Origin of the sequence: Pseudomonas sp. Pse79 (genome assembly GCF_024519615.1) — a bacterium.
GTDB lineage: Bacteria > Pseudomonadota > Gammaproteobacteria > Pseudomonadales > Pseudomonadaceae > Aquipseudomonas > Aquipseudomonas veronii.
This window is the reverse complement of sequence record NZ_JALJRR010000009.1, coordinates 136253-192577: the sequence shown is the minus strand read 5'-3', so window position 1 is coordinate 192577 and position 56325 is coordinate 136253. Positions and strand designations below refer to the sequence as shown.

The 56325-nt window shown below is 59.0% G+C and carries 60 protein-coding genes, 1 tRNA gene and 3 pseudogenes (1 of these 64 running past the window's edge); 25 read left to right on the top strand and 39 right to left on the bottom strand.

Annotated features, from left to right (window positions below; genetic code table 11):
* Together NR164_RS14305 and leuA are read left to right on the top strand one after the other, a co-directional pair.
* Positions 1–730: the 3' portion of a M23 family metallopeptidase gene (locus tag NR164_RS14305; protein ID WP_046382182.1), read on the top strand. 92 nt of this gene lie to the left of the window's left edge; only the last 730 of its 822 coding nucleotides appear in the window; its start codon lies off the left edge, out of view; the stop codon is at positions 728–730.
* 323 nt (positions 731–1053) lie between these two features.
* Complete coding sequence (leuA, locus tag NR164_RS14300; protein ID WP_017846168.1) at positions 1054–2733, top strand: 2-isopropylmalate synthase; 1680 nt, start codon at positions 1054–1056, stop codon at positions 2731–2733.
* Between the two features lie 170 nt (positions 2734–2903).
* On the opposite strand, the gene NR164_RS14295 is transcribed toward leuA, so the two are convergent.
* The 21 genes from NR164_RS14295 to trmJ all read right to left on the bottom strand — a co-directional run bounded on the left by NR164_RS14295 (position 2904) and on the right by trmJ (position 21875).
* Positions 2904–3695: an amidohydrolase gene (locus NR164_RS14295; RefSeq protein ID WP_017846169.1), complete on the bottom strand. Its 792-nt coding sequence runs from the start codon at positions 3693–3695 to the stop codon at positions 2904–2906.
* Complete coding sequence (locus NR164_RS14290; RefSeq protein WP_046382181.1) at positions 3683–4831, bottom strand: pyridoxal phosphate-dependent aminotransferase; 1149 nt, start codon at positions 4829–4831, stop codon at positions 3683–3685. The genes NR164_RS14295 and NR164_RS14290 overlap by 13 nt, the downstream gene beginning before the upstream one ends.
* A gap of 114 nt (positions 4832–4945) precedes the next feature.
* Positions 4946–6415, bottom strand: coding sequence for a ribosome biogenesis GTPase Der (gene der, locus NR164_RS14285; RefSeq protein ID WP_017846171.1), 1470 nt, complete (start codon positions 6413–6415; stop codon positions 4946–4948).
* Between the two features lie 259 nt (positions 6416–6674).
* The gene (gene bamB / locus NR164_RS14280) at positions 6675–7826 is read right to left on the bottom strand and encodes an outer membrane protein assembly factor BamB (protein ID WP_017846172.1); all 1152 of its coding nucleotides are present in this window, start codon (positions 7824–7826) and stop codon (positions 6675–6677) included.
* Positions 7819–8460 carry a YfgM family protein gene (locus NR164_RS14275; RefSeq protein WP_046382180.1) on the bottom strand — a complete coding sequence of 214 codons (642 nt, stop codon included), beginning with the start codon at positions 8458–8460 and terminating at the stop codon, positions 7819–7821. The genes bamB and NR164_RS14275 overlap by 8 nt, the downstream gene beginning before the upstream one ends.
* 41 nt (positions 8461–8501) lie before the next feature.
* Positions 8502–9791, bottom strand: coding sequence for a histidine--tRNA ligase (gene hisS, locus NR164_RS14270; protein WP_017846174.1), 1290 nt, complete (start codon positions 9789–9791; stop codon positions 8502–8504).
* Between the two features lie 23 nt (positions 9792–9814).
* The gene (gene ispG, locus NR164_RS14265) at positions 9815–10924 is read right to left on the bottom strand and encodes a flavodoxin-dependent (E)-4-hydroxy-3-methylbut-2-enyl-diphosphate synthase (RefSeq protein ID WP_017846175.1); all 1110 of its coding nucleotides are present in this window, start codon (positions 10922–10924) and stop codon (positions 9815–9817) included.
* 2 nt (positions 10925–10926) lie between these two features.
* Positions 10927–11952: a RodZ family helix-turn-helix domain-containing protein gene (locus NR164_RS14260; RefSeq protein ID WP_046382179.1), complete on the bottom strand. Its 1026-nt coding sequence runs from the start codon at positions 11950–11952 to the stop codon at positions 10927–10929.
* Complete coding sequence (gene pilW, locus NR164_RS14255; RefSeq protein ID WP_046382178.1) at positions 11952–12710, bottom strand: type IV pilus biogenesis/stability protein PilW; 759 nt, start codon at positions 12708–12710, stop codon at positions 11952–11954. Before pilW ends, NR164_RS14260 begins: the two co-directional genes overlap by 1 nt.
* Positions 12711–12722: 12 nt before the next feature.
* A complete protein-coding gene (gene rlmN, locus NR164_RS14250) occupies positions 12723–13871 on the bottom strand; it encodes a 23S rRNA (adenine(2503)-C(2))-methyltransferase RlmN (protein ID WP_046382177.1) in 1149 nt (382 codons plus the stop codon).
* A 28-nt stretch (positions 13872–13899) separates the two neighbouring features.
* Positions 13900–14325, bottom strand: coding sequence for a nucleoside-diphosphate kinase (gene ndk, locus NR164_RS14245; protein WP_017846179.1), 426 nt, complete (start codon positions 14323–14325; stop codon positions 13900–13902).
* A gap of 91 nt (positions 14326–14416) precedes the next feature.
* The gene (gene iscX, locus NR164_RS14240; RefSeq protein WP_017846180.1) at positions 14417–14617 is read right to left on the bottom strand and encodes a Fe-S cluster assembly protein IscX; all 201 of its coding nucleotides are present in this window, start codon (positions 14615–14617) and stop codon (positions 14417–14419) included.
* A gap of 14 nt (positions 14618–14631) precedes the next feature.
* Positions 14632–14973 (bottom strand): ISC system 2Fe-2S type ferredoxin, encoded by a 342-nt coding sequence (fdx, locus tag NR164_RS14235; RefSeq protein WP_079444638.1) that lies wholly within the window; start codon positions 14971–14973, stop codon positions 14632–14634.
* Between the two features lie 3 nt (positions 14974–14976).
* Positions 14977–16839, bottom strand: coding sequence for a Fe-S protein assembly chaperone HscA (gene hscA / locus NR164_RS14230; RefSeq protein ID WP_046382175.1), 1863 nt, complete (start codon positions 16837–16839; stop codon positions 14977–14979).
* 51 nt (positions 16840–16890) lie between these two features.
* The gene (hscB, locus tag NR164_RS14225) at positions 16891–17412 is read right to left on the bottom strand and encodes a co-chaperone HscB (RefSeq protein WP_046382174.1); all 522 of its coding nucleotides are present in this window, start codon (positions 17410–17412) and stop codon (positions 16891–16893) included.
* 8 nt (positions 17413–17420) lie between these two features.
* On the bottom strand, positions 17421–17744 hold the full coding sequence (gene iscA, locus NR164_RS14220) for an iron-sulfur cluster assembly protein IscA (protein WP_010565230.1): 324 nt from the start codon (positions 17742–17744) through the stop codon (positions 17421–17423).
* Between the two features lie 29 nt (positions 17745–17773).
* Positions 17774–18160, bottom strand: coding sequence for a Fe-S cluster assembly scaffold IscU (iscU, locus tag NR164_RS14215; protein WP_003443374.1), 387 nt, complete (start codon positions 18158–18160; stop codon positions 17774–17776).
* Positions 18161–18259: 99 nt separating this feature from the next.
* On the bottom strand, positions 18260–19474 hold the full coding sequence (locus tag NR164_RS14210) for an IscS subfamily cysteine desulfurase (protein WP_017846184.1): 1215 nt from the start codon (positions 19472–19474) through the stop codon (positions 18260–18262).
* Between the two features lie 50 nt (positions 19475–19524).
* Positions 19525–20016 carry a Fe-S cluster assembly transcriptional regulator IscR gene (gene iscR, locus NR164_RS14205; protein WP_003194020.1) on the bottom strand — a complete coding sequence of 164 codons (492 nt, stop codon included), beginning with the start codon at positions 20014–20016 and terminating at the stop codon, positions 19525–19527.
* Between the two features lie 303 nt (positions 20017–20319).
* Positions 20320–21102 carry a serine O-acetyltransferase gene (gene cysE / locus NR164_RS14200; RefSeq protein WP_046382172.1) on the bottom strand — a complete coding sequence of 261 codons (783 nt, stop codon included), beginning with the start codon at positions 21100–21102 and terminating at the stop codon, positions 20320–20322.
* Positions 21103–21104: 2 nt separating this feature from the next.
* Entirely contained in the window at positions 21105–21875 is a 771-nt protein-coding gene (gene trmJ / locus NR164_RS14195) for a tRNA (cytosine(32)/uridine(32)-2'-O)-methyltransferase TrmJ (RefSeq protein ID WP_003210307.1), read from the bottom strand.
* Between the two features lie 145 nt (positions 21876–22020).
* Here trmJ and suhB point away from each other — a divergent pair, with 145 nt between their 5' ends.
* Entirely contained in the window at positions 22021–22836 is an 816-nt protein-coding gene (suhB, locus tag NR164_RS14190) for an inositol-phosphate phosphatase (RefSeq protein ID WP_017846186.1), read from the top strand.
* Positions 22837–23040: 204 nt separating this feature from the next.
* Here the strand turns inward: suhB and NR164_RS14185 are convergent, their stop codons facing one another.
* From NR164_RS14185 to queA, 6 genes are all read right to left on the bottom strand, one after another.
* Positions 23041–23583, bottom strand: coding sequence for a glycine zipper 2TM domain-containing protein (locus tag NR164_RS14185; RefSeq protein WP_017846187.1), 543 nt, complete (start codon positions 23581–23583; stop codon positions 23041–23043).
* Positions 23584–23707: 124 nt separating this feature from the next.
* The gene (gene secF / locus NR164_RS14180; RefSeq protein WP_017846188.1) at positions 23708–24622 is read right to left on the bottom strand and encodes a protein translocase subunit SecF; all 915 of its coding nucleotides are present in this window, start codon (positions 24620–24622) and stop codon (positions 23708–23710) included.
* Between the two features lie 9 nt (positions 24623–24631).
* A complete protein-coding gene (gene secD, locus NR164_RS14175; RefSeq protein ID WP_256822876.1) occupies positions 24632–26500 on the bottom strand; it encodes a protein translocase subunit SecD in 1869 nt (622 codons plus the stop codon).
* 62 nt (positions 26501–26562) lie between these two features.
* Positions 26563–26901 (bottom strand): preprotein translocase subunit YajC, encoded by a 339-nt coding sequence (gene yajC / locus NR164_RS14170; RefSeq protein ID WP_003175975.1) that lies wholly within the window; start codon positions 26899–26901, stop codon positions 26563–26565.
* A gap of 43 nt (positions 26902–26944) precedes the next feature.
* A complete protein-coding gene (gene tgt / locus NR164_RS14165) occupies positions 26945–28060 on the bottom strand; it encodes a tRNA guanosine(34) transglycosylase Tgt (protein WP_010565220.1) in 1116 nt (371 codons plus the stop codon).
* Between the two features lie 5 nt (positions 28061–28065).
* A complete protein-coding gene (gene queA, locus NR164_RS14160) occupies positions 28066–29115 on the bottom strand; it encodes a tRNA preQ1(34) S-adenosylmethionine ribosyltransferase-isomerase QueA (RefSeq protein WP_017846191.1) in 1050 nt (349 codons plus the stop codon).
* A gap of 108 nt (positions 29116–29223) precedes the next feature.
* Between queA and NR164_RS14155 the strand changes: the two genes are divergently transcribed.
* Positions 29224–29308: transfer RNA gene (locus NR164_RS14155), tRNA-Leu, on the top strand.
* 163 nt (positions 29309–29471) lie between these two features.
* On the opposite strand, the gene NR164_RS14150 is transcribed toward NR164_RS14155, so the two are convergent.
* Entirely contained in the window at positions 29472–29780 is a 309-nt protein-coding gene (locus NR164_RS14150; protein WP_017846211.1) for a DUF3077 domain-containing protein, read from the bottom strand.
* 412 nt (positions 29781–30192) lie between these two features.
* On the opposite strand from NR164_RS14150, the gene NR164_RS14145 reads away from it, so the two are divergent.
* From NR164_RS14145 to NR164_RS14130, 4 genes and pseudogenes are all read left to right on the top strand, one after another.
* Positions 30193–30570 carry a cytochrome c gene (locus NR164_RS14145; RefSeq protein ID WP_256822875.1) on the top strand — a complete coding sequence of 126 codons (378 nt, stop codon included), beginning with the start codon at positions 30193–30195 and terminating at the stop codon, positions 30568–30570.
* A 209-nt stretch (positions 30571–30779) separates the two neighbouring features.
* On the top strand, positions 30780–31760 hold the full coding sequence (locus NR164_RS14140; protein ID WP_046382169.1) for a GyrI-like domain-containing protein: 981 nt from the start codon (positions 30780–30782) through the stop codon (positions 31758–31760).
* A 686-nt stretch (positions 31761–32446) separates the two neighbouring features.
* Positions 32447–32664: pseudogene (locus NR164_RS14135) on the top strand (hypothetical protein).
* A 5-nt stretch (positions 32665–32669) separates the two neighbouring features.
* Entirely contained in the window at positions 32670–32969 is a 300-nt protein-coding gene (locus tag NR164_RS14130; RefSeq protein WP_052735758.1) for a hypothetical protein, read from the top strand.
* Here NR164_RS14130 and NR164_RS14125 read toward each other — a convergent pair.
* The 5 genes and pseudogenes from NR164_RS14125 to NR164_RS14105 all read right to left on the bottom strand — a co-directional run.
* A pseudogene (locus NR164_RS14125) lies at positions 32962–33147 on the bottom strand (DUF6124 family protein); the annotation flags it as partial. The gene NR164_RS14130 and the pseudogene NR164_RS14125 sit on opposite strands and share 8 nt — an antisense overlap.
* Positions 33139–33592, bottom strand: a pseudogene (locus tag NR164_RS14120) (integrase); the annotation flags it as partial. The pseudogenes NR164_RS14125 and NR164_RS14120, both read right to left, overlap by 9 nt.
* 93 nt (positions 33593–33685) lie before the next feature.
* Positions 33686–34036, bottom strand: coding sequence for a hypothetical protein (locus NR164_RS14115; RefSeq protein WP_046484735.1), 351 nt, complete (start codon positions 34034–34036; stop codon positions 33686–33688).
* A gap of 217 nt (positions 34037–34253) precedes the next feature.
* A complete protein-coding gene (locus tag NR164_RS14110; protein ID WP_169866149.1) occupies positions 34254–34493 on the bottom strand; it encodes a hypothetical protein in 240 nt (79 codons plus the stop codon).
* A gap of 215 nt (positions 34494–34708) precedes the next feature.
* Positions 34709–35245 carry a dihydrofolate reductase family protein gene (locus NR164_RS14105; RefSeq protein ID WP_079444646.1) on the bottom strand — a complete coding sequence of 179 codons (537 nt, stop codon included), beginning with the start codon at positions 35243–35245 and terminating at the stop codon, positions 34709–34711.
* 606 nt (positions 35246–35851) lie between these two features.
* On the opposite strand from NR164_RS14105, the gene NR164_RS14100 reads away from it, so the two are divergent.
* The 4 genes from NR164_RS14100 (at position 35852) to NR164_RS14085 (ending at position 39547) form a co-directional block, all read left to right on the top strand.
* A complete protein-coding gene (locus NR164_RS14100; protein ID WP_256822874.1) occupies positions 35852–36901 on the top strand; it encodes a GIY-YIG nuclease family protein in 1050 nt (349 codons plus the stop codon).
* 189 nt (positions 36902–37090) lie between these two features.
* Complete coding sequence (locus NR164_RS14095; protein ID WP_017846747.1) at positions 37091–37453, top strand: DUF167 family protein; 363 nt, start codon at positions 37091–37093, stop codon at positions 37451–37453.
* A gap of 328 nt (positions 37454–37781) precedes the next feature.
* Complete coding sequence (locus NR164_RS14090; protein ID WP_256822873.1) at positions 37782–38534, top strand: hypothetical protein; 753 nt, start codon at positions 37782–37784, stop codon at positions 38532–38534.
* Positions 38535–39010: 476 nt separating this feature from the next.
* Positions 39011–39547: a hypothetical protein gene (locus tag NR164_RS14085; RefSeq protein ID WP_226927612.1), complete on the top strand. Its 537-nt coding sequence runs from the start codon at positions 39011–39013 to the stop codon at positions 39545–39547.
* A gap of 382 nt (positions 39548–39929) precedes the next feature.
* On the opposite strand, the gene NR164_RS14080 is transcribed toward NR164_RS14085, so the two are convergent.
* Together NR164_RS14080 and NR164_RS14075 are read right to left on the bottom strand one after the other, a co-directional pair.
* Positions 39930–40256, bottom strand: coding sequence for a barstar family protein (locus tag NR164_RS14080; RefSeq protein ID WP_065942548.1), 327 nt, complete (start codon positions 40254–40256; stop codon positions 39930–39932).
* A gap of 241 nt (positions 40257–40497) precedes the next feature.
* Positions 40498–41148 (bottom strand): LysE/ArgO family amino acid transporter, encoded by a 651-nt coding sequence (locus tag NR164_RS14075; RefSeq protein WP_108524526.1) that lies wholly within the window; start codon positions 41146–41148, stop codon positions 40498–40500.
* A gap of 545 nt (positions 41149–41693) precedes the next feature.
* On the opposite strand from NR164_RS14075, the gene NR164_RS14070 reads away from it, so the two are divergent.
* Positions 41694–42347, top strand: coding sequence for an NBR1-Ig-like domain-containing protein (locus tag NR164_RS14070; protein ID WP_232565975.1), 654 nt, complete (start codon positions 41694–41696; stop codon positions 42345–42347).
* Positions 42348–42795: 448 nt separating this feature from the next.
* Here NR164_RS14070 and NR164_RS14065 read toward each other — a convergent pair whose 3' ends face one another.
* A complete protein-coding gene (locus tag NR164_RS14065) occupies positions 42796–43683 on the bottom strand; it encodes a LysR substrate-binding domain-containing protein (protein WP_017846743.1) in 888 nt (295 codons plus the stop codon).
* 126 nt (positions 43684–43809) lie between these two features.
* Between NR164_RS14065 and NR164_RS14060 the strand changes: the two genes are divergently transcribed.
* Positions 43810–44319, top strand: a complete 510-nt coding sequence (locus NR164_RS14060) for a sugar ABC transporter (RefSeq protein ID WP_306218186.1) — start codon at positions 43810–43812, stop codon at positions 44317–44319.
* Positions 44320–44505: 186 nt separating this feature from the next.
* Here NR164_RS14060 and NR164_RS14055 read toward each other — a convergent pair whose 3' ends face one another.
* The 3 genes from NR164_RS14055 to flgA form a co-directional block, all read right to left on the bottom strand.
* Positions 44506–44937 (bottom strand): flagella synthesis protein FlgN, encoded by a 432-nt coding sequence (locus NR164_RS14055; RefSeq protein ID WP_046382158.1) that lies wholly within the window; start codon positions 44935–44937, stop codon positions 44506–44508.
* Between the two features lie 27 nt (positions 44938–44964).
* Entirely contained in the window at positions 44965–45243 is a 279-nt protein-coding gene (gene flgM / locus NR164_RS14050) for a flagellar biosynthesis anti-sigma factor FlgM (protein WP_046382157.1), read from the bottom strand.
* An 88-nt stretch (positions 45244–45331) separates the two neighbouring features.
* The gene (gene flgA, locus NR164_RS14045) at positions 45332–45991 is read right to left on the bottom strand and encodes a flagellar basal body P-ring formation chaperone FlgA (protein WP_226925927.1); all 660 of its coding nucleotides are present in this window, start codon (positions 45989–45991) and stop codon (positions 45332–45334) included.
* A gap of 162 nt (positions 45992–46153) precedes the next feature.
* Here flgA and flgB point away from each other — a divergent pair, with 162 nt between their 5' ends.
* The 11 genes from flgB to flgL all read left to right on the top strand — a co-directional run bounded on the left by flgB (position 46154) and on the right by flgL (position 56042).
* Positions 46154–46567, top strand: a complete 414-nt coding sequence (gene flgB, locus NR164_RS14040) for a flagellar basal body rod protein FlgB (RefSeq protein ID WP_046382155.1) — start codon at positions 46154–46156, stop codon at positions 46565–46567.
* A 15-nt stretch (positions 46568–46582) separates the two neighbouring features.
* Positions 46583–46990 (top strand): flagellar basal body rod protein FlgC, encoded by a 408-nt coding sequence (flgC, locus tag NR164_RS14035; RefSeq protein WP_108524530.1) that lies wholly within the window; start codon positions 46583–46585, stop codon positions 46988–46990.
* 3 nt (positions 46991–46993) lie between these two features.
* Positions 46994–47671 carry a flagellar hook assembly protein FlgD gene (locus tag NR164_RS14030; protein ID WP_046382153.1) on the top strand — a complete coding sequence of 226 codons (678 nt, stop codon included), beginning with the start codon at positions 46994–46996 and terminating at the stop codon, positions 47669–47671.
* Between the two features lie 27 nt (positions 47672–47698).
* A complete protein-coding gene (flgE, locus tag NR164_RS14025) occupies positions 47699–48847 on the top strand; it encodes a flagellar hook protein FlgE (RefSeq protein ID WP_046382152.1) in 1149 nt (382 codons plus the stop codon).
* A 4-nt stretch (positions 48848–48851) separates the two neighbouring features.
* Positions 48852–49592: a flagellar basal body rod protein FlgF gene (locus NR164_RS14020; RefSeq protein WP_046382151.1), complete on the top strand. Its 741-nt coding sequence runs from the start codon at positions 48852–48854 to the stop codon at positions 49590–49592.
* A 31-nt stretch (positions 49593–49623) separates the two neighbouring features.
* Entirely contained in the window at positions 49624–50406 is a 783-nt protein-coding gene (gene flgG, locus NR164_RS14015; protein WP_046382150.1) for a flagellar basal-body rod protein FlgG, read from the top strand.
* Positions 50407–50429: 23 nt separating this feature from the next.
* Entirely contained in the window at positions 50430–51083 is a 654-nt protein-coding gene (locus tag NR164_RS14010) for a flagellar basal body L-ring protein FlgH (protein ID WP_046382149.1), read from the top strand.
* Between the two features lie 11 nt (positions 51084–51094).
* On the top strand, positions 51095–52213 hold the full coding sequence (locus NR164_RS14005) for a flagellar basal body P-ring protein FlgI (RefSeq protein WP_079444652.1): 1119 nt from the start codon (positions 51095–51097) through the stop codon (positions 52211–52213).
* The gene (gene flgJ, locus NR164_RS14000; RefSeq protein WP_079444653.1) at positions 52213–53145 is read left to right on the top strand and encodes a flagellar assembly peptidoglycan hydrolase FlgJ; all 933 of its coding nucleotides are present in this window, start codon (positions 52213–52215) and stop codon (positions 53143–53145) included. Before NR164_RS14005 ends, flgJ begins: the two co-directional genes overlap by 1 nt.
* A gap of 65 nt (positions 53146–53210) precedes the next feature.
* Complete coding sequence (gene flgK, locus NR164_RS13995; RefSeq protein ID WP_256822871.1) at positions 53211–54821, top strand: flagellar hook-associated protein FlgK; 1611 nt, start codon at positions 53211–53213, stop codon at positions 54819–54821.
* A 24-nt stretch (positions 54822–54845) separates the two neighbouring features.
* Positions 54846–56042: a flagellar hook-associated protein FlgL gene (gene flgL / locus NR164_RS13990; protein WP_256822870.1), complete on the top strand. Its 1197-nt coding sequence runs from the start codon at positions 54846–54848 to the stop codon at positions 56040–56042.
* The last annotated feature ends 283 nt before the right edge of the window (positions 56043–56325 follow it).

Below are 56325 nucleotides of genomic sequence, written 5' to 3'. Positions count from 1 at the left end.
GCCCGGCGGTGTGGCCGTCGTCGACCTGGGCCCCGCGGCGGCCGCGCCGAAAGCCACCTACCAGGGCAAGCCGGTCCTGGTGGTCAAGGAGCAGGCCAACTGGCTGGCGATTGTCGGCATTCCGTTGACGGTCAAACCGGGCAACGAACGCATCAGCAGCGGCGGGCGCAACCTGCCGTTTATCGTCGGCTACAAGCAGTACCCGGAACAGCGCATCACCCTGAAGAACAAAAGCCAGGTCAACCCCGCCCCGGCGCAACTCAAGCGCATCGAAGCCGAGCTGGCGGTGCAGATCAAGGCTTACCGCAGTTTCAGCCCTAACCTGCCAAGCAACCTGCTGCTGGACAAACCGGTCAACGGGCCGCTGTCGAGCAAGTTCGGCGTGCGTCGCTTCTTCAACGGCGAAGAACGCAATCCGCATTCAGGCCTGGATTTCGCCGTCCCCGCCGGCACACCGATCAAGACCCCGGCGGCGGGCAAGGTGATCCTGACCGGCAACTACTTCTTCAACGGCAACACCGTGTTCGTCGACCACGGCCAGGGCTTTATCAGCATGTTCTGCCATATGTCGAAGATCGATGTCAGCCCGGGCCAGCAACTGGCACGCGGCGCGGTGGTGGGCAAGGTCGGCGCGACGGGTCGCGCGACCGGGCCGCATATGCACTGGAATGTCAGCCTGAACGATGCACGGGTGGATCCCGCGATCTTTATCGGCGCATTTCAACCTTGACCGACTCGATTGCGCAGCCGATAAAGGCTGCGCAATTAAAACCAGCCTCAGACTATTTACCAAGCATAAAATCTCGTTTCCTACGCCCACAGAAGAACTTATCTCAATTTTTCTGGACTACTTGCCATCTTTCACCCCGGCGGTTAGGGTTGAACTTATGAAAACCTCTCACACACTCATTTTGCTCCGCCAGCACCGCAGCCTGTGCCTTGTCAGCGCACGACTGCCAGGCTGAATCGATCTGCCTCGTCCCTTGTTTTATACCCCATAACAATTTTCCGGCAGGCCGCCCTTTTTCGGCCCCTCCACCAAAGGATTTCCCGATGAGCATGCTCAAAGACCCGTCTTCGAAGTACCGCGCGTTTCCGACCATCGATATTCCGGACCGCACCTGGCCGTCGAAAACCATCACCACCGCGCCGATCTGGTGCAGCTCCGACCTGCGTGATGGCAACCAGTCGCTGATCGAACCGATGGATGCAGTGAAAAAACTGCGCTTCTGGAAGACCCTGGTCGCCGTCGGCGTGAAGGAAATCGAAGCCTCGTTCCCGGCCGCTTCGCAAACCGACTTCGACTTCGTCCGCACCCTGATCGAAGGCAACCACATCCCCGAGGACACCACCATCCAGGTGCTGACCCAGGGCCGTGAAGACTTGATCGAGCGCACCTTCGAATCCCTGCGCGGCGCGAAAAAAGCCATCGTCCACCTGTACAACGCTACCTCGCCGTCCTTCCGTCGCATCGTGTTCAACCAGGACAAGGACGGGATCAAGGCCATCGCGGTCAACGCGGCCAAACTGTTCGTCAAATACGCCGCCCAGCAGCCGGAAACCCAGTGGACGTTCGAATACTCGCCAGAGACCTTCAGCGCCACCGAGCTGGAATTCGCCAAGGAAGTGTGTGACGCAGTGATCGAGGTGTGGAACCCGACGCCCGAGCACAAGATGATCCTCAACCTGCCGGCCACCGTTGAATGCGCCACGCCGAACATCTATGCCGACCAGATCGAGTGGTTCGGTCGTCATGTCAACCGTCGTGACAGCGTGATCATCAGCCTGCACACCCACAACGACCGTGGCACCGGTGTAGCCGCCACCGAATTGGGCCTGATGGCCGGCGCCGACCGTGTCGAAGGCTGCCTGTTCGGCAACGGCGAGCGTACCGGTAACGTCGACCTGGTCAACGTGGCGTTGAACCTCTACACCCAGGGCGTGAACCCTGAGCTGGACTTCTCCGACATCGACGGCGTGCGCAAAGTGGTCGAGGAATGCAACCAGATCCAGGTGCATCCACGTCACCCGTATGTCGGCGACCTGGTACACACCGCATTCTCCGGCTCCCACCAGGACGCAATCCGCAAGGGCTTCGCCCAGCAAAAACCCGACGCCCTGTGGGAAGTGCCGTACTTGCCGATCGACCCGGCCGACATCGGCCGCAGCTACGAGGCGGTGATCCGGGTGAACAGCCAGTCGGGCAAAGGCGGCATCGCCTACCTGCTGGAGCAGGAATACGGCATCAGCTTGCCGCGTCGCATGCAGATCGAGTTCAGCCAAGTGGTTCAGGCCGAAACCGACCGCGTGGGCCTGGAGATGAGCGCTTCGCAGATTCACGCGCTGTTGCAGCGTGAATACTTGCAAGCCAACACGCCCTACGCGCTGGTCAGCCATCGCCTGCAGGAAGAAAACGGTAACAGCACCGTGGAAGTGGAAGTCTCGGGCAAAGGCCAGGGCGAAACCAACCTGCACTGGCACGGCAAGGGCAACGGTGCGCTCGAAGCCCTGGTCGCCAGCCTGCCGATTGGCGTGGAAATCATGGACTACAACGAACACGCGATCGGTGCCGGCACCAACGCCAAGGCTGCGGCCTACATCGAGCTGCGAGTGAACGGTGAGCGTCCGGTGCATGGCGTGGGCATTGATGAAAACTTCACCACGGCCAGCTTCAAGGCGGTATTCAGCGCCCTGAACCGCTCGCTGAGCCATTTGGAAGCGAAAGCGGCGTAAACACTGAGCGCTGACATGCAAAAGGCCCCTGGGTGAGAACTCAGGGGCCTTTTTTGTTGGACTTTGGATGTGTGTGGTCTGTCGGGGCCTCATCGCGGGCAAGCCCACTCCAACATTTTGACCGTGTTTGGCTCGAATGTGGGAGTGGGCTTGCCCGCGATAGCGGTCTGTCAGACAAACTGAAAAGTATCGGCATCCAGGTTCGCCGGAAATTTGCTGCGGTAAGCCGCCAATTCATCCGCTTTGAGGCACACCGTAAACACCCCGTCCGCCTCCCCCGCACTCAACAGGCTCTCACCCTGGAAGTCCAGCACCTGGCTATCCCCGGTATAAGCGAAGCCTTTGCCGTCGGTACCCACCCGATTCACCGCCGCCACATAACACAGGTTCTCGATCGCCCGCGCCGGCAGCAACCGGTTCCAATGCTGGCGTCGCGCCCCCGGCCAGTTGGCGGTGTACAGCAGCAGGTCGGTATCCTGGGCGTCACGACTCCACACCGGAAAGCGCAGGTCGTAGCAAATCAATGGGCGAATACGCCAGCCCTTTATCTCGAACAGCACCTGGCGCTCGCCGGGCGTGTAGTGATTGTGCTCGCCGGCCATGCGGAACAGGTGGCGCTTGTCGTAATGCAGCACCTCGCCATCCGGCCGCGCCCATAACAGGCGGTTGCGGTGGCTGCCGTCGGCGGCCTGGATGATCACACTGCCGGTGATCACCGCGTTGTACTTCGCCGCCTGGCTCTGGAGCCAGCGATGGGTCGGGCCATTTTCCGGTTCGGCCTGGGTGGCCGAGTCCATGGAGAAACCGGTGGTGAACATCTCCGGCAGGATGATCAGGTCAGCGCCACGAGCCTGTTCCAGCAACAGTTCGAAGTGATCGAGGTTGGCCTGGCGGTTGTGCCAGGCCAGGCTGGTCTGGACCAGGGCGATGTTCAGGTCGGGTAGTGCATTCAGATCACGCATAGTTTCTCAGCTGCTTGTTGCAGCGTCTCCTCGCGTTTGGCAAAGCACAGGCGCACCAGGCGCTGGCCTTGGGGTGGATGCTGGTAGAACACCGAAACCGGGATCGTCGCTACGCCATGCTCGCGGGTCATCCACAACGACATGGCGACGTCATCCAGGTCTGGGCGAATCGCTGAATAATCCACCAGTTGGAAGTAAGTACCGGTGACCCGGGTAAAGCTGAAACGCGACGGCGTCAACAGGTCGCAGAACAGGTCGCGCTTGGCCTGGTAAAAGGCCGGCAGTTCTTCGACGTGTTCCGGGTGTTCGGCCATGAAGTCTGCCAACGCGTACTGCAGCGGGGTCACGCCGCAAAAGTTGACATATTGATGCACCTTGCGCAATTCGATGGTCAGTGCCGGTGGCGCGACCACGTAGCCGGTTTTCCAGCCGGTGACGTGATAGGTCTTGCCGAAGGAACTGACCACGAACGCACGTTGATACAGTTCTTCGTGGGCCAGCACGCTGACATGAGGCACACCGTCAAACACCAGATGTTCGTAGACCTCATCGCTGACCAGGTAGATATCGCGGTCGCGGATCAAGGCCGCCAACAGGTCCAGCTCGGCACGGCTGATCAGTGCGCCGGTGGGGTTATGCGGCGTGTTCAGGATGATCATGCGCGTGCGCGCAGACAACGCCGCCTGGATCTTTTCAAAGTCGAGGCTGAAGTTTTCCAGGTTCAGTTGCACATGCACGCAGCGACCGCCGGCCAACTCGACCGAAGGCTCATAGCTGTCGTAGCACGGGTCGAACACGATGACCTCATCGCCGCTGCGGATCACCGCCTGGATCGCGCAGAAGATCGCCGCCGTGGCTCCGGGCGTGATCGTCACTTCGCTGTCGGGGCTGACCGTGGCGCCATAGCTGCGCGCGATCTTGGCCGCTACTTGCTGGCGCAGGGCTGGCAGGCCGGTCATCGGTGCGTATTGGTTATGGCCGCTGGCGACATGCTTGCCCACGGCATCGAGCAAACCCTGCGGGCCATTGAAGTCAGGGAAGCCCTGGGACAGGTTGAGCGCGCCGGTTTCGGCAGCGAGTTGCGACATGGTGGTGAAAATGGTCGTGCCGACATTTGGCAGCTTGCTGTTGATCATCGGAGGCCCCTGCAGGTGAACCCCAAGTTTTAAGCTGCCAACTGCATCGGGTCAAGGCGCAAACCACCGCGCACAAAAAAGGGCCCGTAAAGAGCCCTTTTTGCGAGGTCGGAATCAGCGCTTGTCGCGGCGCTTCTTGTCGGCCTTCTTGTGGTGAGTCATCAAACGACGCTTCTTGTTCACCTGACGGTCAGTCAATGTGTTCTTGTTGCCTTCGTATGGGTTCTCGCCACCCTTGAACTCGATACGGATCGGCGTACCGACCAGCTTCAAGACACGGCGGTAGGTGTTTTCCAGGTAACGCACGTAGGATTTAGGCACCTTCTCGATCTGGTTACCGTGGATCACGATAATCGGCGGGTTGGCACCACCCAAGTGGGCGTAACGCAGTTTGATCCGGCGGTTGTTGACCATCGGCGGTGCGTGCTCGCCGACCGCGTCTTCGAGGATCTGGGTCAGACGGTTGGTCGGCCAGCGGGTGACCGCGGACTTGAACGAGTTCTGTACGGACGCGTAGAGGTTGCCCACGCCGGTACCGTGCAGTGCCGAGATAAAGTGGATATCGGCGAACTCGACGAAGAACAGACGACGCTGCAGTTCGATCTTGACGAAATCGCGCTCGCTCGGCGTCATGCCGTCCCACTTGTTGATCGCGATCACCAGCGCCCGACCAGCCTCGAGGGCGAAGCCCAGCAGGTTGAGGTCGTGGTCCACCACGCCTTCGCGGGCGTCCATCACGAAGATCACCACGTTGGCGTCTTTGATCGCCTGCAGGGTTTTCACCACGGAGAACTTTTCAACTTCCTCGTGGATCTTGCCGCGCTTGCGCACACCGGCGGTGTCGATCAGCGTGTACTTCTCGTCGTTACGCTCGAACGGGATGTAGATACTGTCGCGAGTAGTGCCGGGCTGGTCATACACGATGACCCGGTCTTCACCGAGCATACGGTTGACCAGGGTCGACTTGCCGACGTTGGGACGGCCGATGATGGCGATCTTGATACCGTCTTTTTCGCTCGGGCCCGGAATGCGCTTGGCTTCCTCACCTTCGGCGACGACCTCTTCTTCGCCCTCTTCTTCCTCGGCGTCATCCTTAGGGAAGTCGCGCAGGGCGATTTCCAACATCTGGGTGATGCCGCGACCGTGGGCACCGGCGATCGGGATCGCGTCGCCCAGGCCCATCGGGCTGAATTCGGCACGGGCCATTTCAGGATCGATGTTGTCGATCTTGTTGGCGACCACGTAGGAACGCTTGTTGCGCTTGCGCAGGTGCTCGCCGATCATCTGGTCGGCAGCGGTGTAGCCCGCGCGGGCGTCCACCAGGAACAACACGACATCGGCTTCTTCAATGGCCAGCAGCGACTGCTCGGCCATCTTTTCATCCATGCCATGCTCATCACCGGAGATACCACCGGTGTCGACAATAATGTAGGAGCGCCCTTGCCACTTTGCCTCACCGTATTGGCGATCACGGGTCAGACCGGACAAGTCGCCGACAATGGCGTCGCGAGTCCTGGTCAGGCGGTTGAACAAGGTGGACTTGCCGACGTTAGGTCGGCCCACCAGGGCGATTACGGGAACCATGCGGCTCTCCACTTCGTTATTTCAGAAAATACAAAAGCCGCTGCAAGGCAGCGGCTGGTGCTCGGGGCGGCATTTGAAATGCCACATACCCTGCCCGACACTGGTTCCTGTAGGAGCGAGCTTGCTCGCGAAAAACCTGAGGACGCCGCGTTTATCCAGAAACCCGCGTGAGCGTTGACGTCCTTCGCGAGCAAGCTCGCTCCTACATTAAGCAATGAAGCAGGGCCGCCTGGGGGTAACCCCAAGCATAGTCAAACCTTTACTTGATGGTCAGGGCTTCCAGCTTGCCGCTGTTGCCAAACACATAAAGCATGTTACCCACGACCAGCGGACGAGCACGCAGGCCGTCGCTGTCGATGCGCTCGCGACCCACAAAGCGACCGTCTACCTGGCTCAGCAGGTGCAGGTAGCCTTCGAAGTCGCCTACCGCTACGTAGCTGGAGAACACTTCCGGTGCCGACAGTTGACGGCGGGCCAGAGAGTCGTTGCTCCACAGCGCAGTGGTGGAACGTTCGTCGACACTTTCAACGGTGCCGGACGACAGGCTTACGTAGACGCTGCCAAACCCTTGGGCGACACCGGCGTAGCTGGAAGCATCACGCTGCCAGTTGACGCGGCCGCTTTGCAGGTCCAGTGCCGCGACACGGCCCTGGTAGGTAGCGACGTAGAGGGTTTCGCCGGACAGCAGCAAGCCACCGTCGATGTCGACGACGCGATCCAGTTCCGAACGACCTTGCGGGATCGCCACACGCGTTTCCCAGATCGGCACGCCGTTCTGGGTATTCAGGGCGACCACTTTACCGGTCGACAGGCCCGCAACGGCCAGATTATTGGTCACAACCGGACCACTGGTACCGCGCAGGGTCAGCACCGCAGGGGTGCTGTCGTACAACCAGCGCTGGGCGCCGGTGCTGGCGTCGAGGCCGATCACACGGTCGTCCTGGGTTTGCACCACGACGATGTCGCCGTTGGTGGCAGGCGGTGCGAGAACTTCACTGGTCACGCGAGCGCGCCATTTCTCTTCACCGGTGCTGGAGTCCAGCGCCACGACTTCGCCCTTGAGCGTGCCGAGCATGACCATGCCGTAACCCACGCCAACGGCGCCGGATACAGGCAGTTCGAGGTCTTTCTTCCACTTCACGTCGCCGTTCATGCGATCCATGGAGATCACCACGCCGGTCACGTCAGCGGCCACAATGTTGTCACCGTCGATTGCCGGTACCAACATGTTGTAGGTTTCGCCCTGACCGTCACCGATGGAGCGGCTCCACTGCTTTTGCAGGACCACTTCTTCCTTGAAGCTGGTCAGCTCGGCCGGAGGCAGTTCTTTTTTACTGTTGCTGCTGCAACCCGCGGCCAGAACGGCCAGAGCCAGCAATGCTGCATGTTTCCAACGGATCACGTCACGCATCCCCTTTGGCCAAGTCGTCGAGCTTGATTTGTAAGCCACCGACCGCCGCTTCATCAGACAGCGCCGCCTTGGCTTTTTTGTACGCAGCATTGGCTTCGTCGGTACGACCCAATTGGACCAACAGGTCACCCTTGAGCTCTTCGCGAGTGGCTACAAATGCCTTGTCAGCGTCGCCGTCGAGCAGTTTGAGTGCTTCGTCGGCCTTGTTCTGTGCCGCCAATACCTGAGCCAGGCGCTGACGTGCGATTTCACCCAGGGTCGGGTTGGTCGGCTTGTCGGCGATGGCCTTCAGTTCGGCGACGGCGTCATCCAGCTTGCCGGTGTCGACCGCGACTTTCGCGACGAACAGGCTGCCGTATTGGGCGTAGGTGCTACCGCCAAATTCGCTCTTGAGCTTACCGGCCAGGTCTGCCACTTGCGCAGGATCGGGCTTGCCGCTCGGCGTCAGCGTGCTTTCCAGCAATTGCTGATAGAGGATCGAGGCGCCCTGGGACTGGTTGGCCTGATACTTGTGCCAGGCTTGCCAGCCGAACACCACCACTAAAGCCAGCAGGCCGCCGGTAACCAGGGGCTTGCCGTTACGCTGCCACCAGTCCTTGAACTCGGCCAGCTGCTCATCATCAGTACTCGACACCCCAACACTCCTTAATCGCTAAATTCGGCTGTTCGACAGCTTCAACCCTGCACGACGCAGGTGGCCAAGTGCGCGGCGAGCGCATCAAAGGCAATGTTCTGTTGCTCGCCCTGGCCACGCAGGGGTTTGAAACCTATCACTTGCTGGGCCAATTCGTCATCGCCGAGGATCAGTGCGTACAGCGCACCGCTCTTGTCGGCCTTCTTGAACTGGCTCTTGAAGCTGCCGGCGCCGGCATTGATCTGCAGGCGCAGGTTCGGCAACTGGTCGCGCACTTTTTCGCTCAGGGCCAGGGCAGCCAGTTCGGCGGCCTCGCCAAATGCGCACAGGTACACATCCACCTGACGGGAGATTTCTTCCGGAACCTGTTCCAGGGTTTCCAGCAGCAGGATCAGGCGCTCGATACCCATGGCAAAACCCACGCCGGGAGTCGGCTTGCCGCCCATCTGCTCGACCAGGCCATCATAACGGCCACCGGCACACACGGTGCCCTGGGCGCCGAGCTTGTCGGTGACCCACTCGAACACGGTCTTGCTGTAGTAATCGAGGCCGCGCACCAGTTTCGGGTTGATCACGTAAGGAATCCCGGCGGCTTCCAGGCGCGCCTTGAGCCCCTCGAAGTGGGTGCGGGATTCGTCGTCCAGGTAATCGGCCATCTTCGGCGCATTGACCAGCACGGCCTGCGTGTCGGCGTTCTTGGTATCGAGGACGCGCAACGGGTTGGTTTTCAGACGGCGCTGGCTGTCTTCGTCCAACTTGTCCAGGTGGGCAGACAGGTACTCGACCAGGGCGACGCGATAGCGGCCCCGGGACTCACTGGTGCCCAGGCTGTTGAGTTCAAGCTTGACCGCATCGCGGATGCCCAGCAGGCCCCACAGGCGCCAGGTCAGCACGATCAGTTCGGCGTCGATGTCCGGACCGTCGAGGTTGAACACTTCCAGGCCGATCTGGTGGAACTGGCGATAACGGCCTTTCTGCGGGCGCTCGTGGCGGAACATCGGCCCGATGTACCACAGCTTCTGCGGCTGGCCACCGCCGGTGAGGCCATGCTCGAGCACGGCGCGCACGCACGCGGCGGTGCCTTCCGGACGCAAGGTCAGGGAATCACCGTTGCGGTCTTCGAAGGTGTACATCTCTTTTTCAACGATGTCGGTCACTTCACCGATGGAGCGCTTGAACAGCTCGGTGAACTCGACGATCGGCATACGGATCTGTTTGTAACCGTAGTTATCCAGCAGACGCGCAACGGTGTTCTCGAAGTAGCGCCACAGCGGCGTCTGCTCCGGAAGGATGTCGTTCATGCCACGAATGGCTTGCAGAGACTTGCTCACATCTATTCCTTAAATTCGCTGGATCAGCCGCGCGCGATAACTGCAGCGTCAGCCTCGACCTTTTCGGCCGCTTTCTGGCGGATCAGTCTTTCGAGCTCATCCACCAGATTGTCATTCGTCAGTTTCTGCGACGGCTTGCCGTCGATGTAAATCAGGTTCGGCGTGCCGCCGGTCAAGCCGATATGGGCTTCCTTGGCTTCACCCGGCCCGTTGACCACACAACCGATCACCGCGACATCCAGCGGCACCAGCAGGTCTTCGAGGCGCCCTTCCAGTTCGTTCATGGTTTTCACCACGTCGAAGTTCTGCCGCGAGCAGCTCGGGCAGGCAATGAAGTTGATGCCACGGGAACGCAAATGCAGGGATTTGAGAATGTCGTAACCGACCTTCACTTCCTCTACCGGGTCTGCCGCCAGGGAGATGCGGATAGTATCGCCAATCCCTTCGGCGAGCAGCATACCGAGACCCACCGCAGATTTCACTGTGCCTGAGCGCAAACCGCCCGCTTCAGTGATACCCAGGTGCAGCGGCTGCACGATTTCCTTGGCCAGCAGGCGGTAGGCTTCTACCGCCATGAACACGTCGGAGGCCTTTACGCTGACCTTGAAGTCCTGGAAGTTCAGACGCTCAAGGTGTTCAACGTGGCGCAGCGCCGATTCAACCAGCGCGGCCGGGGTCGGCTCGCCGTATTTTTTTTGCAGGTCTTTTTCCAGGGAACCGGCGTTGACGCCGATGCGGATCGGAATCCCGCGATCACGGGCAGCATCCACCACTGCGCGCACACGGTCTTCGCGACCGATGTTGCCCGGGTTGATGCGCAGGCAATCGACGCCCAGTTCGGCCACGCGCAAAGCGATCCGGTAGTCGAAGTGGATGTCGGCAACCAGCGGCACCTTGACCAGTTGCTTGATGCGGCCGAAGGCTTCGGCGGCATCCATATCCGGTACGGAAACCCGCACGATGTCGACACCGGCGGCTTCCAGACGGTTGATCTGGGCGACGGTGGCAGCGACATCGTTGGTGTCGCTGTTGGTCATGCTCTGTACCGCGATGGGGGCGTCGCCACCCACCGGCACCGAGCCGACCCAGATCTTGCGCGATACGCGACGTTTGATTGGAGATTCGCCGTGCATGACTATTGTCCCAACTTCAGGCGAGCAGTTTCGCCACTGGTGAACGGCGCTACGTCGACAGGCTGGCCGTTGTAGGCCACTTGCGCGCCACGGGCAAAGCCCAGACGCAGCGTCAAAGGAGGCTTGCCGCCCTGGTCGAGCGTATCTCCCTTACGCTTCAGACCGCTAAACAGCACTTTGCCATTGCCATCGCTGAGTTGCGTCCAGCAGTCAGCAACGAAGGTAATTTGTACGTGCCCGTCACCGGCGATCAACGCGGGAGTGGTCGGCGGCGAAATCGCGGGGGCCGTCGGGGCGGCGGCAGGCGCTGGCGCCTGCACGGGAGCGACCGGGGCGGTGGCTTGCGCCACAGGCGCCGCCGGAGTGTGCGCCGGTGCAGCCGGTACGACCGGGGCGTGCGCCGGTACGGCTGGAGCCGGCACCGCAGCAGTGGTGGCCGCCGGGGCCGATTCCGCCGCGGGTTGCTCGGCCGTCACTGGCGCTTCGGGCGCAGCCTGGCCTTCGGCGACAGCCTGGTCTTCCGGCTCGTCCAACGGGTGAATCTGCGTGGTGCCGTCGGCGCTTTCGACTTCGACGTGCTCCATGGCGTTGCTGGTCAGGTCCTTGGTGCGCTGGGAGGCCTGGTCCTGCCACCAGACGAAACCGCCACCAATCACGGCGATCAGCAGCAACAGGCTGACGATACGCAGGATCGTGTGGGACACCCGCACCGGCTCTTCGATGCGCCCCAGGCCATGGACGTTGCTGCCCTGGGAGTCGGTGCCGGTGACCTGGTCGAATTGCTGGACCAAGATGGCCTGGTCGATACCCAACAATTTGGCGTAGGCGCGGATATAGCCGCGGGCGAAGGTATGCCCAGGCAGCTTGTCGAACGCGCCGGCTTCCAGATTGCCCAGTGACGTGGTGGTCAAATTGAGCTTGAGGGCCACTTCCGCCAGCGACCAACCATTGCTTTCGCGGGCCTGACGCAAGGTGTCGCCTGGGTTTACGCGATTAGCTGCTACAACTTCCGGGTGCGCCGCTTTCATCATTGCTCCGACAGGTATTGCTGATATTCCGGCGTACCGGGATAGAGTCGTTCGAGTTGCTGGCCATAACGTGCGGCCGTGTCGCGTTCTTCATGAACCGTCGCCAGGCGCACACCGAGCAATAGACTACGTGCATTTTGCCCGCTGAGCAGGCTAAAACGTTCGTAATAGTCACGTGCCGGCACATAATGCCTGTCTTCGTAAGACAACTCAGCCATTTCGAGCAAAGCGCGAGGCTGGCGACTGTTCAGGTGCAGGGCTTTTTCCAGGTGTTGGCGCGCGATGTCACGCTGGCCGAGACGCTTGGAGGCCACCCCAAGGTTCTCGAACACGCGCGACCGCTCTGGGTAGAGGGTATCGGCGCTGGCTTGCTGGAAATAACGGGAAGCCTGGTCATAGCGTTTCTGCTCGAACAGGAAGCTGCCGTAGTTGTTCAGCAACCGGGGATCGGCAGGACGGGAAGCCAGGGCCTTGCTGAAATACTGCTCGGCCAACTCAGGCTCGGCCTGGGCCTGGAACACCAGGGCGAGTGCGCCATTGGCCTCGGCATCGTCGCCGTCCAGTTCAAGGGCCTTTTTCAACGGCACCTTGGCCTGCTCGCTCATGCCCTGGCGCAGGTAACCCAAGCCCAGTTGCACATAAGCCACTCGCGCCTCTTCGCGGCCCTTGCCGGTTTGCAAAGGGCTGTCATAGCCCGATGAAACACAACCGGTCGCGAGACCGGTAACAAGCAAAAGCAGCGCAAGGCGCAAGGGCATAGAGATCCTCTCTCAGGTTCGAGTCGCGGCGCTTTGCGGCACATCGTCGGCGGCGCTCAGTTCGCGCACGGCGATATAACGTTCGCTGCGACGGGTGCGATCCAGCACCTGTCCTACCAATTGGCCACAGGCGGCATCGATGTCTTCACCACGGGTGGTACGCACGGTGACGTTGAAGCCGGCCTGGTGCAGTTGATCCTGGAAACGGCGGATGGCGTTGTTGCTCGGCCGCTCGTAGCCAGAATGGGGAAACGGGTTGAACGGAATCAGGTTGATCTTGCACGGGATGTTCTTGAGCAACTCGATCATCTCGACCGCGTGTTCGACCTTGTCGTTGATGTCCTTGAGCAAGGTGTACTCGATGGTCAGCACGCGCTTTTCGCCCAGGGACGACATGTAGCGCTGGCAAGATTCAAGCAGCATCTTAAGCGGATACTTCTTGTTGATCGGCACCAATTGGTTACGCAATGCGTCATTGGGTGCGTGCAGCGACAACGCCAGGGAGACGTCGATGTGCTTGGACAGCTCATCGATCATCGGCACCACGCCGGAGGTCGACAGGGTCACACGGCGCTTGGAGATGCCGTAACCCAGGTCGTCCATCATCAGGTGCATGGCCGCGATCACGTTGTCGAAGTTCAGCAGCGGCTCACCCATGCCCATCATCACCACGTTGGTGATGGCACGGTCGACGGTCGCCGGGACGCTGCCAAAGGATTTGTTGGCAATCCACACCTGGCCGATGACTTCGGCGGCGGTGAGGTTGCTATTGAAGCCTTGCTTGCCGGTGGAGCAGAAACTGCAGTCCAGGGCACAGCCTGCCTGGGACGAAACGCACAAGGTGCCACGTTTGCCCTGGGGAATGTAGACGGTCTCGACGCAGCTGCCGGACGCCACGCGCACCACCCACTTACGGGTGCCGTCGCTGGAGATGTCCTCGCTGACAACTTCGGGACCACGGACCTCGGCAATAGCCTTGAGCTTGTCGCGCAGGGCCTTGCTGACGTTCGTCATGGCGTCGAAATCATCGACGCCAAAGTGGTGAATCCATTTCATTACCTGACCGGCACGGAAACGCTTCTCCCCGATCGAGTCGAAGAATTTTTCCATTTCCTGTTGAGTCAGACCCAGCAGGTTGGTTTTTACAGTCGATGTAGTCATGGATTCACCTTCACTCTTAAGCCGATGCTTAGCGAGTGGTTACTTCAGTAGCTGCGAAGAAGTACGAAATTTCGCGGGCAGCAGCGGCTTCGGAGTCCGAACCGTGTACAGCGTTGGCGTCGATGGAATCAGCGAAATCAGCACGGATGGTGCCGGCAGCTGCTTCTTTAGGGTTGGTAGCGCCCATCAGCTCACGGTTCAGAGCGATAGCGTTTTCGCCTTCCAGAACCTGAACGACAACAGGACCGGAGATCATGAAGGCAACCAGGTCGCCGAAGAAGCCACGAGCGCTGTGCTCAGCGTAGAAGCCTTCAGCTTCAGCCTTGGACAGTTGCTTGAGTTTCGAGGCTACAACCTTCAGGCCGGCTTTTTCGAAACGAGTGGTGATCTCGCCGATGACGTTTTTTGCAACAGCGTCAGGCTTGATGATGGAGAAAGTACGTTGAACAGCCATGGTGTAACTCCAGAAACGGTAATTTGCGAAAAATTAAACCCGCGAATTATACGCGGGTTCTTGGGTATTGCCTAACTGCGTAAAGGAGGCGTCAGTCCTGTTCTTCTTTCCAGGCAGTCTGGATGGCTTCCAGGACCTTTTCACCGCCGCGGTCGCGCTCATCGTCAAACCCAGGCAAAGCCATGACCATGTCACGCAAAGCGACAAAGTTCAGCGAGTAGGGATCCATATCCGGATTGCCATCGGCCAACAGGATAGCGATCTCTTGCACATCAACCCATTTAAGACTCATGACACTTCCTTGAATCAATGCGGCGCTTCGGCCGCATGGTTGAGCGAATATTTCGGAATTTCGACGGTGACGTCTTCGGTCCCGACCTTGGCCTGACAGCTTAGGCGAGAAGTCGGCTCCAGGCCCCAGGCACGGTCAAGATAGTCTTCTTCCAACTCGTCAGCTTCTTCCAGAGAGTCGAAACCCTCGCGAATGATGCAGTGACAAGTGGTGCAAGCGCAGACACCGCCGCAGGCACTTTCGATCTCGATGTGGTTTTCATGGGCAACTTCGAGGATGGACTTGCCGGTCTCAGCCTCCACGACCATACCGTCCGGGCAATGCTCGGCGTGTGGCAGAAAAATGACCTGCGGCATCAATTATTCCTCAATTTCATTCAGGTTGCGGCCCGCCAGGGCGGCTTTTACCGTCTGGTTCATGCGGCGGGCAGCGAAGGCATCGGTCACTTGCGACAGGCGCTTGGTCTGCTGCTCGATGGCATAGCCATCGGAGCCTTTCATCAATTCGGCGAGTTCCTGCATCTGCAGGTCGATGACCATGCGCTCTTCGGCATCCAACAGGCGTTCGCCGTCGACATCCAGGGCACCCTGCACCGCTTCGAGCAGGCGCTGGGCATCGACTTGCTGCTCGCGCAGCACGCGGGCGACCTTGTCGTCACTGGCATACTGGAACGAATCCTTGAGCATCTTGGCGATTTCGCCGTCGGTCAGGCCGTAGGACGGCTTGACTTGGATGCTGGCCTCAACGCCCGAGCCCAATTCACGCGCAGCCACACTGAGCAGGCCATCGGCGTCGACCTGGAAGGTCACGCGAATCTTCGCCGCGCCCGCGACCATCGCCGGGATACCGCGCAATTCGAAGCGCGCCAGGGAGCGGCAGTCGCTGATCAGCTCGCGCTCGCCCTGCAGCACATGAATCATCATGGCCGTCTGGCCGTCTTTGTAGGTGGTGAAATCCTGGGCGCGGGCGACGGGGATGGTGGTGTTGCGCGGAATCACCTTCTCCATCAGGCCACCCATGGTTTCCAGACCCAGGGACAGCGGAATCACGTCGAGCAGCAACAGTTCGCCACCGTCGCGCTTGTTGCCCGCCAGGGTATCGGCCTGGATCGCGGCACCAATGGCCACCACTTGATCCGGGTCGATTTCTGTCAGCGGCTGACGACCGAACGCTTCGGCAACGGCTTCGCGCACGCGCGGCACGCGGGTCGAACCACCGACCATGACCACGGCAGCCACGTCTTCGAGCTCTACGCCGGAGTCACGCACGGCGCGGCGACAGGCTTTGAGGCTGCGGGCGACCATCGGCTCGATCAGCGCATCGAAGGCTTCGCGGGTCAGTTTGGCCGACCAATTGCCGTAGGAAACGTCAACAGAGGCCGCGTCAGTCAGGGCTTCTTTGGCGGCGCAGGCGGTTTGCAGCAGATGGCGCTGCTCGCCCGGGTCCAGGTCATCGGACAAACCGGCACTGCTGATGATCCAGCGCGCGATCGCATGGTCGAAGTCATCGCCGCCCAGGGCAGTATCGCCGCCGGTGGCCAACACCTCGAAGACCCCGCCGGTCAGGCGCAGGATCGAAATATCAAAGGTACCGCCGCCCAGGTCGTAAATGGCGACCAGGCCTTCGGCCTGCTGGTCGAGGCCATAGGCCACGGCGGCCGCGGTCGGCTCATTGAGCAGGCGCAGCACGTTCAGGCCGGCGAGTTTCGCCGCGTCCTTGGTCGCCTGGCGCTGGGCGTCGTCGAAATACGCCGGCACGGTGATCACCGCCCCCACCAGTTCGCCGCCCAGGGTGGTCTCTGCGCGCTGGCGCAGCACCTTGAGGATATCGGCCGACACTTCCACCGGGCTTTTCGGGCCCTGGACGGTGTCGATGAACGGCATGTGCGACTCGCCGCCGACAAAGCGGTACGGCAGTTGATCGCCCAATTGCTTGACGTCGGACAACCCACGACCCATCAAGCGCTTGACCGACAGCACGGTGTTCAACGGGTCGGTGGACGCCGCCAACTTGGCCGACTCACCGACTTCGGTGCGATCGGCGTGATAGCGCACCGCCGACGGCAGGATCACCTGGCCATCAGCATCGGGCAACGGCTCGGACAGGCCGCTGCGCAAGGCGGCGACCAGGGAATTGGTGGTGCCCAAGTCAATCCCGACCGCCAGGCGACGCTGGTGCGGTTGAGGACTTTGGCCGGGTTCGGCGATCTGCAGTAGGGCCATGGTAATCAGGTCTTATCTGTCTTTCAGGCGTGCAACAGGGGCAGCGCTGGGTTAATCGTCGAGGCGCTCTTCTAACTGGCGCACTTCGTAGGAGAGCTTGTCGAGGAACTGCATGCGCCGCATCAGGCGTTCGGCCTGCTCACGTTGCGCTGCATCGTCCCAACAGGCTGCGAAGCTTTCGTTGAGCTCATCCTGGGCCACTTTCAGACGCCGCTTGAAGACTGCGACACCCGCCAGATCGGCTTCGTCCTGCAAGTCTTCGAGTTCCTCGCGCCACTGCATCTGCTGCATCAGAAAGTCCGGATCATGCACCGTGACTTCCAGCGGCAACTCACCACCGTTCATCGCGAGCAGGTAACGCGCGCGCTTGGGGGGGCTTTTGAGGGTCTGATAGGCTTCGTTGAGGCTGGCCGACTGCTCCAGCGCCAGGCGCTGTTCACGCTCGGAAGCGTCGGCAAAGCGGTCCGGATGCACGCCACGCGCCAATTCACGGTAGCGCGTGGCAAGCTGCTCGAGGTCCAGCCGAAAGCTCGGTTGCAACTCGAATAAAGCGAAATGACAAGGAGTGCCCACAAGTAGCCTCAGATGTTGAAGCTTTCGCCGCAGCCACATTCACCGCGCACGTTGGGGTTGTTGAACTTGAAGCCTTCGTTCAACCCTTCCTTGACGAAATCGAGTTCGGTGCCGTCCAGGTAGGTCAGGCTTTTCGGGTCGATGATCACTTTCTCGCCGTGACTTTCGAACACCTGATCTTCCGCCACTACCTCGTCGACGAACTCCAGCACATAGGCAAGGCCGGAACAGCCCGTGGTGCGAACACCCAGACGAATCCCCTCACCTTTACCGCGCCCATCCAGGGAGCGTCGCACGTGCCGCGCAGCCGCTTCTGTCATGCTGATAGCCATCGTTGACTCCTTACTCGTCGCCAAATGCTTTAGATCAAGCCTTTCTTCTGCTTGTAGTCGCGAACGGCCGCCTTGATGGCGTCTTCTGCGAGCACGGAGCAGTGAATCTTCACTGGGGGCAAGGCCAGTTCTTCGGCCAGCTGAGTGTTCTTGATGGTCTCTGCTTCATCCAGAGTCTTGCCTTTCATCCACTCGGTCGCCAGGGAGCTGGAGGCGATGGCCGAACCGCAGCCGTAAGTCTTGAACTTGGCGTCTTCGATGATGCCTTGTTCGTTGACCTTGATCTGCAGGCGCATCACATCGCCGCACGCCGGAGCGCCGACCATGCCGGTGCCGACATCAGGGTCTTCCGCGTCCATCTTGCCGACGTTGCGCGGGTTTTCGTAGTGGTCGATGACCTTTTCGCTGTAAGCCATGGTACTGAATCCTCACTCATCAGGGCCGCTCTGGAACCCTGTAAAAACGTCTGCGTTTTCCGCCACGTTCCTACAGAGCTGGGGTGGCGGCTTCTATAGTTAGTGTGCCGCCCACTCGATCTTGGAAATGTCGATGCCGTCTTTGTACATGTCCCACAGCGGCGACAAGGTGCGCAGCTTGGTGACGGCCTCGCAGACTTTCTGCGCGGCGTAGTCGACTTCTTCTTCGGTGGTGAAACGGCCAAACGTAAAGCGGATCGAGCTGTGCGCCAGTTCGTCGTTGCGGCCCAGGGCGCGCAGCACGTAGGACGGCTCAAGGGAGGCCGAGGTGCAGGCCGAACCGGACGAAACCGCCAGGTCCTTGAGCGCCATGATCAGCGACTCGCCTTCGACGTAGTTGAAGCTCAAATTCAGGTTGTGCGGTACACGGGCAGTCATGCTGCCGTTGATGTACAGCTCTTCAAGGTTTTCGACCTGCTTGTAGAAGCGATCGCTCAGGCCCTTGATACGCACGTTTTCGGCAGCCATTTCTTCCTTGGCGATACGGAACGCTTCGCCCATGCCGACGATCTGGTGAGTCGCCAGGGTGCCCGAACGCATGCCGCGCTCGTGACCGCCGCCGTGCATGATGGCTTCGATGCGAACGCGAGGCTTGCGGCTCACGTACAGGGCGCCGATGCCTTTGGGGCCGTAGGTTTTGTGCGCCGAGAACGACATCAGGTCGACTTTCAGCTTCGACAGGTCGATGTCGACCTTGCCGGTGGACTGAGCCGCGTCGACGTGCAGCAACACACCTTTGGAGCGGGTCAGCTCGCCGATGGCCGCGATGTCGTTGATGGTGCCGATTTCGTTGTTCACGTGGATCACGGAAACCAGGATGGTGTCTTCACGCATGGCCGCTTCGATCATCGCCGGCGTCACGATACCGTCGGTGGTCGGTTCGATGTAGGTGACTTCGAACCCTTCACGCTCCAGTTGGCGCATGGTGTCGAGGACCGCCTTGTGCTCGATCTTGGTGGTGATCAGGTGCTTGCCTTTGGTCGCGTAGAAATGCGCGGCGCCCTTGATTGCCAGGTTGTCGGATTCGGTGGCACCGGAGGTCCAGACGATTTCGCGTGGATCTGCACCCACCAGGTCGGCGACTTGGCGACGAGCGTTTTCAACCGCTTCTTCGGCTTTCCAGCCGAATACGTGGGAACGCGACGCCGGGTTGCCGAAGTTTCCGTCAACCAGCAGGCATTCGCTCATCTTTTGCGCGACACGCGGATCAACCGGGGTGGTCGCTGAGTAATCAAGGTAAATCGGCAATTTCATGGACTTTCTCCTAAATCAGGCTGGCTGGCGTGCCGTTAGCTCTTCGGCTGTCACTCGACGGCGGACGCTTCAATCTTGTCCAGACGCGGCGCCTTGGTGTTGCAACGGCGCTGGTCCTGACGCTGGGCTACTTCTTGCACCTCACGGCGAGTCACAAGATCAGCCAAGCTGATACCACTCAAAAACTCATGGATCTGCAGGCTCAAGTCACACCACAAGTGGTGGGTCAGGCAGGTGTCGCCGGCATGGCAATCACCCAAACCCTGGCATTTGGTGGCATCGACGGATTCGTTGACCGCGTCGATCACCTGGGCCACCTGGATGCCCTGCATGTCGCGGGACAGTTGATAGCCACCACCCGGCCCACGCACACTGGAGACCAGATTGCTGCGGCGCAATTTGGCGAACAGCTGCTCGAGGTAGGACAGGGAAATGCCTTGGCGCTCGGAGATATCGGCCAGGGACACCGGCCCAGTTTGCGCGTGCAAAGCCAAGTCAAGCATGGCGGTCACCGCGTATCGGCCTTTTGTAGTCAGTCTCATGGACAAGTACCAAGGTGTTTCAGAATGGGAGCAAGTATGCTATTCCCGAGTATTTAAGTCAACTATAAGACCTAGTACTTTAGTCAGGATTACCCGTAAAAAGGGCGCGCAAATAATAGCAGGATGGGGTGGGGACGAACAGAAGGAACAGCGGTCAAGCAGGAATTCCAAGACCAATGGAGAACAACCTGTGGGAGGGGGCTTGCTCCCGATGGCGAAGGACCAGTCAATGTATAGGTGACTGCCCCACCGCTATCGGGAGCAAGCCCCTTCCCACAGGGGACTTTTGGTGATCGCGAGGCTTCAGCCAGCCTTGGTGGCGGCTTCGTCTTTGATCTCGGCGAAGTCCTCTTCGCGCAGCTCAGGCAGGTCTTTCGCACAATAGTTACTGCCCAGTTCCTTCAGCGCGCCGCACATGCCGTCCAGCTTGCCATCTACCGCCTGCAGGTGGTCGAGCAACTGGCCGATGGCACGGGCCACCGGGTCGGGCATGTCTTCGCTGACGCCGTAGGCATCGAAGCCGATCTTCTCAGCCATGGCCTTGCGCTTGGCTTCCTGCTCATCGCCGACTTCCGGCTTGACGATGATGCGCCCCGGAATGCCGACCACGGTTGCGCCCGGCGGCACCGCCTTGGTCACCACCGCATTGGAGCCGACCTTGGCCCCTGCCCCCACGGTGAACGGACCCAGCACCTTGGCGCCCGCCCCGACCACTACACCGTTTTCCAGGGTCGGGTGACGCTTGCCCTTGTTCCAACTGGTGCCGCCCAGGGTTACGCCCTGGTACAGGGTCACGTCGTCACCGATTTCGGCGGTCTCGCCAATCACGATGCCCATGCCATGGTCGATAAAGAAGCGGCGGCCGACCTTGGCGCCCGGGTGAATCTCGATGCCGGTCAACCAGCGCCCAAAGTTGGACACCACCCGCGCCAGCCATTTCCAGCCCATGCCCCACAAGGCACCGGACAGGCGATGAATCCAGATCGCATGCATGCCCGGGTAGCAGGTCAGTACTTCAAAGGCGTTGCGCGCCGCCGGGTCACGGTGGAAAACACTCTGGATATCTTCTCGCAAACGCTCGAACATTTTTAATCCTTCCGCTTAAGAAGCTCGCCACGGGCCGCTTTCTGGGTTTCCGTGAGGATGCCACGCAATATATTCATTTCCGCCCGGCTGACCGAGCTGCGTCCGTACAGACGACGCAGGCGCGCCATCAAGTGCCGCGGTTTTTCCGGATCGAGGAATTCGATGGCCACCAGGGTTTGCTCCAGGTGTTCATAGAACCGCTCCAGCTCGTCCATGGTGGCCAACTCGCCACTCTTGGTCGACGCCACTTCATCCTTCTCAACCTTGCTCGGCTGCCCTTCAGCGGCCAGCCAGGCCATGCGTACTTCGTAACTCAACACCTGCACCGCCGCCCCGAGGTTCAGCGAGCTGAACTCCGGGTCTGATGGAATATGCACGTGATAATGACATCGCTGCAGCTCTTCGTTGGTCAGGCCGGAGTCTTCACGGCCGAACACCAGGGCGATTTCAGCGCCGCCGGCGGCCTCTTCCACCACTTTGGTCCCGCATTCACGCGGATCGAGCAATGGCCAGGGGATGCGCCGGTCGCGGGCGCTGGTGCCGAGCACCAGGTTGCAGCCGACCAATGCGTCTTCCAAAGTGGCGACGACCTGGGCTTTTTCAAGGATGTCATTGGCGCCGGATGCGCGGGCATCGGCCTCGTGGTGCGGGAACACGCGCGGCTCGACCAGCACCAGGCGCGTCAGCCCCATGTTTTTCATGGCTCGCGCCACCCCGCCGATATTGCCGGGATGACTGGTATTGACCAAGACGACACGAATGTTTTGCAGCAAGGGAGGCGCTCTCGGACACGGGAAAGGGGAGCAAATCTTACAGAACAGCCTAAGGTTATGCCACGAAAGCTCACGCCGTCCTTCACCTGAAGAAAGTTTCTGCTAGAATGCCCGGCTTTCTTTAACAACCTTAGGTGACACATCCATGCAGCCCATGCTGAATATCGCGCTGCGCGCCGCCCGCAGCGCCAGTGAATTGATCTTCCGCTCCATCGAGCGCCTGGATACCATCAAGGTCGACGAAAAAGACGCCAAGGATTATGTGTCCGAGGTGGATCGCGCCGCCGAACAGAAAATCATCGACGCCCTGCGCAAGGCCTACCCGACCCACGGCATTCTCGGCGAAGAAACCGGCCTGCACAAAGGCAGCGGCGAAGGCGAAGACTACCTGTGGATCATCGACCCGCTGGATGGCACCACCAACTTCCTGCGCGGTATCCCGCACTTTGCCGTGAGCATTGCCTGCAAATACCGTGGCCGCCTGGAACACGCCGTTGTGCTGGACCCGGTTCGCCAGGAAGAATTCACCGCCAGCCGTGGCCGTGGCGCTCAGTTGAACGGTCGTCGCCTGCGCGTCAGCGGCCGCACCAGTCTGGACGGCGCCCTGCTGGGTACCGGCTTCCCATTCCGTGACGACCAGATGGACAACCTGGACAACTACCTGGGTATGTTCCGCGCCCTGGTTGGCCAGACCGCAGGCATCCGCCGCGCCGGTGCAGCCAGCCTGGACCTGGCCTACGTCGCCGCCGGTCGTTTCGATGCCTTCTGGGAATCGGGCCTGTCCGAGTGGGACATGGCAGCGGGCGCCCTGCTGATCCAAGAGGCCGGCGGCCTGGTGAGCGACTTCACCGGCGGTCATGACTTCCTGGAGAAAGGCCACGTGGTAGCCGGCAACACCAAATGCTTCAAGGCAGTACTGACGGCGATCCAGCCGCACCTGCCGGCTTCGCTGAAGCGCTAAGCGAGCGAGCACAAAAAAGCACCCTTCGGTGCTTTTTTTATGCCTGGAATTTGGTGTGAGCTTAAATACCAGCAACACCACAAGCCAACTGTGGGACGGGGGGCTTGCCCCCGATAGCGGAGTTTCAGCTACAGATAGGCTGACTGACACACCGCCATCGGGGGCAAGCCCCCTCCCACATTGTGAACTGTGCCAGGCCCGGGGTTATTGCTGGTTCTGGCCGAGGATCAGACGCCCCTCTTTATCGACCGGGATCTGGCCGCCTGGGTCACGATCCATACGCACCGAACCTTCCTTGCCATCCAAGGTGTAACGCACGTCATAACCGACGACCTTGTCGCTGATGTCGTTGACGGTGTTACAACGGGTTTGCGTGGTGGTGTAGGTATCGCGGTTCTGCATGCCTTCCTGCACCTTGTTACCGGCATAACCGCCACCGACCGCACCGGCCACGGTGGCCAGCTTCTTACCGTTACCGCCACCGATCTGGTTGCCCAACAGGCCACCGGCCAGCGCACCGACCACCGTACCGACGATCTGGTGTTGATCCTGCACCGGCTTCTGCCGGGTCACGGCGACGTCCTTGCAGACCTCGCGCGGGGTTTTAATCTGGGTTTTCACCGGCTGCACCGCCAGCACTTGCGCATACTCAGGGCCGCTTTTTACCAGGCTGTAGGTGGCAACAGCACCCCCGGCAGTCACACCGACAGCACCCAATACCGCACCAACCAGTAACGACTTGTTCACGTTGAACCTCCTGACCATCACAAACGGACCGAAAGATCCGCGCTATACCCAGCCTTGGAGCAAAAAAAAAGGCGCGAGTTCAATACTCGCGCCTTCTTTGTAACAGCAGATCAACAAACACCCATCAAGGGCGGTCGTCGACCTCCTTGCCAGTCGCGGCCGGAGGGATCAGGTCTTCGCTGTTGAGGTTCAGCCAGATCAGCACCACGTTGGCGATGTAGATCGACGAGTAGGTGCCCGCCAGAACGCCGATAAACAGCGCCAGGGAGAAGCCCCACAGGTTGTCGCCACCGAAGATCATCAGTGCTGCGATCGCCAGCAAGGTGGAAATCGACGTCGCCATGGTGCGCAACAGGGTCTGGGTAGTGGAGATGTTGATGTTCTCGATCAACGTCGCCTTGCGCAGTACGCGGAAGTTCTCGCGAACCCGGTCGAATACCACGATGGTGTCGTTGAGCGAGTAACCAATGATCGCCAGCACCGCGGCCAGCACAGTCAGGTCGAAGGTGATCTGGAAGTACGCCAGGATGCCCACGGTCACAACCACGTCGTGGATCAGCGAGACAATGGCGCCGACACCGAACTTCCACTGAAAGCGGAACGCCAGGTAGATCATGATGCCGACCAGCGCCATCAGCATGCCGAGGCCGCCCTGGTCGCGCAGCTCTTCACCCACTTGCGGGCCGACGAACTCGACGCGCTTGACCGCCGCCGGGTTATCACCGCCGACCTTCTGCAAGGCCTCGGCAACCTGGTGACCCAGCTGCGGGTCTTCGCCCGGCATCCGCACCAGCAGATCGGTGGTCGCACCGAAGCTCTGCACGATAGCTTCGTGATAGCCGGCCTTGACCAGCTCTTCGCGCACCTGAGTCACGTCGGCCGGCTTCTCGTAGGTCAGCTCGATGAGCGTACCGCCGGTGAAGTCCAGACCGTAGTTCAGGCCCTTATGGAACCAGCTGAACAACGCCAGAACGGTAAGGAGCACGGTGACGCCGAACGCAATATTGCGAACGCCCATGAAGTTGATTGTACGTAACATGGCAGCCCCTTAAATCCACAACTTCTTGAAGTCACGCCCGCCAAAGATCAGGTTGACCATTGCGCGGGTCACCATGATGGCCGTGAACATCGAGGTAAAGATACCGAGGGACATGGTCACCGCAAAACCTTTGACCGGGCCGGTGCCCATGGCAAAGAGAATCCCGCCGACCAGCAATGTGGTCAGGTTGGAGTCGAGAATCGCGGTAAATGCCCGGCCGAAGCCTTCGTTGATTGCGCGCTGCACGGTCATGCCCGCGGCGATCTCTTCACGAATCCGCGAGAAGATCAGCACGTTGGCGTCCACCGCCATCCCCATGGTGAGGACGATACCGGCGATGCCTGGCAGGGTCAGCGTAGCGCCCAGCAACGACATCAAGGCCAGCAGCATCACCATGTTGCCCGCCAGGGCCACGGTGGCGATGATGCCGAAGAAGCGGTAGATGGCGATGATGAACAGCGACACGAACAGCATGCCCCACAAGGCCGCATTGATACCCTTGGTGATGTTGTCGGCACCCAGGCTCGGGCCGATGGTGCGCTCTTCAGCGAAGTACATCGGCGCAGCCAGGCCACCAGCGCGCAGCAGCAGGGCCAGCTCGGACGATTCGCCCTGGCCGTTCAGGCCGGTGATGCGGAACTGAGCACCCAGCGGCGACTGGATGGTCGCCAGGCTGATGATCTTCTTCTCTTCCTTGAAGGTCTGCACCGGCACGTCTTTCTCGACGCCGTTGACCATTTGCTTGGTGTAGGTGGTGATCGGGCGTTGCTCGATGAAGATCACCGCCATGCTGCGCCCGACGTTGCTGCGCGTGGCGCGGCTCATCAGTTCGCCACCATGGCCATCCAGGCGGATGTTCACTTCAGGCGTACCGTGCTCGCCGAAACCGGCCTTGGCGTCAGTCACCTGGTCGCCGGTGATGATCAAGCCACGCTCGATCTGCGCCGCAGGGCGGTTGCCTTCACGGAACTCGAACGTCTCGGAAGTGGCTTTGGAAGCACCCGGCTCGGCGGCCAGACGGAATTCCAGGTTGGCGGTCTTGCCGAGGATACGCTTGGCTTCAGCGGTATCCTGCACGCCCGGCAGCTCAACCACGATGCGGTTGGCGCCCTGGCGCTGAACGATCGGCTCGGCCACACCCAGCTCGTTGACGCGGTTACGCACCGTGGTCAAGTTCTGCTTGATGGAGTATTCGCGGATTTCCGCCAGCTTGGCCGGGGTCATCGCCAGACGCAGTACAGGTTGACCGTTGAGGTCGGCCGGTACGATGTCGAAATCGTTGAAGTTCTTGCGGATCAGCGCACGGGCCTGCTCGCGGGACGCTTCGTCAGAGAAGCCCAGCTGGATGGCACCGTTGAGCTGCGGCAGGCTGCGATAACGCAACTTCTCTTTACGCAGCAGGCTCTTCACGTCGCCTTCGTAGACTTTCAGGCGCGCGTCGAGGGCTTTGTCCATGTCGACTTCCAGCAGGAAGTGCACACCACCGGACAAGTCCAGACCCAGCTTCATCGGGTGCGCGCCAATGCTGCGCAGCCATTTTGGCGTGGTCTGTGCCAGGTTGAGCGCGACAACGTAGTCGTCACCCATGGCCTTGCGCACGACGTCTTTGGCCGGCAATTGGTCTTCTTGCTTGGTCAGGCGCAACAAGCCGCCCTTCGCATCAGCTGCCAACGTTGCCGCTTTGACCTGGATGCCCGCATCGGTGAGCGCTTTGCTCGCGCGTTCCAGGTCAGCCTGATTGACCTTCAGCGAAGTGCTGGCGCCAGAGATCTGGATCGCAGGGTCATCAGGATAGAGATTGGGAGCGGAATAAATAAAACCGATCGCCAGCACCGCCAGGATCAGTAGGTATTTCCACAGAGGGTATTTGTTCAGCATCACGCCGCCCGCTTATAACGCGGGGCGCCTTGCGCGCCCCGTCGATTGGTAAAAGTTGTTACTCAGATCGCTTTGAGCGTGCCTTTAGGCAGCGTGGCGGCGATGGCGCCCTTCTGGAACTTCATTTCGACGGTGTCGGAGACTTCCAGAACCACGAAAGCATCGGAAACCTTGGTGATCTTGCCCGCGATACCGCCGGTGGTCACGACTTCGTCACCTTTCTGCAGGCTGCCGAGCAGGTTTTTCTGCTCTTTGGCGCGCTTGGCCTGTGGACGCCAGATCATCAGGTAGAAGATGACCAGGAAGCCGACCAGGAAAATCCACTCGAAACCACCGCCCATAGGGCCGGCAGCAGCAGGCGCAGCGGCATCAGCCATGGCGTTAGAGATAAAAAAGCTCATTTAGCACTCCAGTTGCAAATAGTGAATCTTAGGGTCGGAAAACTCAGTCCAAGGGCGGCACAGGGAGCCCGCGCTTGGCATAGAAGGCATCGACGAAGGCGGCCAATGTACCCTGTTGAATAGCCTCGCGCAAACCAGCCATCAGGACTTGGTAATGACGCAAATTGTGGATGGTATTCAACATGCTACCCAGCATTTCCCCACACTTGTCCAGATGGTGCAGATAAGCACGGGAGAAGTTCTGGCAGGTATAGCAGTCACAGGTGGGATCCAGCGGCGAATCATCATGGCGATGGAACGCGTTACGGATCTTCAGCACGCCTGTATCGATGAACAGATGCCCATTGCGGGCATTACGGGTTGGCATCACGCAATCGAACATGTCCACACCGCGGCGCACACCCTCTACGAGATCCTCCGGTTTGCCAACGCCCATAAGGTAACGAGGTTTGTCAGCAGGCATCAGGCCTGGCAGGTAATCCAGCACCTTGATCATCTCGTGCTTGGGCTCACCCACCGACAGACCGCCGATGGCCAGGCCGTCGAAGCCGATCTTGTCCAGGCCTTCCAGCGAGCGCTTGCGCAGGCTTTCATGCATGCCGCCCTGGACGATACCGAACAGCGCCGCGGTGTTGTCGCCGTGGGCGTTCTTCGAGCGCTGGGCCCAGCGCAGCGACAACTCCATGGAAACCCGCGCGACGTCTTCATCGGCCGGGTACGGCGTGCATTCGTCGAAAATCATCACGATGTCGGAGCCCAGGTCGCGCTGGACCTGCATCGACTCTTCCGGCCCCATGAACACTTTGGAACCGTCGACCGGCGAGGCGAAGGTCACGCCCTCCTCCTTGATCTTGCGCATGGCGCCCAGGCTGAACACCTGGAAACCACCCGAGTCAGTGAGGATCGGGCCTTGCCACTTCATGAAGTCATGCAGGTCGCCGTGCTTCTTGATCACTTCCGTGCCCGGGCGCAGCCACAGGTGGAAGGTGTTGCCGAGGATGATTTCGGCGCCGGTGGCGACGATATCGCGCGGCAGCATGCCTTTGACGGTGCCGTAGGTGCCGACCGGCATGAACGCCGGGGTCTCTACCGTACCGCGCGGAAAGGTCAGACGACCGCGACGGGCCTTGCCGTCAGTGGCCAGCAATTCAAACGACATACGACTCATAGTTGTTCCTCTGGGCCGCGTGGCGCCGGATTACGGGTGATAAACATCGCATCACCGTAGCTGAAAAAACGGTATCCATTGTCGATGGCAGCCTGATAAGCAGCCATGGTTTCCGGATAACCGGCAAATGCCGACACCAGCATCAACAGCGTGGATTCCGGCAAATGGAAGTTGGTCACCAGCGCATCGACCACATGAAACGGCCGGCCTGGGTAAATAAAGATATCGGTGTCGCCGCTGAACGGCTTGAGCACGCCATCACGCGCCGCGCTTTCCAGGGAACGCACGCTGGTGGTGCCCACGGCAATCACCCGCCCGCCGCGCGCCTTGCACGCGTTGACCGCGTCCACGACGTCCTGGCTGACTTCCAGCCATTCGCTGTGCATATGGTGGTCTTCGATGTTATCCACACGCACCGGCTGAAACGTGCCGGCCCCCACGTGCAGGGTCACATACGCGCTCTCGACGCCCTTGGCGGCAATCGCATCCAGCAGCGGCTGGTCGAAATGCAGCCCGGCCGTCGGCGCCGCGACGGCACCGAGGCGCTGGGAATACACCGTCTGATAGCGCTCGCGGTCCGCATCTTCGTCGGGGCGGTCTATATAAGGAGGCAACGGCATATGGCCGACGCGCTCCAGCAGCGGCAACACTTCCTCGGCAAACTTGAGCTCGAACAACGCATCATGACGCGCCACCATCTCGGCCTCGCCACCGCCATCGATCAGCAGAGTCGAACCCGGTTTCGGCGACTTGCTGGAGCGCACGTGGGCCAGCACGCGATGGCTGTCCAGCACCCGCTCCACCAGAATTTCCAGCTTGCCGCCGGAAGCTTTCTGGCCAAACAGCCGCGCCGGAATCACCCGGGTATTGTTGAACACCATCAAATCGCCTGGGCGCAAATGCTCAAGCAAATCAGTGAATTGACGGTGTGCGAGGGCACCGCTGAGCCCGTCCAGGGTCAGCAGTCGACTGGCGCGACGCTCGGCCAAAGGGTGGCGGGCGATCAGCGAATCAGGGAGCTCAAAAGTAAAGTCAGCAACGCGCATGATGGGGTTCGTCTAGCAGGGCCGGGAAGTCTAGCGGAAATAGTCAAAATTGACCATGAAACGTGATTGACCAACGGTAATCTCATCTCTATACTTCGCCGCCATTGAGCCCTGATGGCGGAATTGGTAGACGCGGCGGATTCAAAATCCGTTTTCGAAAGGAGTGGGAGTTCGAGTCTCCCTCGGGGCACCATCTTAAAAAAAGACCTTGAAATTCAAGGTCTTTTTTTTCGCCTGTCGAAAAGTGGGCAACCAGCAAAATCCCCGACCAGCGCAACATCAACTTGAAACACAGCCCCTTGTGGGAGCTGGCTTGCCTGCGATAGCGTCAGCCGCAACACCCTCAAACCACCAGACTAACTACCCGCCACTTCACCCTCCTCCGTCACCCCATTGGCCAACATCCCATTCGCCAAATCATCCACCACCGCCTTCGCCATCTCCCCCAAATAATGCGCCGCCCAGGCATAACGATCCGCGCCCGTGTCCATGGCGGCATCCAACGCCAGCAGTTTTGAACAGTGGAGAAGTTCGGAGGCATGCTCCAACGCATCGCGGATGGGCACGCCGGCGTTCACGCGGAATAGTCGGTGAAGGTTGGGCTGCTTGCCACAGGTGGAAAAGGTGATGACGCCGAGGGTTTTGTTGAGGGGTGGGTTGATCATTGGGCACCTCCTGGATGGGCGGAGGTGTGGGTGGTGGGGTTGTGAGGGTATGGCCTGTCAGAAACGCTCATTGCTTAAGCTCCTAATATAGTGAGCCTATTGTTTCTCGGATTCTCAAGTCCGGTCGCTGGGTTGGAAGCGACGGGGAGGAAGTTAGCGCAGGAGCGATTGGGGTTGAAAGTCAGTATCTGTGGCGAAAAATTTCCGTTAGGTCGGTCGGGGTTGGCGAACGACGCCGATTCTCCCCCAGATGCAGGAAACAACCGGGGTCTGCCCCCGATTACCTCCGGGAAAACGTGTTGGTTTAATGGGCATCAGAAATGACCGTGTGCGCCGACGCGATGGCTGATATCTTTCCCGCGCGCCCAATCGCGTCCAATCAACGCCGATCCCATCAAGGAAGATAAAAACAATGAAAGTAGTGCTCATCGCTTCGCTAGGAATGTTGTCGCTGACTCAAACATCACTATCCTTCGCGGATAATGCTAATGGAAAAAATCTCTATCTACAGCGATGCAGCATGTGCCATGGAATGGATCTCAAAGCAACAGGACCGCTGGCTAAAAAAAGTAATCCGCCGACGCCTGATCTAACAACGCTCGCTTTCAAAAAACGATTAAATGATTATCCGGGCGTGATTGTGTCTTCGATAATACTTCGCCCAAATGGCGACTTAATTCCAAGAACCTTGCGTGAGAATGGAATAAAGCTATCGCCGCACTCATGGAGCGTTAAGGATTTTCGCGATTTAAATCAATACATGGGTGGCGTTATTTCAAAAACCCGATGACCGTCGAAGTGCCTGGTCCTGTGCTGTCTGCGTGGATTGACATGACGCTTTAAGCGCTCTGCCAACAGTTCAAACTCGATACCTTTGCTACAGATTGGCCTACGCTGGAGCTGCAGGCTGCCGAGAAAGAAACGAAGAACGCGCTGCGGTTATCGCAGGAACTCAACGGCTCAACAGCCACATGAACGGTGATTTTTAGAATAGCTAACATGACGACCAAGCCTTCTGCGCAAGTATCCCGCGCTGAGTACGCGCGACGGATAAATCGTGTACTCAACTACATCGATGCTCACCTCGATCAGCCGTTAGATGGCGCGCAGTTAGCCGACATCGCCAATTTCTCGCGCTTCCATTTTCATCGAATTTTCGCCGCATGGATGGGCGAAACGCTTGGCAGCTATGCACAGCGTCGACGGCTCGAGAAGGCGGCCTTCCGGCTGTCCTGTGGTAGCCATGAAACAGTACTTGAAACAGCGTTGGCCACCGGCTTCCATTCGGGTGAAGCGTTTGCGCGAGCCTTCAAACTCAAGTTCGGCTGCACGCCATCGACCTGGCGCTCCACGACTCTTCAGCGGCTGAAAATGCAGGCGTCCGCGATCGGACAGCAACCAGGCAACCAAGAGAGCAATCCTGATCAGGTCTTCAGCAATATCCATCAGGAAGGCGAGCCCGCGCTCGGTGAATCTGACGTCTCTTATCGGCTAACGGAAACTTGTGCCATGGATGTACGTATCGTTGATTTACCAAAAGCACGCGTCGCGTATCAACGTTTGATCGGACCATATGGGCCCGCCATCGGCGAATTTTGGCGCGGCACCATTGCCCCGTGGATGCACTCAAATGGCCTCAGTGATGAAACGTGTTATGGCATAGGTCATGACGACCCGTCTCTCACTCCAGCCAACAAGTGCCGCTATGACGCGTGCGTCGAAGTACCCGCTCATTTTGTTGCTAGCGGCCAGGTAGATATTCTAACTCTGCCGGGCGGCCGTTATGCCGTAGCGAGTTTCAAAGGGAAAGCTGAGGTTTTAGGTAACGCCTGGATGTGGCTGACGCGTGAATGGATGCCGTCCAGCGGACTACAATGCGACGATAGGCCTTGCTTCGAGATGTTTTCTGCGACCACGGCACTTGACCCCCACACCGGTGAGTTTAGTTGCGACATCTGCATTCCAGTGCGAGCGCTGTAACGCAATTCCCGCGTGCCGCATCGTTTAGGGGCGTGAGCGCATCGCATTCACCAGCCACTATCGTTATGCCATGCAGCTGCATGGCATAACGCAAAATCGAGCAAGCGATAAGAGCCCATATCCCTAACGACGCATTCGTTAAAATCCCTCCTTGATCTAGTTGCACAGGTGAAAATCAGACGAGTTAATTCTCTTCACTCGAAATGGTTTACGGTCTAAAGCGGGCGATCACCACCAGCAGCTATGGGGCGAGAGCGGGGATTCGGAATAGGCCGCATTCGGCCAATAGCTGCCTGTCGGAACCGGCTGAAATAGCCCCAGAGCGGTCATCTCCGCGTTCCAGTATTATCATGCCGATCTTCGGACTATTTATTGGTAGGTTGATCCATGGTCAGAAGCGTTAGGCTTCAAAAAAACTGCATACACGGCATCTGATCGAGACAGCTGAAGAGGTGGTACTTGATGACAGCCTTGTTGGAAAGCTATGGGCGCTCAATCAAGGTGACAGATTTGAGTTGAATTCAGCTTCTCTCACTTTATGGGCTGGCTGGTGAAATGACTGCATGAGCAAGCCTGAACCGGCCAAGTATAAAACGAGTAGCTGGTCACTTTCTTCCCGCGAAATAGAATTCCGAACCGCTAGATTTGGATAGCGGACTACAGTGATCACTTTAGAGCGATAAGGCGTGGGCCTTCACGCTGCCAAGCAGCTCGACGCCATCGATGGCGCTTGAGCTCAATCGCGCGTTCGGCAAGGCTGAGGGGGTTGACCAAAGCCATCACAAGCCAGATCGCCGAGCCGTTGTATGTACCGTATGATGACGCCGCCAGCAATCGGGCAGGTGAGTTGAAACGGCCCGCGTGGATATCGATAGACTGGACGCTTCGATTTTTTAGGATGTAATGCTCATGTTCAAAGCTGCCCTCGCTTCCTTGCTGTTGACCTGCACTTTTTGCGCTCACGCCGGTACGACGGTCGATGTGTCGAAGATTTACGGCAAGATCCAGTTCGTGAACAGCTATCCCGACTACAAGGTGAAAGTGGTGAATCAGTACCCCGACCTTAAGGTAAAGAAGGTGGTTTCCTGGCCTGACTCTGTTGGCAAATGGCAAACCGTCGACAGCTACCCCGACTACAAGATCCAGATCGTCGATTCCTATCCGGACTTCACTATTGAATATGTGGAGAGCTGGCCTGGGGTCAATTGATCGCGGCAAGCCGTTGCAGGTGGCCTGAGACGGCTTGTTGGGCGGGTTGGCCAGGGCAGGGCGTTTCACGATCGAGCAATTTGGCGGTGAGGAGTACGCCCAGTTCGCTCAGTTGATGGATCGCCAGGGCGATGTCGCGGTGTTTGCCGTTCAGGTCTTCGTACAGGTCGAGCAGCAGTTGAACCGCCTGCAGGTTATTCGTTCTGCGATAGATCAGTGATGCCTTCGTACGTCTCATCTCATGAGTGCCATACATGGCTGGATCAAGGCCAACGGCCTTCACCCAGCCTTTGACGATACGAGCGTATTGGCGAGTGGATAGATGGACTGTGTTTGTTCAGTAATCTTGAACTGCGCTGGCCGCTGCGTTTTCTGCTGCATCACATGGCTCGTGATGATACGTGCTCGCCATGGACGACGTCGCGCACGCGGAGCATGGTTAAGTCGCAAGCTCGAAGTTTGCTGTCGATGGCCAGATCGAAGAGAGCCAGCTCCCTGGTTCTTTCCGCAATTTGAAGCCTTACTCGGATGGCCCAGATATCTCTCAGTTGTAGCGGGGGGTTCTGGCCCACCAATTTTCCTTTGTTCCAGGGCTGACGGCTGCGGGTAGCGATGATGCTCATGACATGTCCTCCACGTGTGGAAGGACAAGGATGGCAAACCAGAGCAACGGTCGCTAGGAGCCCGTAGCCACTAGGAGCATTGATGAAGTCGAGTCAGGCATATGCGAGCGGAAGCCGGGCTGCCACTTGCCCCCAGCATCTTCTGATTTCTTTAATAATGCCGCTGTCAACCAGCTTGTTCGTAGAGACCTCACATACCGACAAATGCTCTAACAGCCATTCATCTGTCCATCCCGCCCATTCACCTGCAATGGATTTGAGGTTTCCTTCAAGCACAGGGAAAACTTCATTCCAAAGGATGCTGTGAATTTCTTGGGGCGAATAGCCTGTCTCCAGGACTACGCGAGCAACATAGTCAAAAGTCGCGTCGGTGATCTCGGTATCGAGAAAAAACTCTGAAAGTGCCTGCCAGATCTTCAGGCGGTTTGCGTCGACAGTTTTCATACAATATCCCGAAGCTTGAATGGCGCCCAGCGGCTAGAGGTTATAGTAGCCGAAACGTTCAGACAGATATTCGCCGTCAGAATGGGCCGCTTTCGACCCAATACAGCCAGTTAAAATTGGCGGTGACCGACCAGAATCGGTCGATCGTGAGGTGGAGCCGAGCCCGTTCGGCTACCCCCTAGACGCAACGCTTAAAGCGAATAAACACTTCACCTGTTTACTCGTATATTTTTCCGCAGTACAAAAAATTAGCGAATTGCCGCCAAGGATTGGAGCCTTGAAGCCCCTGATCGACGCCAAAATTACTGTCCTCGGCCCATGCAATAGCTCCGTCTAGGAAGGCTTCTATCGTCCCGTTTTCCCAGTCACCATTCGATTTGTCTTCCGCCAGGGCGTGGGCAAAAGCCAGAAAGGTATTGGCGTCCTTGACCTGATCCAATTGCTCATGAAGCTCCATGGGTTTCTCCGCTCAAAGTCATAAGTAGCTCGTCGGATTATCCATAGAGCGAATAATGTCCGCTTCTGGCCGATTTCTGCCTGTCATATCCGGCAGAAGTCGACCACTAACTGACTGCCAGCCAGAAGAAAAGGCAACGTTCACGAAAATCGGCCTCGGCAAATAAATCCCCCCTCTCCCCTCATTGCTCTAGATCGAACATCCTCGCGAACCGGTCATACCGTCAACCGATAGGTAGACTGCACCAACCCCGAAGCAAAGCTGCAGCTGGATACTAGTTCCAAGTCAATGTCCTGCTGAAGGGCCCCAAACAATCGCCTTCCCGATCCGATCAGTACGGGAACAGTGGTAATCACCATATCGGCGACTAACCCATCGCGCAGGAAGGATTGCACCAACTGCCCGCCATCGACATAGACACGATGCACGCCTTGCCCATCCAGTTCGGCCATCAGGTCCCCTGGTGCGAGGTTTGAGAAGCGCAGCTTGCCCTTCAACGCCTCGGGCACCGGCGTACCGGCCAGTTGTTCAGACAGCACCACGACGGGCCGGTCGTAGAACCATGTGTCGAAGGTCAGCACCTTCTCATAGCTGCCTCGCCCCATCACGATCACATCCTTGTCGGCAATGAAGGCGCAGTAGCCATGATCTTCAGTTGGATCATCACGCTGCAAAAGCCAATCAATGTCGCCATCTGGCCGGGCGATGAAGCCGTCCAGGCTGACGGCGATGAAAACATGTGCAGTGGCCATCAGGACCTCCTAATTGAAACGACGTTTATTCATACTTGATCATAAGCCGAATAAAAGGTTCGCCTTCGCTGACTGCCGTTCATAGGTACGATCCCATAAGCGCCAAGATGGCAACAGGGCCAAGCTAAACCGTTTCTATGAACTTAGAGACTGTTGAGAGTGCCGTCGCGGTCGTTGAACTCCCATATTATTCTTTCTCCAGCGTGACGCGCCCAAGTCTACTTGGTGAGCGACGACATTGAGGCATTTCAGCCCTTTTTGATTTTTCAGAGTTTGACTATAATTACCCTAAGTCATACGAAGTTGAAAGCACTGTCAGATACCTCGGAGTCGAGGTCGACGATGCCTTTAAGACGGCGGAACAGACGAAAGTCTGACTATTTATAACGACAGTCGACTCTAAACCGTCGCTATCCGCCCCGGAGCGGTCGATCGAGCCTCGGCCTTAACTCAATCATTCGGCCTGTAGGCGACTCCGCGTGCTAAATTGATATTTTCGAGTCGAGTTACCTTCACGCCAGGTGGTAAGTGGCAAGTGCTGTTTGCAAGCCATTCCGACCGGTGACTTAAGGAGCTAGTTTCCTATACAACTGCAGGTAAACCATTATGGAAAACTATCCTGCCCCTGAGAGAGGATATGTATATATCCTCGGGGTTAAAGACATCGAACTTCCGGTGTGCAAGATCGGAAGAACCGCTAGAGATCCTGCTGTTCGCTGTGCAGAAATAAATCAGAGCTCGACGGGTGATTTTCTTTGGGAGGTAACCCATCAGATTGCAGTGAACGACTGCCAGAAGTTTGAGTCGCTGGTTCATACAAAGCTCCTGCCACTCCGACAGAGAAGGCGTGAGTTCTTCAATCTTCACCCGGACGATGCAATTCTTGCGGTTCAATCCATACTCGCGTCGGTATCGGACGTAAGTGCAGTAACCATCATGGAAGCGCAAAAAGAAGACATCGATGTATCAAAAGCGGGTGCTCCTCCCCGCAAACAGTCTACGCGCTCCAGCAGGAACACCCTATACGCCCATCTATTACACGGATTCACCGAATTGCTGGGTATTAAAGGACGACCATTCGGCCAATTAAACAAACCCTCCTTTGGAATTAGTGATGGACACGAAGGAGTTCAATGGAACCTCGCGATATACCCGAACGATGGGAAAGCGCGCGTGGGAGTTAATCTCGAGGGCTTGCAATACAGCGGCTGGCCGATTGCAACGCTGATAAAATCCGAACTGGAAATCCCTGCGTTACTACGACTTGTGCCAGATATACTCGATCCTCAGGACATCACCCTGCGTTTCGCGAGAGACGCGTGGCAGCTAAGTTCAAGACCGAAAATCCTGGAGGACACTTTAGGTGGACGCGAGTTTCGTCTCTCCGAAATCACCGATGGGTTATGGCGTTCAATACTCACCGAAGCCATCGGCTGCCTCAACAAAGACCGGAGCTACCATGGCCGAGCCCGCCAAGCTGTGACCGTGCTGAGAAAGGATGGGGCAGACGCGAATTCGACGTTTATGTTGGTTTCGCCTCACCTGACTATTTGGACTCCAATTGACCCATTGAGCGACTCGATCGAAGCGTTGTCCGCTGCGATTGATCGCTTAAAGCCCGTCCATGAATGGGCATCGAAGGTGAGCGGCGGTTAGGGTCGGCATTTGAAAAAAACGCCAACCAACTACACAATCAACCGGGCGTTTGGGCGTTTTCGCGTCGCGCAATTCCTCCGGGTCGGCGCAACCAAGCGCCGTTTATTGCGACCTTAGCCGACAGAACAATCGGGGAGTGACCCCGATTACCTTAGTTAGGCATTTTTATCCGACCTACGCAGGATCCATGTGAAGAAAGCAAAAGCGATTACCAAAAAGAAATCATCCGGCCGTGGCTTTGAGATGTCCTCGTTTTGTGGGTGGGATGGAGAGACTTTAGTTCTGAACATACTTGGAACTCCGAGCGCCAAAAAGGATGCCATCGGCAAGGCGAAAGGAAGTCAACTCAAGATCAGCGTCACCGCCGCACCCGTAGCAGGCAGGGCGACGGACCACATGGTTAAGTTTCTCGCCCGAGAGTTTGACGTCTCGGTTTCTGACATCACGGTTGTGTTCGGTCGTTTTAATTTGAACAAGCAAATGCGTATAAGGGCGCCCGGAAGCTTACCTGCCGTAGTGGCCAAGGCCCTGTCAGAAGCAGAAAGCACCTGACCATTCGCTACGGGCGCGTGCAGCCTAATGAGCCGCCCTGCTGTCATGGACTGTTCCAGTGTCTGCTTGCAATAAAAGGGGGGACAGATTTATTTTCTGCACTCTAAGCGTCCGCTTCTGGCCGATTACTGCCCTTGGCGAGAGGCAGAAAACGGCCAATGGGTGCCACCTTAGACGTATGCTTCCAGAAACGGACGATCATGGATATCTGCGTGTGCCGCAGCCCCCGCCCAAAGTGGACGCGGTCGATTCGCTTCACTGGCAGAGTTATTCTAATATGCGAAACTGAGAAGAAAATACGCATTGTTGACTTTTTACCGAGGTTTTTATGGAGCAAGGGGAACTGTCTGATAGCTGTTACAATTCTTTAACCTTAGAAGAAGTCTCTTCGCTATCAAGAATCAGAAACCACTACAATAAAAAGCCTGTATTTTCGTTCAGTGCTGAAGAAACACTGGAACTTATAGATCGTGCTTTCGAGGCGATGGGTAGACCCTACAGAACTAGAATCGATGCCGAGACAATTAAGTTCGGCCGATACTCCGGCGAACTTGATGGCGTATTTTTAATGATATCTGATGCACTAAGAACTTACGATCTTGCTACTCATTTCTATTCGACACCTACAGAAGCTAAAGCGTCATATACGCACCATAAGAAAAATATAAAACACGCTCGTAAAAAACTAGATAATGGTTTTGTAGATATTTTTGACGTTGTTAATGGCATGCTCCCCTCTGCGTGGTCCACATATAATACTGAAAAACTTCGTAATTCCTTAAAGGCTTTAAATGAAGTCCGAAGCCTACTTGACGAACAAATCGACTTAATTGACTTTGAAGGTCGCCCTGACAGTCGTGCTGAGTCTTTTGTCAATGGGGTATGTATGTATCTAGCTTGGAACGCAAATATCAGACCTACTAAACCTATTACTGATAGCCTTGAAAAAACTCCTCTACTGAGATTTCTCGAGGTTTTTTATCCTGTTGAGGCAAAAGCTATTTTATCCAAGGTTTATGACCGAGAGCGTGGCCTGCCTACGCATGAAAGGATAGGGGCAAAATTTATCTCACCCAAGTAGGGGGAATTTTCTATCCCTATGTCACCCTGCAATCCCCCCCATGCGTCTGCTCTGAAAATTTGTAAATTTACCTCGTGTCCTTTCTACGAGGTGAAAAAATGAGCGAATTGATTGATCTTGTTTTGGCTTTAGCTGTTTTAGTTCGAGCCATCACTCAACTCCTTTCAAAATTACGACGATAACTTGTCAGGAAGAAATTCTACTGACGCCTCCTTTTGGTTCTCTCTCAGCCTCAAGGAGGCTTACTCCCATGTCGGCATCGCTGGGATGAGAAGGACATTTACTTAAAGCGTGCCCACCGAATGTTTCGCATGTTCTTCAAGGTAAGCAATGGCCGCTAATAGCCGACTTCTGCCTGTCACGAAGGGCTGAAGTCGGCCAGAAGCAGTTGCTCATGAGCCTAGAAATATATAAAAATGCTAACCTCGCATGGGCGAAGTAGCCTCAAAAGGTCATAAAAAACTCGGGGAATCGAAATGGAGGAAACGTTTTTCGGTGCTCAATTTAATGCTTTACAGAAAGGAATCGTGATGAAGTATTCCGCCATTTTTTTGTGGATTCCCGTTATAACACTTGCAGTCACATTGCCGGCCGCGGCCGTAGAACCCTCCCAGCGTCTTCAGCGCGCCTCAGGTTTGTGGAAGGTAACACCGTCCACCTCGCCGTTTTCCTGGGAGATTTGCGTCGATCAGCCAAAGGACAGGCTGATCGACGACGACTTATGGTCCGACTTCGAACAGGAATGCAAGATCGAATCGGAAAGCGGCAAAGGCGACGGCTACAATTTTAAATCAAGCTGCCCAGACGCGAAGCTGGCAGGCTCGTTCAGCGGCGATCTTGCGAAATCGTACGTACTGACGGCCGATACTTCGTTTGACTTAAACGGGAAAATCAAAACGCAGCACACCGTCATCAATGGCATCTTTCAAGGCGCATGCCCTGCGGACATGGAACCGGGGGTCAAAAAAATGCGCGGCGGTATGAAGATGAAGAGCCTGTACATTAACCGATAAGCGGTTAAAGGTTGTACATCGCATCAGCAAATTGACTGTTGCCGTCAGCATGAGAATGACCCATTTAGTAAAAAGTTGGTGATCCAAGCTCAGATAACTTGCTGGTAGCTGGCATGCATTTAGGAGCGCTCGGCTTTGCTCATATCAAGCGCTCAGGGAGCACCTACGCCATTGCTTACGAAAGGTGAGTCAAGTACGGGCAGCAAACTGTCTTTCGATAGTTTTCTTCGCGAATGAAAACTTGCCAGGAACGCTAAAGGGGGCACATTTTTCTGAACGACTCTGACGTCCGCTTTTGGCCGTTTTCTGCCTGTCCGGGCGGTCAACTTTCGCCCCATCGCAGTCGTTGATAACACCCCTGTCGATTGATGTGGGCGAGCATTTAAACATTGAAAGCAAGTGCCAGGAGCGGGGTGCCGCCAGCAACGACGATTCGCCAGTTCACAAAAGCTGCACACTCCACAATCGCTTCAAATTGTTCAGGACAGCGGCGCTTGAAGCTCTGGGCGTTGTCGATGACCAATGAAAGCGTTTGTCCGCTTTGGACGTGGATAGACGACATTTCTGCGGTGGGGTCATCGAGATATGAAAGACAATCAACCCAAGCGTCCATATTGCGGCCGTAGAAGCTAGGAAAGCCGAATTTTTCTGCGAAAACACTGTGGAATGTTTGCCAGTCAGTAATCAGGTTTGCATCCACTTGCACCATTGTCAGATAAACCTTCGCCACGTTGGAAAAAAACAGATATGGCGGTCTCGCAAGGTGAAGTCAATTGCTGACTGCATATTTGCGCAATCCAGGGCTCAATCCGCTACAAACGACGTTGCAGTGGCCGCTTCTGGCCGACTTCGGCCTATCGCAACCGGCAAATTACTCTTTCTCCAGCGCGATACGCCCAAGCCGACTTGGTGAACGACGACATTGAGGCGTTCGCAGCCCTTTGGACTCTTCAGAGTCTGACCCCGATTACCTGCTGAAAGACACCCACTGAATCAGTGATCAACATCCCGGCCAGGTACACCATCAACACCGCCACACCCGCATCCAACCAGCGCCACACCACTGGCGCCTGGAACAGCCGCGTCAAACGCTGACATCCCAGCGCCAGTATCACAAACCACACCAACGACGCCGTCATCGCGCCGCTCGCGAACAGCGCTTGTTGGCCGGTGGGTTTGGCTGCGCCGATCGAGCCGATCAGCACGACGGTATCAAGCCAGGCGTAAGGATTGGCAAACCCGAGCACCAGTGCGGTGCGCAGCAAGCCTCGCTGCGAGTGACCGCCTTGCGTGTTGGGCATGGACTGGTTACGTAGGCAGGCCAGCAAGCGTTGACCGCCAAACCAAAGCAAATACGCCGCACCGGACAGCAGCAACAGCGCCACCACACCCGGCCGACTTCCCAGCAATGAACCCAACCCTGCGACGCCAACAGCGATCAGTAGGACATCGGCGAGTACGCAGATAGCAACCACGGCCCAGATCGGACCCCGGCCCACACCTTGGCGGATGACCAAGGTGTCTTTCGGACCAGGCGCGGCGAACAGCCCCATGCCCAAAAGCAAGCCTTCGAGGTAAAGAGCGTTGAAGTTTAGAAACATGGGATGTTCGAACCCGCGAGAATATTAGAGAAGTTGAATCGGTTGATTACCGAACTTGGTGTGCGGACGTTTATGGTACTATTTAAATTGATGGTTGCGAGCGGGAAAAATATAGCAGCGTTTGAACAAAGGAAAATGAATCTTTAGTGGCCTGAGAGATTGCTGAATATCCATCAACAATTTTTTTGTAGTCCTGCAGCATGGCATCAGACATTTGCAGGATGCCGAAGCCTGATCGAACAATGGATTCACAGCACGTTTTTATTTGAGTCATCGCTATATCCAAAGATGATTGTAAAGGAATGCAACACACACAAGGTTCGCAAGCATGCGAGAAACCACGACACTGGATGTAGCCAACCCAAAAGGGACCTATCCATGTCCTTCACCACGTCGCTAGCAGGTCGCAAGTGTGCATCGCTCGATATACGTAGCGGCGAGCAGGTTGTCCTTTTTGGCGAACAACGTGACGACTATCACCAAGGACCGGAGATCAACACTCGAATATGAACATCAGAACACGCGATACGCTTCGAGCCTTGGTTATGCGACGCAGCCGAGAACTGGGAAAGCCCCTGACAGCCCTGGCCAAAGAAGCCGGCATTTCCCGAACCTACCTCTACGGATTGACCGGCGGAGCCTCACAAGATCCCTCAGTACGCACCCTGATCAAACTGGCCAAGGCGTTGCAGGTTTCGCCGCTGCTGTTATTCCGCTACTTCGCCGACCTGGCTGGCGCACCGGGCGATGCCTGTTCAATGGCAACCACTAATCGCGCCACCGGCCTGCGTGACCCCAGCGACATAGCTGTCTTCAACGCGGATGTCACCACCCCAGACCAGACCGTGGTGCTGCCCGGTGAGACGTTTCAGAAAACCTGGGAGATCCAGAACCTTGGCGCCCGCCCGTGGCGCGGTCGGAAATTGGTACGGGTCGACGGCGAATACGTAATCGCTCGCCGCAGCGCGTCCGGCGTTCCCTTGGAAGTGGTGATGGACACCCACCTGCGCAGCCTGAACAACGAAATCCCCATCGCCGACACCCTGCCCGGCCAGCCGGTACGTATCAGCGTGGAGTTCGGCGCCCCAAGGGAGACCTGCACACTCACGTCGATCTGGCGTATCGAAGATGAACAGGGCCAGCCTTGTTATGGACCCGCCTTCATCCTGCATGTAATCGTCAACGTCATGGCACGTTAAGGCCCGACGGGAGCCCCACAAATCTGTCCCAAACTCTGTGCCTGATGACGGGCGTCTATCAATGTAGACCGCAACGGCATTTACACCCCCATAAAAATAAAACCTCGACTACTGTATTAAACCAACTAACCCCCTCTTCCTTATTACACAAAATCAAAAAAACACATTGCACGCCCCTTCAACTCATCCAAAAGTCTTAACTCCCTACTAATAGGTCGTGGTTTTACAAACAGACATTGACGCATTTATCCCGCCAGGAATAAGGAACCCCACAGGGGCTGGCGGTTTATCTCAATGGCGTGCGGATCAATGAAGCGTTCCGCGATACCGTGAATTTCGACCTGGTGCCCTGCGTGGCCATCGACTGCGCTGATGCATGCCGGTTTCAATGTGAAGTTCTGAGTCGCTCAGCGTCTGAACCAATCCGGTACAGGCCCCACCGCATCCCCTACTTCACCTGCGCTTCCTCCAACAGCCAACGCGCAAATACCTGGATGGGCGCGCGGCTCAGTTCAAGCGGTTCGGGTAACACGAGGCAAAAGGCCTTGGCGACATTCTTCTCTTGTGGCCATGGCGCGACCAGCCGGCCTTGCGCCAGTTCGGCTTCCACGTACAGGCGCGGTACGAGTGCCACGCCGAGCCCCGCCAGCGCGGCTTCGATCAGCATCGCATGCAAATCGTAACGCGCGCCCATCGCGGCGTTGCTCAGGACAATCCCGGTTTGCTGGGCGTAACGCTGCCAGGCATCCGGGTTCTGTCGTCGGTGTAATCGCGGCAGTGAATCCAGAGCCGTTGCCTGCTTGCCCGGCTTCAGCAGGCCAGGGTGACAAACCGGAATTAACACTTCGTTCAACAGGCGGTGCGTCTGCATGCCCGTCCACGCCGGGTGCTCAAAATGGATGGCGGCATCGAAACCGCTGCCGGCGAGCACGAACGGCTCCATACGTTCCGAGAGGTGTACGCAGATATTCGGGTGTTGCTGGCCAAAGCCGGCCAACCGCGGAATTAGCCAGCGCAGGGCAAAGGTTGGGCTGACGGCGATATCCAGGCTGGCGCCGTCGCTGGGCTGGCCCATCAAATACTGGCTGTCCCTGTCGAGCCGGTCGAGTAGTTCGCGCACTTGGGCCGCGTAGCGCTCACCGTTGGGCAAGAGCCGCACGCGGTTGCCAACACGCTCGAATAACGTGACCCCCAGAAACGCCTCCAGACGGCCTATCTGCCGGCTGATGGCGCCTTCAGTCAGGGCCAACTCGTCTGCGGCACGGGCGAAACTGCCATGCCGGGCTGCGGCTTCAAAGGCCATCAGGGCAGCGTTACTCGGGAGCTTTCGACGCATGGGCATTCCTGGTTCAAGTCAAGGCCTCCACCTTGATGTTTAATCACTGAAGAGTGCCGAAAAGTCGTTTTATGGATCATTACCGTGTCACTAGCATGATTAAACATCAACCAACGAAGTGACATGATGATTTATACAGTCGAATGCAACTACGCTGACCACGCCAGCGAAGCTGAGTGGAATGCGTTTTACAGCCTGGAAAAACTGCCAGCGCTGATCTCGGTGAGCGGATTCAGCTCCTCGCAGCGTTTCAAAGCCTTGAGCGGCGATTGCCCGGCCTACCTGGCCCTGCATTCAGTCGACACGCTTGCCGTGTTGCAGAGCGACGAGTACCGCCAAAAAGGGGGAGGCAATTTTGCCCGTTGGCAGTCGCACATCACTGATTGGAAGCGCAACCTCTATGCCGGGCTGGACCGGGCAGTTGGCGTGGGCGCCGACGAATTCCTGTTGGTCAGTGAACAAGGCCCTCAAGTACTGATTGGATTAGGCCTTACACCTGTAGCGCTGCACGCGGTTGCGTTGGACAAGAACCCTGCACACCGTTGGCTGGCCAAACTGGGTTGCACTCAGGCAAGGGCCAGCGATCTGCAGGGGCTGAAGGTATATAGCGCAATGACCATGCAGTTAGTGTCATGAGCCACGCGGACATAAATCACTGGAGGCTTGCCGGCCGGCACAGTGATCTAGGTTTTACCCCGAAGGGTCTTACCGGATGACCAATCACCTTCATAGGGGCCCGACTTAGCGGCCTCTTGTTCGCGTTTAACCTTCTCGTCGGTTTGCTGCCTAAGTTTGTTTCGATCACACAGACAACATCACTACTCAATCAACGCCGCGCAGCCTGCGCCCATCCGGTCCATACAACTTGTTACCAATAACCGAATTCAAAAACCCGACAACCCGCTGATTACTCGCCATCCGCAGCCCCAACGCCTCGCCATTGGCGATATTAAGCTGCCGCGCCCGCCGCGCCAGTGCCTGCACTTCCCGCCAGGCCGCGACGCAATCGGCATCCTGCGCCGCCTTCAGCGCCCCCTGCCGCCCTGCCCCATAGCCGAGCTTCAACTGCGCCCCAGACCGAATCGCTTCCAACTGCTCCAGCTTCTGCAACGCCGCCTGCTTGCACGCCGTCAGTTCCTGCAGTTTTTCACCGTCGACCTTGGCCTGGGCCAATGCACGCCGTTCCAGTTCCAGCCAGTCGATCAGTTCGACGATCGCCTGCTGCTGCAACTCCAAGTGTTTCGCCAGACTCATAGGTACCTGCTGCTCATCGACCAACGCTCATGGAAGGGTTTCGCGCACGCTGGAGGCCAGGCCGTCGAAGATCGAATCCGCGCTGACCTGATAGGTGCCACTGTCGATGGCCTGGCGCAGCGCCGCGACTTTCTCCATGTCCACGTCCGCCGACGTCGCGACCTGCGAGCTGGCGGTGCTGCTGGAGACTTGCACGCCGTCGTCTAGGGTGGCTTCGAGAGGTTGCAGTTCCACGCGTTGATTACCGCCCGCTTTGCTGTCAGCGGGCGCCAGGGTGTTGGTCAGGTTTGCACTTATGATTTTCACGTTAGAGGCTTCAATTGGCTGTGGTTGGGTCAACTATCGGCAATCGCGACGGCAAACTTTGACCGGTAATCGGGTTTCGCTGAAAAAATCAGTAGCGCAGCTGCAATTCGTTCTGGCCCACCACCTGGGCGTTGAGCATTTTGCCGTCGTTGCCCATGACGCGCACGTTGCTGCCCAGGCTGCCGTTGTCCAGTGCCTTGCCTTCGCGGCGGATGGTGAAGCCAGCGCCCCGGGCCTGCAGGACCACGCGGGCGTTCCGCTCGACCAGCCAACGCTCGCGCACGTGATTCACGGTGATCACCATGCCCCGGCTTAGGTTGCGGCTGGCCTGGCGGCCGATGATCTGCGAAGGCTCGAACACGCTGCCTTTGGGCAGGCGCTCCAGCGGGCCGCGCTTGAGTTCCAGCATCGGCGCCTTGATCACCTCACCCGCGGCAATCCGCTGACGACTGACCACGTAGTCGCCGACCACGCGCACGCTGACTTGCAGGTAACCCGCGACCTCGTCCAGGCAACGCACGCCCACGGCCACCCGACCGATCACGCTTTGCTCCGGGCGCACCAGATACGGCCGCGGGTGGGCGCAGGCCGCGATGCGCGCCGCCGGTTGGCCGATGTCCACGGCAACCAATTGGGCGCGCGCGGGCAAGCGTGGCGCAATCACCTCGCGCACCTGCTCCTGCAGGCCGTCCGCCTGGGCCAGGGTGCAGCACAACAGGCCCATCAAGCCCCACATCCGTCTTGTCATCGATCCCGCCCTCCGCGCTACCCAGCGCAGAATTCTAGTCGCCCCGCCAGCGAGGCAAGGCCTGAATTGGTCGTCAAATAGCGGCCTGTTTCGGCCTTTGCCGGGGCAGCCTTGGGACTAACCTGCGAGCCGTTCATTTATTTGATGCACAGGTCCGCAACCATGATCGACAAGCTCGACAACGAGCTGCGCTTTCAGCAGGACGCAATGAGTTTGCGGGCTGAGCGCCAGCAGGTATTGGCCAATAACATCGCCAACGCCGACACACCCAACTTCCGCGCGCGGGATTTCGACTTCAGCGCCGAACTGGCCAGCTCCCTGCAAAAGTCCCACACCCAGGGCCGCGGCATGACCCTGGCCACCACGTCCGACCGCCACCTGCACGCCGACTCCAGCCGCTTCGCCAGCCGCGACCTGCTCTACCGCGTGCCGGACCAACCGAGCCTGGACGGCAACACCGTGGACATGGACCGCGAACGCGCGCAGTTCACCGATAACGCCGTGCGGTACCAGGCCAGCCTGACCTTTCTGAGCAGCCGCCTGCAGTCGCTCAAGACCGCCATGCAGTCCGAATAACCCAGGGAAACCACCATGTCGATGTTCAGCATTTTCGATATCGCCGGCTCCGCGCTGAGCGCCCAGTCTCAGCGCATGAACGTAACCGCCAGCAACCTGGCCAACGCCGACACCACCAGCGGCCCGGACAACGAAGCCTACCGGGCGCGGCAGGTGGTGTTCGAGTCGCAATACCAGGCCGGCAGCAGCATCGGCGGCGTGCGCGTCAGCCAGGTGGTCGAAGACGGCTCGCCGATGCGCCAGGAATACCGCCCCGGCGACCCATTGGCCGACGAATCGGGCTTCGTGACCATGCCCAACGTCGAGCCGGTGGGCGAAATGGTCAACATGATCTCCGCGTCGCGCTCTTACCAGGCCAACGTCGAGGTCATGTCCACCAGCAAGGAAATGATGCTGAAAACTTTGACCCTAGGTGAGGCGTAAACCATGACCAGTACGATTGCCAGCTCGGTGCTGTCGACGATGAACAGCACCAGCACCACTGCCGAAAGCACCACTTCGGCGGCGGACGATTTGCAGGACCAGTTCCTCACGCTGCTGACCACCGAGCTGCAGAACCAGGACCCCACCGACCCGATGGACAACAGTGAGATGGTCACCCAGCTGGCGCAGATCAGCACCATCAGCAGCATCGAAGACGTCACCAGCACCCTGGAAGGCATCTCCAGCCAGATCAGCGCCTCCGAAACCCTGCAAGCCTCGGCCCTGGTGGGCAACGGCGTGTTGATCGACGGCAATGTGATCCAGGTCGACAGCGGCGTGGCGACCACGTTTGGCGTCACTCTGGACAGCGATGCCGACAGCGTCAGCGTCACCATCAAAGACAGCAGCGGCACCGTCGTGCGGACCCTGGACGAGGGCAGCATGAGCGCTGGCACCCAGGCGTTGTCGTGGGACGGCCTGCAAGACGACGGCACCACGGCTGCCGACGGCGCCTACACCTTCTCTATCAGCGCTACCACCGACGACGTCGCCGTGGCCAGCACCGCCCTGAAATACGCGCTGGTCACCGGCGTCACCACCGACAGCAGCAACGAAGTCGCGCTGGACCTGGGGGGCGTCAACGACAACGTCGCCCTCAGCGACATCAGTCTTGTCCTCTGACCCTCTACCTAACGAAGGAGAAACACCATGGCTTTTTCCCAAGCGCTCAGTGGTCTGTCGGCAGCGTCCACCGACCTCAACGTGGTCAGCAACAACATTTCCAACTCCCAGACCGTGGGCTTCAAAAGCTCGACCACGCAGTTCGCCGATGTGTACTCCGGCGCCGACGTCGGCCTGGGTACCCAGGTCTCGGGCGTGGTGCAGAACTTCGAATCCGGCAGCCTGACCACCACCGATAACGCCCTGGACCTGGCGATCAACGGTGACGGCTTCTTCACCTTCTCCGACGGCACGCAAACCGTGTACTCGCGCAACGGCCAACTGACCCTGACCGCCGATGGCTACCTGGAAAACGCCGCCGGCGATCAACTGCTCGGGGTCAACGGCGTGATCCAGATCCCCACCACCGGCATGCAAGCCAGCGCCAGCACCGAGCTGGACGCCGAGCTGAACCTGGACGCCAGCGAGGACATCATCACCACCACCTTCGACCAGACCGACTCGTCGACCTACTCCTATTCCACCAGCGCGACACTCTACGACTCCCTGGGCATCAGCCACACCAGCACCCTGTATTTCAGCAAGACCGCCGACAACACCTGGGACGTACACACCGCCATCGACGGCAACCTGCTGACCGACTCCCAGACCGTCAGCTTCAGTTCCAGCGGCCTGATCACCAGCGGCGAAACCGGCACCTACACCTACGACCCGGCCAACGGCGCGGCCAGCCTGTCGCTGACCCTGGACCTGACCGGCACCACCCAGTTCGGCAACGACTCCTCGGTGTCCGACATCACCCAGAACGGCTACACCTCCGGCAGCCTGGTGAGCTTCACCATCGACGAGACCGGCACGGTGGTCGCCACCTACTCCAACGACCAGACCAAAAACATCGACCAGATCCAGCTGGCCACCTTCAGCAATGAAAACGGCCTCAAAGCCAACGGCGACAACACCTGGCTGGCCACCACCTCCTCCGGCCAGGCGCTGCTTGGCGTGGCCAGCAGCGGCTCGCTGGGCTCGATCCTGAGCGGCACCACCGAAGACTCCAACGTCGACCTGACCGCCGAACTGGTCAACCTGATCATTGCCCAGCGCAACTTCCAGGCGAACGCCAAGTCGGTGACGGCGCAGAGCGAAGTGTTGCAGCAAGCCGTGAATATCGGTTCCTGACCCTATGGATCGCATGCTCTTCACGGCCATGAGCGGGGCCAATCAGGCGCTCGAACAGCAGGCCGTCGTGGCCAACAACCTGGCCAATATCGTCACCCCGGGGTTTCGCGCGCAACTGGTGGAGATGCAGTCTTCGCCGGTGGCGGGCGAAGGCTTGCCGACCCGCGTGTCGGTGGCCGCCAACGGCGTGGGCGTGGACTGGAGCGAAGGGCCGATCGTGCATACCGACCGCGCGCTGGACGTGGCCCTTGGCGCAAACGTGATGCTCGCCGTGCAGGCCGGCAACGGCCAGGAAGCCTACACCCGGCGCGGTGACCTGCAGGTCGACGGCACCGGCGCCATGACCGTGGGCGGGCGCCCGGTGATCGGTGACGGCGGGCCGATCAGCGTGCCGCTGGGCAGCGAGGTCACCCTGGGCAGCGACGGCACCATCAGCGTGCGCGAGCTGGGCATGGAACCCCGCGGCTTGAGCCCGGTGGGCAAGTTGAAGCTGGTGTCGGCGCCGCCCGGCACCTTGCAGGCCGGCACCGACGGTTTGTTCCGCAGCGCGAACGCGCAGCCGCTGCCGGCCGACGACAGCCTGCGCGTGGCGCCCGGTGCGTTGGAAGGCAGCAACGTCAGCCCGACCAACGCCATGGTCGCGATGATCGACAACTCGCGGCGCTACGACATGCAGATGAAAGCCATCAGCACCGCCGACGAAAACGCCAAACGCGCCAACAGCCTGCTTTCCCTGCAGGGCTGACCTCCCGGTTGAATAGACAAGGAACCGAACGATGATCCGATCACTGTGGACGGCGAAAACCGGACTGGAAGCCCAGCAGGGGCAAATGGACGTGATCGCCAACAACCTGGCGAACGTCAGCACCAACGGCTTCAAGCGCTCGCGGGCAGTGTTCGAAGACCTGGTGTACCAGAACGTGCGCCAGCCCGGCGCCCAGAGCAGCACCGACACGCGCCTGCCCTCCGGCTTGCAAGTGGGCACCGGCGTGCGCGAAGTCGCCACCGAGCGCCTGCACACCCAGGGCAACCTGGAGCAGACCAGCAACTCCAAGGACCTGGCCATCAACGGCCAGGGCTTTTTCCAGGTGGACATGCCCGACGGCAGCACCGGCTACACCCGTGACGGCAGCTTCCAGCTCGATGCCAATGGCGAGATGGTTACCTCCAACGGCTACAAGCTGTCGGCCGGCGTGACCATCCCGGCCAACGCCACAGCCATCACGATCAGCAGCGACGGCATCGTCTCGGTGACCACGCCCGCCACGTCTACCTCGACCCAGGTCGGCCAATTGAACCTGGCATTGTTCATCAACCCGGCCGGCCTGGAAAGCATCGGCCAGAACCTGTACCTGGAAACCGATGCCTCGGGCTCGCCCACCGAAACCACGCCGGGCCTGAACGGCGGCGGCACGCTGTCCCAGGGCTACGTGGAAACCTCCAACGTCAACGTGGTGGAAGAAATGGTCGGCATGATCCAGACCCAGCGCGCCTATGAAATCAACAGTAAGGCCGTCGAAAGCTCGGACGAGATGCTCCAGCGTCTGACCCAGCTCTGAGCGCCCGGTTCGAGACTCCCTTTATGGCTCACAAGTATCTTCTGGCCGGCGTGCTGGCCCTCGCCGGCTGCGATCAACTGCCCCACAAACCGGTGGTGCCCGACGAAGAAGTCCAGGCGCAGGGCTACCCCGCGCGCCTGGCCAACGGCTCGATCTACCAGAGCAGCCGCTCGCAACCGCTGTTCGAAGACCGCCGCCCGCGCATGGTCGGCGACACCCTGACCATCGAGCTGGAAGAACAGGTCAGCGCCAGCAAGAACTCCTCCTCCAATGCCAGCCGCGCCGGCTCCATGGGATTGAGCCTGGCGACCACCTCCAGCCGCGCCAGCCAGGTCGGCTCCTTTGGGCTGGATGCTTCGACGACTCATGACTTCCTGGGCGCCGGCGGTTCCCAGGCGAACAACTCGTTCACCGGCACGATTTCCGTGACGGTGATGCAGGTGATGCCCAACGGGCACTTGCGTGTGCGCGGCGACAAACAGATCGCGATCAACCAGGGCACCGAGTTCATCCGCTTTTCCGGGCTGGTCAACCCGCGCAGTATCACCGGCGAGAACACCGTGTCATCGACCCAGGTGTCCCAGGCGCGCATCGAATACGTGGGCGATGGCTACATCAACGAAGCGCAGCGGATGGGCTGGCTCCATCGCATCCTCCTCAACGTTTCCCCTTTTTGAGTACCCACGCCATGTTCACTAGAGCCGCCCGAACGTTGCGCACCCTGCTGCTGAGCTGCCCGTTGTGGCTGGGGGCAACGGTTCACGCCGAGCAGATTCGCGACATCGCCGACTTCGCCGGCATCCGCTCCAACAACCTGGTGGGCTACGGCCTGGTGGTCGGCCTGGATGGCAGCGGCGACCAGACCACCCAGAGCCCGTTCACCGAACAGGGCCTGACCAACATGTTGTCGCAATTGGGCGTGACCCTGCCGGCCGGTGCGAACATGCAGATGCGCAATATCGCGGCGGTGATCGTCACCGCCAACCTGCCGGCCCTCTCGCGCCCGGGGCAGCAGATCGATGTGGTGGTGTCGTCCATCGGCAACGCCAAAAGCCTGCGCGGCGGCACCTTGCTGATGACCCCGATGAAGGGCGCCGATGGCGAGGTGTACGCCATGGCACAGGGCAACCTGCTGGTGGGCGGCGCCGGCGCGTCGGCCAACGGCAGCAGCGTGACGGTCAACCAGTTGGCCGGCGGGCGCATCAGCCGAGGCGCGATTATCGAGCGCACGGTGGCGCTGAATTTGAACAACGACCACGGCCTGCTCGGTTTGTCCCTGCACGAACCGGACTCGGCCACGGCACAACGCGTGGTGTATGCGATCAACCTGGAAATGCGTCGAACCGTGGCCTCGGCGGTGGACGGCGGGATGATCGAGATTCAGGGCCCGGTGTCGCCCAATGAGCGCACCAACTTCATGGCGCGCATCGAGAGCATCGAAGTGCTGCCGATCCAGGCGCGCCCCAAGGTGATCCTCGATTCGCGCACCGGCTCCATTGTGCTCAACAGCTCGGTGAAGCTGTACCGCGCCGCCGTGGCACACGGCAATTTGTCGGTGATCATCGACACCACCAACACGGTCAGCCAGCCCGGCGCCTTCAGTGGCGGCCAGACGACGACCAGCTCCCAGAGCAATATTTCCATCGAGTCCCAAGGCGGTTCGCTGCATTTGCTCGAAGGCACGGCGAACCTGATGGACGTGATCAAGGGCCTGAATGCGCTCGGCGCCACGCCACAGGACCTGATGGTGATCTTGCAGGCGCTCAAGGCGGCCGGTTCCTTGCGGGCCGAGTTGGAGATCATCTGATGAACAAAGGCGGCAGTACCGATGGCTTTGCCCTGGATGTGCAAGGCCTGGACCGGCTGCGCAACAGCGCGCACCTGGACCCGCAATCGGGGCTCAAGCAAGCCAGCAAGCAGTTCGAGGCGCTGTTCCTGCAGATGATGCTCAAGAGCATGCGGGCGGCGGTGCCCAAGTCGGAGATGTCGAACAACTCGCAGACCGAGATGTACACCGAGATGCTCGACCAGCAGTGGGCCCAGAGCCTGGCGGGTAAAGGTATCGGCCTGGCCGAGCAACTGACCCGACAACTGAGCGGCTACACCACCCGGCAGGCGCCTGAACTGGACAGCGCCACCACAGCCTTCCTCGACCTGCCGCCCTCGCGCCCCACGCCGTTTGCCAGCCCGGCGTTCGATGCCTGGAAACGCCGTGAAGTCAGCGGCGGCGACAAGGACCAGCCCGAGCATGTACAGGCGTTTATCGCGCGCTTGAGCGAACCGGCGCAAAAGGCCGCCCGCGCCAGTGGCGTACCCGCCGAGTTGATCCTGGCCCAGGCCGCCCTGGAAACCGACTGGGGCCGGCGCACCATCACCACCGCCCAGGGCGCCGACAGCCACAACCTGTTCGGCATCAAGGCCGGCGGCCAGTGGCAAGGCGCGACGACCCAGGTGATGACCACCGAATACACCGACGCCCAAGCGCAAAAACAGCTGGAAGCGTTTCGTGTCTATACCTGCGACGACGCTGCCTTCAACGACTATGCGCGCCTGATGCGCAACCGCCCCGGTTATGCCGCCGTGCGCAATGCCGTCGATGCGCCCCAGGCCGCCATCGCGTTGCAACAGGGCGGTTACGCCACCGACCCGCGCTATGCACAGAAGTTGATTTCGGTGATGGCCACCATCGGTCCGCTGCGTAACGTGCCGGCCGTGGCGCAGCTGCAAAACGATTTATAGAACAGGGGTCAAGTTGCCCTTTCGCCGGGCCGATAGTGCCAACCATGTAGCCCAGGAGCTTCTCGATGAGCATTATTTCCATTGGCGTCAGCGGCCTGACCGCCGCGCAGATCGCCCTCAGCACCAGCAGCAGCAACACCACCAACGCCTACACGGCGGGCTACACCTTGCAGGTGGCGAACTTCTCCGAATCCACCTCGGGCAGCGGCGTGCAGATCGCCAGCGTCGACCGCCAGTACAACCAATTCGTCACCAGCCAGCTCAACAGCTCCATCAGCGCCGAAAGCGCGCTGTCGACCTACCAGACTGAAGTCGACCAGATCGATAGCCTGCTGGCCGATGGCGATGCCAGCCTCGACACCCTGATGCAAAGCTTCTTCTCGTCGATCCAGACCCTGACCTCCGACGCCAGCGACACCGCCGCGCGCGAAGAAGTGGTCGGCGCCGCGCAAACCCTGACCTCGCAGTTCACCCAGTTGGGCAGCTACCTGGACGACATGGCCAGCGACGTGAACAGCCAGATCAGCGACCAGGTCACCCAGGTCAACGACCTCACCGAACAGATCGCCGGCCTCAACAAAAAGATCAGCCTGTCCGACGCCCTGGGTTCGACGTCCAACGCCCTGCTCGACCAGCGCGACCTGCTGGTCAGCCAGCTCAGTGAACTGGTGGACGTGGATGTCACCACCCAAAGCAACGGCAGCTACACCGTGGCACTGAGCAACGGCCTGGCGCTGGTGTCGGGCAATGACAGCTTCGATCTGCAGACCGCCGTCTCGGCCAGCGACCCGACGCAAACCGTGGTCACCTACGTCGACGCCGCCGGCCACACCACGGTGCTCGACGACTCCACCTTCGAAGGCGGCTCCCTGGGCGGCCTGATGGACTTTCGCGACACCAGCCTGAGCGACGCGCAAAACCAGCTGGGCATCCTGGCAGTGAGCCTGACCCAAGCCTTCAACACCTTGCAGGCAGCAGGCATCGACCTGAATGGCGACAGCGGCAGCGCGTTCTTCTCGGTGGATGACCCGAGCATCTACGGCAACACCCAGAACACCGGTGACGCGACGCTGAGCGCGGCCTTTACCGACGATGTCAGCGCCCTGAGCGCTACCGACTACACCGTCAAGTATTCCGCCACCGACGGCTACACGGTGACCCGCAACGACAGCGGCGCCAGCGTCACCTCGACCTACGACGCCAATAACGACACCCTGACCTTCGCCGGCATGAGCGTGGCCATCAGCGGCACCGCCGATGACGGCGACAGTTTCCTGGTACTGCCCACACGCAACGCCGCCAGCAGTTTCAGCACCTTGACCAGCGACGGCAGCCTGATCGCGGCAGGCACCTCCACCGGCAGCAGCGACAACAGCAATGCCCTGGCGATGCTCAACCTGCAGACCGACAGCATTGTCGGCGGCAGCAAGACCCTCAGCCAGACCTACTCGGCGCTGGTCAGCGACGTGGGCAGCACCGCCAGCAAGGTCGCCGGGCAACTGGAAACCCAGTCGGGCCTCACCGAGCAACTGACCACGCTGCAACAGTCGGAATCGGGGGTGAACCTGGATGAAGAGGCGGCCAACCTGATCGTCTACCAGCAGTATTACCAGGCCTGCGCGAAGGTGGTCGAAGTGGGCACGTCCCTGCTCGACACCCTCCTCGATATCAACTGATAACTTTCTGAGCGGAGCGACGCCATGCGCCTCAGCAGTGCGACGATTTACAACCAAAGCCTGAACTCGATGCTCACCCAGGAAAGCGCCTACCAGGACGCCGCCCAGGAAGTGTCCAGCGGCACCCGGGTGGTCAACCCTTCGGATGATTCGCTGGCCGCCGCCCAGGCCGTCAACGTGCGCCAGGCCATCGCCGCGAATACGCAATATGCCGACTCGCGCAGCACCATCAGCACGTCCTTGTCCCAGGAAGAAAGCACCCTGGACAGCATCAACGATGCCATCACCAGCGCCAAGGCGCTGATCGTGCAAGCCAACAACGGCACCTTGAGCGACGCTGACCGCGAGTCCATCGCCACCTCGCTGCAAGGGGTGTACGACACGCTGGTGACACTGGCCAACGCCACCGACAGCAACGGCAACTATCTGTTTTCCGGCTACCAGAGCCAAAGCCCGGCGTTTGCCACCGATGCCAATGGCGATCTGGTGTATCAGGGCGACAACAACGCGATCACACAACAGGTCAGCTCCACTCAGAGCATGGCCAGCGGCGATACCGGGGCGACGATTTTCCTTTCGGTGAGCAGTTCGGCGGGGTTTATCGCCGAGGCCGGCGACAATAGCGGCAGCGTGACCTACAGCGGCCCGACCATTACCGATACCCAGGACGCCAATTACGGCAGCGGCTTCAGCCTGACCTTCAGCACCGCCGCCGACGGCACCGCGCAATACAGCCTCGACGGCGCCACCCCGGTGACGTACACCTCGGGCGACACGCTGGAAGTCAACGGCCTGTCCCTGACCTTGAGCGGCACCCCGGTGGACGGCGACACGGTTACCGTGAGCAAGGCCGCCGACGCCGACCCGGACCTGTTCGCGACCCTGAAAAACCTGATCTCGGTGCTGCAGACCCCGGTGGAAACCGACGCCGACCAGGCCAACCTGGACAACACCCTGTCCACCGCCAGTCGCCAACTGAGCAATGCCCAGGACAACGTACTCACGGTGCAGACCTCTGTCGGCTCGCGGCTTAACCAGCTGGACGTGCTCGACACCATCGGCGACGACCTGGCGCTGAGCTACACCGAACGCCTGTCGGGGTTGGTGGATGCCGACTACACCGAGTCGGTCACCGAGTACACCGCACTGCAAGTGGCCTTGCAGGCGGCGCAGCAGACCTTCGTCAGCATCCAAAAGATGTCGCTGTTCGAATACATCTAAAACTGTGGGAGGGAGCTTGCTCCCGATAGCGGTAGATCAGTCATCAGATGCATGGGCTGAAACACCACCATCGGGGGCAAGCCCCCTCCCACAGTTGGACCGTGGCAGTTGATTGGCCAAAAGTAGTTCTAAACCCAGCTCACAAAAGCCCATCAACTGCGACGCCCCCATGTCACTGTTCAAACACATCAAAAACTGTGGGAGGGAGCTTGCTCCCGATAGCGCTGGATCAGTCATCAGATGCATGGGCTGAAACACCGCCATCGGGGGCAAGCCCCCTCCC

Coding starts and splice junctions, on each gene's coding strand:
- leuA (WP_017846168.1), top strand. CDS start 1,054: ATGAGCATGCTCAAAGACCCGTCTTCGAAGTACCGCGCGTTTCCGACC.
- NR164_RS14295 (WP_017846169.1), bottom strand. CDS start 3,695: ATGCGTGATCTGAATGCACTACCCGACCTGAACATCGCCCTGGTCCAG.
- NR164_RS14290 (WP_046382181.1), bottom strand. CDS start 4,831: ATGATCAACAGCAAGCTGCCAAATGTCGGCACGACCATTTTCACCACC.
- der (WP_017846171.1), bottom strand. CDS start 6,415: ATGGTTCCCGTAATCGCCCTGGTGGGCCGACCTAACGTCGGCAAGTCC.
- bamB (WP_017846172.1), bottom strand. CDS start 7,826: ATGCGTGACGTGATCCGTTGGAAACATGCAGCATTGCTGGCTCTGGCC.
- ispG (WP_017846175.1), bottom strand. CDS start 10,924: ATGCACGGCGAATCTCCAATCAAACGTCGCGTATCGCGCAAGATCTGG.
- NR164_RS14260 (WP_046382179.1), bottom strand. CDS start 11,952: ATGAAAGCGGCGCACCCGGAAGTTGTAGCAGCTAATCGCGTAAACCCA.
- pilW (WP_046382178.1), bottom strand. CDS start 12,710: ATGCCCTTGCGCCTTGCGCTGCTTTTGCTTGTTACCGGTCTCGCGACC.
- rlmN (WP_046382177.1), bottom strand. CDS start 13,871: ATGACTACATCGACTGTAAAAACCAACCTGCTGGGTCTGACTCAACAG.
- ndk (WP_017846179.1), bottom strand. CDS start 14,325: ATGGCTGTTCAACGTACTTTCTCCATCATCAAGCCTGACGCTGTTGCA.
- iscX (WP_017846180.1), bottom strand. CDS start 14,617: ATGAGTCTTAAATGGGTTGATGTGCAAGAGATCGCTATCCTGTTGGCC.
- fdx (WP_079444638.1), bottom strand. CDS start 14,973: ATGCCGCAGGTCATTTTTCTGCCACACGCCGAGCATTGCCCGGACGGT.
- hscA (WP_046382175.1), bottom strand. CDS start 16,839: ATGGCCCTACTGCAGATCGCCGAACCCGGCCAAAGTCCTCAACCGCAC.
- iscA (WP_010565230.1), bottom strand. CDS start 17,744: ATGGCTATCAGCATGACAGAAGCGGCTGCGCGGCACGTGCGACGCTCC.
- iscU (WP_003443374.1), bottom strand. CDS start 18,160: ATGGCTTACAGCGAAAAGGTCATCGACCACTACGAAAACCCGCGCAAC.
- NR164_RS14210 (WP_017846184.1), bottom strand. CDS start 19,474: ATGAAATTGCCGATTTACCTTGATTACTCAGCGACCACCCCGGTTGAT.
- iscR (WP_003194020.1), bottom strand. CDS start 20,016: ATGAGACTGACTACAAAAGGCCGATACGCGGTGACCGCCATGCTTGAC.
- cysE (WP_046382172.1), bottom strand. CDS start 21,102: ATGTTCGAGCGTTTGCGAGAAGATATCCAGAGTGTTTTCCACCGTGAC.
- suhB (WP_017846186.1), top strand. CDS start 22,021: ATGCAGCCCATGCTGAATATCGCGCTGCGCGCCGCCCGCAGCGCCAGT.
- secF (WP_017846188.1), bottom strand. CDS start 24,622: ATGTTACGTACAATCAACTTCATGGGCGTTCGCAATATTGCGTTCGGC.
- secD (WP_256822876.1), bottom strand. CDS start 26,500: ATGCTGAACAAATACCCTCTGTGGAAATACCTACTGATCCTGGCGGTG.
- yajC (WP_003175975.1), bottom strand. CDS start 26,901: ATGAGCTTTTTTATCTCTAACGCCATGGCTGATGCCGCTGCGCCTGCT.
- tgt (WP_010565220.1), bottom strand. CDS start 28,060: ATGTCGTTTGAATTGCTGGCCACTGACGGCAAGGCCCGTCGCGGTCGT.
- queA (WP_017846191.1), bottom strand. CDS start 29,115: ATGCGCGTTGCTGACTTTACTTTTGAGCTCCCTGATTCGCTGATCGCC.
- NR164_RS14150 (WP_017846211.1), bottom strand. CDS start 29,780: ATGATCAACCCACCCCTCAACAAAACCCTCGGCGTCATCACCTTTTCC.
- NR164_RS14145 (WP_256822875.1), top strand. CDS start 30,193: ATGAAAGTAGTGCTCATCGCTTCGCTAGGAATGTTGTCGCTGACTCAA.
- NR164_RS14140 (WP_046382169.1), top strand. CDS start 30,780: ATGACGACCAAGCCTTCTGCGCAAGTATCCCGCGCTGAGTACGCGCGA.
- NR164_RS14130 (WP_052735758.1), top strand. CDS start 32,670: ATGTTCAAAGCTGCCCTCGCTTCCTTGCTGTTGACCTGCACTTTTTGC.
- NR164_RS14115 (WP_046484735.1), bottom strand. CDS start 34,036: ATGAAAACTGTCGACGCAAACCGCCTGAAGATCTGGCAGGCACTTTCA.
- NR164_RS14110 (WP_169866149.1), bottom strand. CDS start 34,493: ATGGAGCTTCATGAGCAATTGGATCAGGTCAAGGACGCCAATACCTTT.
- NR164_RS14105 (WP_079444646.1), bottom strand. CDS start 35,245: ATGGCCACTGCACATGTTTTCATCGCCGTCAGCCTGGACGGCTTCATC.
- NR164_RS14100 (WP_256822874.1), top strand. CDS start 35,852: ATGGAAAACTATCCTGCCCCTGAGAGAGGATATGTATATATCCTCGGG.
- NR164_RS14090 (WP_256822873.1), top strand. CDS start 37,782: ATGGAGCAAGGGGAACTGTCTGATAGCTGTTACAATTCTTTAACCTTA.
- NR164_RS14085 (WP_226927612.1), top strand. CDS start 39,011: ATGGAGGAAACGTTTTTCGGTGCTCAATTTAATGCTTTACAGAAAGGA.
- NR164_RS14080 (WP_065942548.1), bottom strand. CDS start 40,256: ATGGTGCAAGTGGATGCAAACCTGATTACTGACTGGCAAACATTCCAC.
- NR164_RS14075 (WP_108524526.1), bottom strand. CDS start 41,148: ATGTTTCTAAACTTCAACGCTCTTTACCTCGAAGGCTTGCTTTTGGGC.
- NR164_RS14070 (WP_232565975.1), top strand. CDS start 41,694: ATGCGACGCAGCCGAGAACTGGGAAAGCCCCTGACAGCCCTGGCCAAA.
- NR164_RS14065 (WP_017846743.1), bottom strand. CDS start 43,683: ATGCGTCGAAAGCTCCCGAGTAACGCTGCCCTGATGGCCTTTGAAGCC.
- NR164_RS14060 (WP_306218186.1), top strand. CDS start 43,810: ATGATTTATACAGTCGAATGCAACTACGCTGACCACGCCAGCGAAGCT.
- NR164_RS14055 (WP_046382158.1), bottom strand. CDS start 44,937: ATGAGTCTGGCGAAACACTTGGAGTTGCAGCAGCAGGCGATCGTCGAA.
- flgA (WP_226925927.1), bottom strand. CDS start 45,991: ATGACAAGACGGATGTGGGGCTTGATGGGCCTGTTGTGCTGCACCCTG.
- flgB (WP_046382155.1), top strand. CDS start 46,154: ATGATCGACAAGCTCGACAACGAGCTGCGCTTTCAGCAGGACGCAATG.
- flgC (WP_108524530.1), top strand. CDS start 46,583: ATGTCGATGTTCAGCATTTTCGATATCGCCGGCTCCGCGCTGAGCGCC.
- NR164_RS14030 (WP_046382153.1), top strand. CDS start 46,994: ATGACCAGTACGATTGCCAGCTCGGTGCTGTCGACGATGAACAGCACC.
- flgE (WP_046382152.1), top strand. CDS start 47,699: ATGGCTTTTTCCCAAGCGCTCAGTGGTCTGTCGGCAGCGTCCACCGAC.
- NR164_RS14020 (WP_046382151.1), top strand. CDS start 48,852: ATGGATCGCATGCTCTTCACGGCCATGAGCGGGGCCAATCAGGCGCTC.
- flgG (WP_046382150.1), top strand. CDS start 49,624: ATGATCCGATCACTGTGGACGGCGAAAACCGGACTGGAAGCCCAGCAG.
- NR164_RS14010 (WP_046382149.1), top strand. CDS start 50,430: ATGGCTCACAAGTATCTTCTGGCCGGCGTGCTGGCCCTCGCCGGCTGC.
- NR164_RS14005 (WP_079444652.1), top strand. CDS start 51,095: ATGTTCACTAGAGCCGCCCGAACGTTGCGCACCCTGCTGCTGAGCTGC.
- flgJ (WP_079444653.1), top strand. CDS start 52,213: ATGAACAAAGGCGGCAGTACCGATGGCTTTGCCCTGGATGTGCAAGGC.
- flgK (WP_256822871.1), top strand. CDS start 53,211: ATGAGCATTATTTCCATTGGCGTCAGCGGCCTGACCGCCGCGCAGATC.
- flgL (WP_256822870.1), top strand. CDS start 54,846: ATGCGCCTCAGCAGTGCGACGATTTACAACCAAAGCCTGAACTCGATG.